The sequence below is a fragment of the Candidatus Gorgyraea atricola genome, assembly GCA_030765235.1.
In the GTDB taxonomy this organism is placed as follows: Bacteria; Omnitrophota; Gorgyraeia; order Gorgyraeales; family Gorgyraeaceae; genus Gorgyraea; species Gorgyraea atricola.
Genome location: JAVCCW010000029.1, coordinates 287,565 through 345,235 on the forward strand (window position 1 = coordinate 287,565; position 57,671 = coordinate 345,235).

A 57,671-nucleotide genomic window follows, 5' to 3' on the forward strand; every position below is an offset into this window, starting at 1 on the left:
CCTTTTTTAAGGGCTATTGCGGGGCGATTGCCTGAATCTCTCGGGCTTAAGGATTTCAGGACGAGGTTAAAAAGATTTTTATTAATGGCGTCAAAATCCTACCGTGAAAGGCATTATAACTGGGTCAGTATTTTTAGAGATAGCGAAAAAGAGGAGTTATTCAGCGGCGCGTTTAAGGATGAGATAAAAGACAGGGATAGTTTCGCGTATCTTGATGGCGCTTTTGATAGATGCAGGTCTAAGGATGTAGTGGATAAGGTCATGTCGGCTGATATAAGGACGAATCTCCTGGATGACCTGCTGGTAAAGATGGATATTGCCACTATGGCGAATTCATTGGAAGGACGTTCGCCTTTTTTGGATCACAGGATGATGGAATTTGCCGCTACCATCCCGAGCAGTATGAAAATAAAAGGTACGAGGCTTAAGTATATTCTGAAACAGGCACTTTCCGATGTATTACCTAAAGAGATACTTTCAAGAGGGAAGATGGGATTCGGAGTCCCGATAGACAGGTGGTTTCGTGATGAGCTTAAGGATTATTCTCATGAGATCTTGATGAGTAGCAAATGCATCAACAGGGGTTACTTTAAAAAGGAAGGCATAAAGGCTCTTCTGGATGGTCATTGCGAGGGCAGGGCTAATAATGGCGCCCGCATATGGAGCTTATTGAATCTGGAGCTCTGGCACAGGATGTTTGTGGATGGGGAGAGCATGTTATGAAGATAGTCAGGATAATCGCGAGGCTTAATGTTGGAGGACCTGCGAGGAATGCGGTGCTTTTGAGCGAGGGTTTGCGATGTGAGGGACAAGGGACCCCATACCAGTCGCTTCGCTCCGGTACGGGGCAGGCAAAAGACAAGGGACAAGGGGGTTATGAGACAATATTAGTCTGCGGAGAAGTCAGTAATAATGAGGGTGATATGACATACCTTGCAAGAGATAAAGGAGTTGTCCCTATTATAGTCAAGGAATTAGGAAGAGACCTCTCGATAATCAATGACTGGAAGGCATTTTGGAAGATATGTAAGATTATTCGCAAAGAGAAGCCTGATATCGTGCATACTCATACGGCAAAGGCGGGGGCATTAGGCAGGCTGGCAGGGATATTGTGCGGGTGTAGGCTGGTCCATACTTTTCATGGACATGTGTTTAGGGGGTATTTTGGCAGAGTAAAATCCTGGATGTTTTTGTGGGTGGAGAAAATCCTAGCATTATTTACGGATAAGATAATCACAGTGAGCGAGACATTAAAAAAAGAACTTGTTGTAGAATACAGAATTGCACCTGAAGGAAAAGTTCAGGTGGTAGAATTGGGATTTGATTTGGGGGAGCTTTTGAGTCTTCCTGTTAAAGAGGCCGGGGATATTGTGAAGATTGGGATAGTCGGGAGGTTGGTGCCGATAAAAAATCATAAGATGTTGTTTAGGGTAGCCAGCAGGGACAAGGGACAAGGGACAAGGGACAAGGTAAGGTTTATAGTGATTGGAGATGGAGGGCTGAGGAGTGATTTGGAAAATTATGTTAAAGAATTAGGGATAAAAGATATCGTAGAGTTTAAGGGATGGGTAAAAGATTTGAAGGAAATTTATGAAGATATGGATATCCTTGTATTGACTTCTCTTAATGAAGGGACGCCTGTGTCTATTATTGAGGCAATGGCTTCGGCAAGGCCTGTGGTGGCGACTGATGTAGGCGGGGTAAGGGATGTGGTGGAGGATGGAAAGAGCGGGTACTTGGTAAAGTCAGGAGATGAAAGAGATTTTTCGGAAAAATTAGCGGGATTAGTGAGCGACAGAGATAAGCGGCTGCGATTCGGAGAATATGGCAGGGAATCAGTCAGGGAAAGATTTTCAAAAGAGAGATTGATAAAAGATATATATAAGTTGTATAATAAAGCTTTGAGCAAAGGAGATAGTTTAAGATGAAGACATTGATTACAGGGGGCGCGGGGTTTATTGGATCTCATCTTGCGGATGAATTGATCAAGGCTGGCAACAGTGTTACCGCGCTTGATGACCTGTCTACCGGCAGGTTTGAGAATATTGCGCATCTGGATGGAAATAAGAATTTTCGTTTTGTCGAAGGCACGGTTTTAAACGAGTCGCTGGTGGATAAACTTGTTGAGAAATGTGATGCCGTATATCATCTGGCCGCGGCAGTAGGCGTGGATCTGATAGTAAAGAAGCCGCTTGAGTCCCTGGTTACAAATATAAAGGGAAGTGAAATAGTGCTGGAGATGGTGCATCGTTATCATAAAAAGGTACTTATTACCTCTACTTCAGAGATATACGGTAAGAATACGAATGGCCCTTTAAAGGAAGAGGACGACAGGATCCTGGGCTCGCCTTTAAAGGCGCGATGGGGATACTCTACTGCAAAGGCAGTGGATGAGATACTCGCTTATACATACTGGCGTCAGAAAAAGGTGCCCAGTGTAATAGTAAGGCTTTTTAATACAGTTGGGCCGAGACAGACAGGCGCTTATGGAATGGTGGTCCCTAGATTTGTAAATCAGTCGCTTAAAGGTAAAGACATAACCATTTATGGAGACGGGAAACAGTCGAGGTGTTTTTTACATGTAAAGGATGTAGTTGGAGCGCTTATAAAATTGATGACTAATAAAGACGCGGTAGGCAAGGTCTTTAATATAGGCAGTCAGGAAGAGATAAGCATAGAGAATCTTGCTAAAAAAGTAATAGAGATCACGAAGAGCAGATCAAAACTCGTCTATATCCCTTATGATAAGGCATATGAAGATGGATTTGAGGATATGCAGCGAAGGGTACCTGATACCACAAAGGTCAATAAGGCCATAGGATTTAAACCAACCATAGATCTCGAAGGGATTATAAAGAGTGTAGTGGATTATAGCATGACGCATCACGAGAAAGGCAAATGATACCACTAAAGACCTACCTTATACCATTTTTTACCTCTTTCGCGCTTTCCATACTTTTAACCCCTCTTGTAAGAAGAATCGCTTTAAACAGAGGCTATATCGCGAAACCTACAAAGGACAGGTGGCATAAGACAGAAACCGCGCTTTTTGGCGGCATAGCTATCTTTATTTCCTTTATTGTCCCCTACGTTATTTTTGTAAAACCTGATATTAATATTACGGGTATTATTCTTTGCGGGGCCATGATCTTTGCGCTAGGGCTTTTTGATGATATCAAACATATAAAGCCTCACACCAAGCTCATAGGTCAGATCATTATCGCGTCCCTGCTGGTAAGTTTTGGCGTGAACATAAAGGTCATCCCATACCAGATAATAAGTATGCCTCTTACAGTTCTGTGGATAGTAGCTATTGTAAATTCCTTTAATCTCCTTGATAATATGGACGGGCTTTCAGCTGGCATCGCGGCTATTGTTTCCAGCATCATATTCGTGTTCGCGCTTTTAAATGGGAGTCTTTTGCTGGCATTACCGGCATTAATACTCGCGGGTAGTCTACTCGGCTTTTTAAGATATAATTTTAACCCTGCTAAGATCTTTATGGGGGATTCCGGCAGTATGTTTATAGGTTTTATGCTGGCAGCTATAACGCTGCAGGGCAGCTGGAAAGAGTCCACGCATTTAGTGATGATACTTGTTATACCTGTCCTGGTCCTTGCTGTCCCGATCCTTGATACAGTGTTTGTGGCAATTGCAAGAAGCTTAAGTAAGCATAAAATATTTCAAGGAGGCAGGGATCATATATCGCACAGGATGGTGGTCCTGGGGCTCTCTGACAAGAAGACTGTGATCGCCTTATATTGCATAAGTATACTTTTTGGCGGCATAAGCGTTCTATCAATGTTTGTCAGTTCTATGGTGACGCTGATGCTTGTTCTGGTAGCGGCCATAACGCTTATATATTTTGCTACATTTCTAGGCAAGGTCAAGGTCTATACAGACCTCGAGCCAAAGGATTTTAAGAAAAAAAGCGGTAAGGTGATATTAGATGGCATGTTGATGCACAAGAGAAGGATGCTGGAGGTAGGGATCGACTTTATATTGATATGTGTCGCATATGTGTCAGCATATCTTTTAAGGTTCGAGGGTATATTGTCTTTGGAAAATCAGAGCCTTATTGTAAAGTCATTGCCTGTAGTGGTGATCATAAAATACGCGGTATTTTTTAAATTCGGACTTTATAGAGGTATCTGGAGATATGTAAGCGTGACAGATCTTATAGATATCTTCAAGGCTATTTTATTCGCGTCGGTTGCCGCGGCAATGGCTGTGCTTTTTGTATGGAGATTCCAGGGATTTTCAAGAGCAGTTTTTGTTATTGATTGGCTTTTACTTTTTGTCCTGATCTCAGGGACAAGGATCCTTGAGAGGATCTACAAGGAGATATTTGACCAGGCCAGTTTGAGCGGTAAGAATGTTTTGATCTATGGAGCAGGGGACGCGGGAGAGATCGTTTTAAGAGAGATAAAGAATAACAAGATCCTTGGATATAAACCAGTGGGATTTTTAGATGATGACGAGGAAAAGTTGGGCAGGCGCATACACGGTGTTTCTGTTTTAGGTTCAAGGAAAGATATGATGCAGATAACTAAACGCAAAGAGGTACATGAGATCATAGTAGCCATACCTGACCTTCCAAAGGATCTTTTCGAAGAAACAGTAGGTATTTGCAGGAGTTTGGATATAAACTGCAAGAAGATGCAAGACATCCTGCCGAAATAACATGAAAATCGGAATTGACATTCGCTCAACGCTTAAAAAGAAAACAGGCATAGGGAAATATACGCTTAATCTGATCAATGCCCTGGCAAGGGTGGATTCTGATAATAGTTATTATCTGTATAGCAGGAAAAAGATCCTGGATTTTAAGAGACGTTTGCCTAAATTGCCAGGCGCGAATTTTTCGCATTGCAGGGTGTTGCGGGATCTGGATGTGTTTCATACCTCATCTTATGATCTAGAAAAGCCCAAGAAGGCAAAATATATTGTTACAATTCATGACGTGATCATCAAGGCATATCCGCACGGGCACAGTGAACAGACAATAAAGGAAGTAGATGAGAAGCTCAAGAGGGTTTTGGGCGAGGCAGATGTGCTGGTAGCGGATTCGTATAATACTAAGGCGGATTTGGTGAAGTTTTATGGGGTTGGCGAGAAGAGAATAACTGTTATATATCCTGGGGTGAATGTTAGGGACCCCGTACCAGTCGCTTCGCTCCGGTACGGGGCAGGCAAGGGTAATGGGGAATACATACTTTTTGTGGGGACTCTGGAGCCTCGGAAGAATGTGGAAGGGGTTATTAAGGCATTTGATTGGCTGAAGAAAGAATATGGTATAAAGCATAAACTGTATATCGTAGGCATGAAGGGGTGGATGTTTGAGAATATCTTTAAGGTATACGAGGCCTCAGAGTTTAAGAATGACATAATATTTAAAGGTTATGTGGATGATGGGGAATTAGACAGGCTATATAGACAGGCAACCCTTTTTGTATACCCTTCATTCTATGAAGGGTTTGGCTTTCCAGTAATAGAGGCATTTAGTTATGGCCTGCCTGTTGTCACGTCCAGGACTTCTTCATGTGGTGAGATAGGTAAAGACAGCGCCTTACTCGTAGATCCTGCGAATTACAAGGATATTGGCGAGAGGATATTGAAGATCCTCAATAGCGAGGATCTTCAAAAAGAGCTGGCCAATAGAGGTATTGACAGGGCCAAAGAATTTTCATGGGATAGGACTGCGAAGGAATTTTTGAAATTGATTACCTCCACCTGTTCGACCTCGTAGGTTGGAATCTATATATTTTATTGACAACTAGTTATATTTTGATATAATAATTCATACAATTAAATATTGATCTTCGGGACGGGGTGAAATTCCCCACCGGCGGTGATAGTCCGCGAGCCCCTGTATAACGCAGGGTGAGCAGACTCGGTGAGATTCCGAGACCGATAGTTAAAGGCTAGATGGTAGAAGACAAGAACGCTATGTTACCCGAAGATCATCTTCGGGTTTTTTATTTAGTCCGCCTCAGGCGGACTAAATAACCCCGAGCTTGTCGAGGGGTTTACGGTAATAGAGGAGAGTCATGAGATTTAACGCCATTCAAGATGTGATCTCGGATTTTAAAAGAGGCAAGATGGTCATTGTCATAGATGACGAGGGCCGTGAGAACGAGGGTGATCTTGTTGTTGCTGCCAGGTTTGCTGACAAAGATGCCATAAACTTCATGATAAAGCATGGCAGGGGCTTGGTCTGTGTGCCTATGGAGGGCAAGCGCTTAGATGGATTAGGGCTGCATCCTATGTTCGAAGATAATCAGGATCCTTATAAGACTGCGTGGACTATTTCTATTGATGCGAAAAAGGGTGTTAAGACAGGCATATCTGCGCATGATCGATCAGTTACTGTAAAGGCGCTTATAAATCCAAGGACAAGACCCAGTGACCTTGTGCGGCCTGGCCACATATTTCCTCTTAGGGCAAAACAGGGCGGCATCTTGACGCGCGCAGGTCATACAGAGGCATGCGTTGACCTGGCGAGGCTTGCCGGACTTTATCCAGCCGGTGTCATATGCGAGATAATAAAGGAAGACGGTACTATGGCAAGGACGCCTGATCTCGTGAAGTTCTCAAAGAGATACGGATTAAAAATCTGCACGATCGCGGATCTGATAGAATTCAGGCGGCGCTCAGAGAAGCTTGTAAAACGTATTGTCTCAACCCAGATCCCAACAGAATTTGGAAAATTTAAATTGCATATGTACGAATCTGCCATAGATGGGTCTCATCATGTTGCGCTGGTGAAAGGCGACCTCAGTGTGAATGGCCCTGTATTCGTGCGTGTTCATTCAGAATGCCTTACAGGCGATATCTTTGGTTCAAAGAGATGTGATTGTGGCGAACAGTTAAGACAGGCAATGAAGATCATAGACCAAAAAGGCAGCGGCGTACTCCTTTATATGAGGCAGGAAGGCAGGGGCATAGGGCTTATGAACAAGATACGAGCATATGCCCTGCAGGATAAAGGCCTGGATACAGTTCAGGCCAACGAGGCGCTTGGTTTTAAGCCAGACCTGAGGGATTATGGCATAGGCGCGCAGATACTCGTGGATCTGGGCCTGAAAAAGATAAATCTCATGACCAATAATCCAAAAAAGATCGTAGGGCTTGAGGGATATGGACTTGAGGTTGTCAGGAGGGTTTCTCTTGAGATGGAGCCGACGCATTCGAACAGGCGATACTTAAGAACAAAAAAAGAAAAGTTAGGACATAGACTAACAAAATATAGTTAACCCCATTCCAAATTCTGAGTGATGCGCAATTTATTTTTTGGAACTACTTGCGTACAATTCTGATGGATTGTTTGATTATCTTTAAGAATTTGGAACGGGGTTCAACTCACGTGCTCATTGAAGGAGGTAGGGTATGGTAAAGACTATTAGTGCGCAATTGATTGCAAAAGGGAAGAAGTTTGGTATAATTGCTTCCAGATTCAATGATTTTATTACTAACCGACTTTTGGAAGGCTGCATGGATACTTTGTTGCGCCATGGCGTGAAAGATAGCGACGTGACAGTAGCATGGGTGCCCGGTTCATTTGAAATCCCTGTTTTAGCGCACCGTATGGCAAAATCTAAAAAGTATGACTCTGTAATATGTCTTGGTACGGTGATCAGGGGTTCTACCCCGCATTTTGATTATATCGCCAGTGAGGTTGCAAAGGGTGTTGCGCATGTCTCGTTTGCTACAGGTGTGCCCGCAATATTCGGCATAATCACCGCTGATTCTATCGAACAGGCGATAGAAAGGGCTGGCACAAAGGAAGGCAATAAGGGCCGCGACGCAGCTCTATCAGCAATAGAGATGGCGAACTTAGTGGATGAGGTCTAAAAATGAGAAAACGCACATTGGCGCGGGAATGCGCCCTGAAGATCTTATATAGGATCGAGATCTCCAAGGAATCCATGAGGGATAGCATGAAGGATTTCTGGTCCGTAGAAAAGACAGATAAGGAAGTGAAGGATTTTGCGAATTCCATCGTGGATGGCACATGCGAAAATCTTTCCGGTATAGATAAACTTATCTCTAAATATGCTGACAACTGGGACATAAAAAGAATAGCTGTCATAGACAAGAATGTCCTGCGTATGGGCATCTACGAGATGCTGCATAGAGAGGATATTCCTCCAAAGGTCTCCATAAACGAGGCAATAGAGCTTGCCAAAAGATATGGAGATGTTGATTCTGGAAAATTTGTGAATGGTATACTGGACAAGGTCAGGAAGACAGAATGCAAAAAGTAGCAGATCTACATATTCACACCAATCTGTCAGATGGCACGTTTTCGCCTGAGAAAATCGTGGAGTATTCAAAAGCAAAGGGCCTGGCAGCGATCGCCATAACAGACCATGACACCTGTAAAGGGATCGCGCCTGCTATCATGGTAGCCAAGGGCCTTGGTATAGAAGTCATCCCTGGTATAGAGTTGAGCGCAGAGATGGATGATCGGGACCTGCATATACTTGGTTATTTTATAGACTGGCAGAACCAGGAATTTTTGAAAAAATTGGAGCACATTGTCCATATCAGAAAAGAACGCGCAAAAGAAATATTAAAAAGGCTAAAAAGGGTCAATGTTGACCTGGATGAAGGAGAACTTTTTAAATTGGCTAGCTGTTGTTCTGTTGGGCGTTTGCATATAGCGCAGCTTTTGTTTAAAAAGGGTTATGTTTCATCTATATCTGGCGCGTTTAAAGAGTATATTGGAGATAGTAGCCCATGTTATGTTAAAAAATTTAAACTCTCGCCCAAAGAGGCAGTGGATATGATAAAGGGAGTGGGGGGAGTGGCTGTCTTGGCCCATCCAAAGACGATTAATACCAAAGATAGGCCTTTAGAAGATTTTGTTGCCTTACTTGTGAAAGATGGGATACAGGGCATAGAGGCATATCATTCTGACAATACACAAAAGGACGAAAAGAAATTTAATGATCTTGCTGAAAAATATAATTTAGTCATGACTGGCGGTTCAGACTGTCACGGCTTTGGCAAAAAACAGATCTTGATAGGCAAGGTAAAGATTCCGTATGAACTGGTTGAAAGACTTAAGGGCTTGAAATGATCAATAAACATGAATTTTTTATGAGAAAGACTCTGGAACTGGCTGGAGACGGCAGGGGCACTAGCAATCCTAATCCAATGGTGGGCGCAGTAGTGGTAAAGAATGGGAAAATCATATCCAGTGCCTATCACAAGAGACCTGGCAGCCTGCATGCAGAGGCCATTGCATTAAGAAAGGCAGGAAAAAGGGCAAAAGACGCCACGCTCTATGTAAATCTAGAACCATGTAGGCACATAGGACGCACCCCACCGTGCACGGACGCCATTATAAAGAACAAGATAAAAAAAGTATACTGTGCGATGAAAGATCCTAATCCTCTAAATAGCGGCCGCGGCATTGATATATTAAAAAAGAATAAGATCGATGTGTCCGTGGGGCTCTTGCGGGACGAGGCGCTAAAATTAAACGAGGTTTTTACAAAATATATTACGAAAAAGATGCCATTTGTGACTTTAAAGATGGCAGAGTCTCTGGATGGAAAGATCGCTACAAGAAGCAGGGATTCAAAGTGGATAACTTCTGATATTTCTAGAAATTATGGCCATAGATTGCGTAGCCAGGTCGATGCGATACTGGTAGGTGTAAATACTATTTTAAAAGATGATCCATTGCTTACCTCAAGGAGGGCTCGCTCTCCCATAAAGGTCGTGCTCGACCCAGATCTAAAGGTATCTGAACGCGCAAAGATCTTTTCAAGGAAATCACCAAGTCTTTCCATAGTCGTCATACTAAAAAGTTCTTTATCTAAAAGATCCTCCATAGAAAAGATCAGGAGATTGAATAAAAAAGGTGTCCTTGTACTGACCTACCCTGGAAAGAACAGGAAGATAGACCTAAAAGCGCTCTTAAAGGAACTTGCTGAACTTGAGATAGCTCATCTTTTGATCGAGGGTGGAGGCGAAACCTCCGCAGGATTTATAGAAAAAGGATTAGTGGATAGAGTTTTCTTTTTTATAGCGCCAAAGATAATCGGAGGAAAAGACGCCGTGACTTCAGTAGAAGGTTTAGGAGTTGATAGAGTTAAAAAGGCTATAAAGTTGAAAGATATTAAAATCGAAAATATCGGAGAAGATATTTTAATAAAAGGAGACATAAAAGCTGACAGCTTATAGCTGAAGGCTGATAGCTTATCATGTTTACAGGAATAATTGAAGAAATGGGCTCAGTTGCAGGAATAGCGAGAAATCGCCTTAGGATAAGAGGGGCACTTGTCTCATCTGATGCAAAGATAGGCGACAGCATAGCTATTAATGGTACGTGCCTCAGCGTTACAGATATAAAGGGCGAGGTGCTTAGTTTTGACGCAATACAAGAGACACTTAAAAGAACTACGCTTGGCCAGCTAAAGATCAATGACCCTGTAAATCTTGAAAGAAGCCTAAAAGCAGATTCGAGGATGGGCGGTCATTTTGTAACCGGCCATATAGATTACACTGCCAGGATAATTGATATACTAAAAGGTTCAGGTGGAACTGGTTTTAGAATCTCCCTCTCTGCTGAATTTTCAGGATTTGTAGTAGAAAAAGGCTCCATAGCCCTGGATGGGATCAGTCTTACAGTGGCTAATGTTACAAGGGAGACCTTCACAGTATACTTAATCCCCCACACCTTAAAAGTCACAACCTTTGGCAAAAAGAAAAAAGGTGATTTTCTTAACGTAGAAACAGACCTACTGGCAAAATATCTCGCCAAACAAACACAAAAACCCAGCCTAGAGAACGTTCTTAAAAAATACAACTATATAGGTTGAACCTTGATATTGGTTCTAGTATAATAAAACTAACGGAAGGGGTGTACCATGTTTATTGTTATAAATCTAGTATGGTTTTTTGTGATCGTTGCTTTGGTGTTGTTCTTGACGAGGAAACACAAGGATTCTTCTTCTAAGGAGAGTGATGAAAAGATCAATGCGCTTCGGACAGAATGGAGCAATACGCTTTCGAAGAATACAGACCTTATATTGAAACAGCTGAACAATATGAATAATTCCGTTGGTTCTCAGCTCAGTAGCACTTCAAAGGTCTTTGGAGAGGTCAGGCAGAGCCTGGGTTCTCTGGACCAGAGAGCGCAGCAGATCCATGAAGTGGGCAGGGATATATCGAGCCTGCAGGAGATCCTTAGGGCGCCGAAAATGAGAGGTGGCCTTGGGGAGTTATTTCTGGAAAATCTCCTGGGGCAGATAATGCCAAACAAGGATCTTTACACTTTGCAGTATTCGTTTAAGAGCGGCGAAAGAGTGGACGCGGTGATAAAGATCGGTAAGAAGCTGGTACCTGTGGATTCAAAGTTTCCCATGGAGAGCTTTACGCGTTTTATAAAGGCTGAGAATGATGAAGACAGGAAGCGGGCCAAGAAAGAATTTGTTAAAGCGATAAGAGAGCATATAAACTCTATCGCGAGTAAATACATCCTTCCGGATGAAGACACCTATGATTTCGCGCTTATGTATATACCTGCTGAAAATGTCTACTACGAGGCTATTATAAAGGATGAGGATTTCGGGGAACAGAAGTCAATATTTTCTCATGCCGTATCAAGAAAGGTCATACCTGTTTCACCGAACAGTTTCTACGCGTATCTGCAGGTTATTATCCTTGGCCTGAGAGGCTTGGGCATAGAAGAAAAGACACAGGAGGTCATAAAGAAGCTAATAACCCTAAAAGGCTCTCTTGAAAAATTCAAACTGGACTTCGACAAGATGGGCACGCACATAGAGAACATTAAATCCAGTTACGACAGGGCAGAAGACCGTCTTGATAAGTTCGATAATAAACTTTCAACCATAGATTCTCTGGATAGAAAGAAGATAGAAAAAAAGGGGTAAATAATAAGCATGCTCTTAGTGGCAAAGGGGCGTGCCCCGTTCCAAATTTCCTGATGTCATGACATCAGGAAATTTGGAACGGGGAGTAGCGCAGTTTGGCTAGCGCGCTGCGTTCGGGACGCAGAGGTCATGGGTTCAAGTCCCATCTCCCCGACCACCTGAGACATGTCTTATAAGCGTCTACATATTTTTTACTCTGGTCAAGTTCAAGGAGTTGGATTTAGGTACACTGCGCGCAGAGTTGCGTCTAATCTTGGACTGGTTGGCTGGGCAAGGAATTTAAGCGATGGCAAGGTGGAAGTCGTGTGCGAGGGGGAAGAAGGAAAAATTAAGAGATTTTTGGATGAGGTAACTACAGATTTTCATATAAAAGATACACAGATAAGCTGGCAGGAACCAACACAGGAATTTAATAGGTTTGAGATAAGATTTTGAGATGAAAAAAGATATAGAGCAAAAGATAAAAAAGCTGCGTCAGATCATTGATCATCATGATCGCAGGTATTATGTTGAGAATAAGCCTGAGGTCTCTGATCAGGAATATGATCGTCTGATGAAGGAGTTGGAGAAGCTCGAGAGAGCACACCCTGGATTAGTTACTCCAGATTCACCAACACAAAGGGTAAGCGGAGAGGTCTTAGCGGGTTTTGAGACAGTTTCGCACAGAGAGCCCATGCTTAGCATGGATAATACATATTCAGCAGATGAGATAAGAGAATTTGACAAACGTGTAAAAAAGAATCTGGAAGTGGATAAGCTGGATTATGTGGTTGAGCTAAAGATAGACGGGGTGAGCGTATCATTTCTCTATGAAAAAGGAAGATTTATCCAGGGCGCGACACGCGGAGATGGATTTAAAGGAGATAATGCTACTATAAACCTAAAGACAATAAGGAGTCTGCCGCTAAGTATAGCTGCTAAAAAGTCTCCGGATCTATTTGAGGCGCGCGGAGAAGTATATATGCCTCGCAAGTCATTCGATAAGATAAACAAGGAAAAAGAAAAGATAGGCGAAGACCTTTTTGCAAATCCACGCAATGCCGCAGCTGGTTCTTTAAAGCTCTTGGATAGTTCAATGGTAGCAAAAAGACATTTGAGCATGTGGATATATGGAGTTGGGTATGTAGAAGGTACAGGATTTAAGACACAGTCCGAGGCGCTTAGTTTTCTTAAAGATGCTGGATTTCGCATAAATCCTTACATTAAAAAATGCCATACCATCGAAGATGTTATCAGTTATTGCGACACATGGGAGAAGAAAAAGGATTCCCTGGGCTATGATATTGACGGCATGGTCATAAAAGTAGATTCGTTTTCATGTCAAAAAGCCCTGGGCCAGACTTCCAAAAGCCCGAGGTGGATGATTGCCTATAAATTTCCAGCTGAGAGGAAAGAGACAGTTTTAAAAGATATAGTTGTGCAGGTTGGCCGTACAGGTACGCTTACGCCAGTGGCTATGTTAAAGCCAGTTGAACTATCAGGTTCAACTGTCGCTCGCGCAACACTCCATAATCAGGATGAGATAATGCGTAAGGATGTACGCATAGGTGATCACGTGATCATAGAAAAGGCAGGCGAGATCATTCCGCAGGTAGTGGAAGCGCTTAAAAAGAAGCGGACAGGCAAGGAAAAGAAATTTTCAATGCCTTCGAGGTGTCCTGCGTGCAATTCTAAGGTAGAGAGTGTTGAGGGCGAAGTCGCGCTAAGGTGTGAAAATCTCAGCTGTCCTGCGCAGCTCAAAGAAAGAGTAAAGCATTTTGCATCAAGGCAGGCAATGGATATAGAGGGCATGGGCGAGGCAATTGTAAATCAGTTGGTAGATAAGGAATTAATAGAGGACTATGGTGATATCTATAGCTTAAAACTTGACAAAGTCACGGATCTTGAGAGAATGGCAGATAAGTCTGCGTCTAATTTAATAAGCGCAATTGAAAAGAGTAAAACAAATGAGTTAAATCGCCTTGTTTTTGGGCTGGGTATACGGCATGTTGGCGTAAGGGCAGCGTGGATACTTGCGTCCAGATTTAACTCGCTCGATAAAATAGCATCTTTGGAAACAGAAGAGCTCGAGGCCATAAATGAGATAGGGCCTGTGATGGCGAGGAGTATCTGTAGCTTTTTCAGGTCTAGAGAGAACAGGAAGGTGATAGAGAAACTGAAGAAGGCAGGCGTAAGTTTAGTGACAAGTGACCCCATACGAAAATCAAAGATTTCGTACGGGGCAGGCAAGGGACAAGGGACAAGGCTCCTGGAGGGTAAGACGTTTGTTATAACTGGGTCGCTGGAAAAATATAGCAGGCAGGAGATAGAGGAATTGATACTGAAGTTGGGTGGGAATGCGTCGTCGAGCGTGAGCAAGAAGACAGACTTTTTGGTTGCAGGCAAAGAAGCAGGGTCAAAGTTTGATAAGGCAAAGAAGCTGGGAGTTAAGATCATAAATGAAGAAGAGTTTAGGAAGCTAATATTTAAACTCTAAATCCTAAACTCTAAACACTAAACAAACTCAAAACACGAAACTCAAAACTCGCTGTTTTGGATTTGTTTAGAGTTTAGGGTTTAAAGAAAGGTTATTATGTACAAGGATAAATTTTTTATTTACATTTGTATAGCAGTTTTATGCATATCTCTTACAGGCTGTGCGGGTTTACAGAGGAAGTTTACTCGCAAGAAAAAGAAAGATGAAAAAGCAGGACCTGTTATAACCACCTATGACTATGCAAAGGATCTAAGGGTGGAAGAACTTTATAAGAAACGTTTTCTATTCTGGAGAACCTGGCAGGGAGAACTAATAGAAAGAATGGATGGCCTGTACAAGAAGCGCATCGAGTGTTATGATCAGGCGATCATGAATCTAAAAGAGATGCGGAAGTATCTTTCTGATCCCAAGGCAGAAGAACTCGCACCTTTTATAGAAAAGATAAGCTCCATTGACCCGAATATCAGGAAGAAGAAATTATCCAAGAGTGAACAATATAATATGACCCAGTTACTTGAGAACACAAAGCGCCAGATCGATAAACAGTTTAGTTATTCTAAGGTAAAAGACTTTTTAGAATTGAGAAAATAATGTACATAGAGACAATAGTTGTCGGCATGATGGAGGCGAATTGTTACATTGTAGGAGATGAGCCTACAAAAGAGGTCTTTATCATTGACCCAGGCGCGGATTATAAAAAGATAAAAAAGATCATAGATAGAGATAGCCTTAAGCCAAAGGCAGTTATTAACACGCACGGCCATGGCGACCACATAGGCGCTGACAGTGAATTTGGCTTACCTATATGGATACATCGATTAGATGCTGAGTTCCTGCAAGACCCTTCAAAGAATCTCTCAGGCATGCTTGGATTTTTACTCAAGACAAAAAAGGCAAAAAGGCTTTTAGAAGAAGGTGATGTCTTAAAAATAGGCAATGTAGAAATAGAGGTTCTTCACACCCCAGGCCACACACCAGGCTCTATCTGCCTTAAGGCTGACGGCGTAATCTTTACTGGTGACACACTTTTTCATGAAGGTGTAGGTAGAACTGATTTTGCGTATGGTTCGCAGGAAGATATAATCCTAGCTATAAAAGAAAAACTTTTTACATTAGACGATGGTTATATTGTTTATCCTGGTCATGGCCCTTCCTCTACCATAGGTCACGAGAAAACAAATAATCCTTTTGTTATTAACTTATGAATGAACTTATAGAAGAATTTCTGAGTTACCTTTCCGTAGAGCGCGGTTTAGCCAAAAATACATTATCTTCGTATAAGAGAGATCTTTTGCGATTTTTTGATTACCTGAAATCCCGGCGCGTGGCTTCTATAGAAAGGGTGTCTAGGCAGATGATAGGGTCTTTTATGCTTGCTGAAAAGGACAGGGGGCTTTCAGCGAATTCTGTGTCCAGGGAGCTTGCGTGCCTTAAGACGTTTTTTAAATTTCTTGTCAGGGAGCGCAAGATAAAAGACGATATTACGAGTGTCATAGAGTCGCCTAAGTTATGGAAAAGGCTTCCTGATACTATGGATCTGGACGAGGTAGAGAAACTCCTGAGAATGCCCAATGTAAGGGAGATAATGGGCGCAAGGGATAAGGCATCGCTAGAACTCATGTATGCGACAGGCATGCGTGTGTCAGAGCTTATAAATCTAAAGATGGATGACGTGAATATGAATCTTGGATTCGTAAAATGCTTTGGTAAAGGCGGAAAAGAAAGAATCATACCTTTTGGCAAAAAGGCAAAGGAAAGTATAGTTAGGTATTTAGACAAGGCAAGGCCGAGCTTTTTAAAGAAAAAGGTGTCGAATGCCTTGTTTTTGACGCGACTTGGCAAATCCATGTCCCGCCAGACATTCTGGAAGACTATAAAAAAGTATACAAGGGAGGCGCGGATCAAAAAAGTTATTACGCCGCATAGTCTCAGACATTCTTTTGCGACTCATATACTTGAGCGAGGAGCAGATTTAAGAATAGTGCAGGAACTTTTGGGTCACGCGGATATCTCTACGACGCAAATTTATACGCATGTAAGCAAGGATAGGCTTAAGTCTATCCACAAAAAATTCCACCCAAGGCCATAACAACCTAAAGTAGACAAAACAGTCACTGTCTGTTTTGTCTACTTTAGCGATGGGAGAGTACGGTGCAGGATATTCTAAGATCAATAAAGGCATATTTGCAGATGGAAAAGGAAGGCGGGGTAACAGAGTATCTTTTTTCATCTAAATCAAAGAAGCAAGGTTTGGAATCCTTAAAGCAAAAGACAATGCAGTGCCAGAAGTGCAGCCTGGCTAAGACAAGGCATAATGTCGTATTTGGTAGCGGCTCTACAAGCGCAAAGCTCATGTTTGTGGGCGAGGCGCCTGGATATGACGAGGATATGCAGGGCCAGCCTTTTATTGGCAAGGCCGGCATGCTCTTAACAAAGATAATAGAGGCAATGGGATTAAAGAGGCAAGATGTATATATCTGTAATATTTTAAAATGCCGCCCCGCTAATAATAGAAACCCCTTGCCAGAAGAGATCTCCGAGTGCATTGATTATCTCCATAAGCAGATAGGGAATATAAAGCCGAATGTCATCTGCGGACTTGGAAAATTTGCAAGCCAGACGCTCCTGAATACTGAAACCCAGATAAGTAAGTTAAGAGGAAATTGGCATGAGTTTAAAGGTATAAAATTTATGCCCACCTATCATCCCGCATATCTTTTACGTAACTCCAGCGAGAAGAAACTCGTATGGCAGGACATGAAAAAGATATTGAAAGAGCTATGAAATACGCAGACATAGTCGTGAACAGGCCTGTTGAAGGGCCTTTTTCTTATTTGATACCGGATAGTCTGAAAGATCAGGTGCGGATAGGAAGCTGTGTAGAGGTATCTTTTGGCCCCAGACACATAACAGGCTATGTAGTGGCGCTTTCTTCAAAGTGCGATATAAAGAATATCAAACCTATAGCCCGTGTTCTGGACAGGTCTCCTCTTATAGATGAAAACATGCTAAAACTCACGAAGTGGATCTCAGAGCATTATTATTCTTCGTGGGGAGAAGCGATCTCAGCAGCTGTGCCCAGTGTCTTGAAAAAAAGCCTTAAAGGCACAAGGCGCATGAAAAGTAAAGAGCTGAAAGAGGATGAAGTGGAGTACATAGATGGTTCAGGTACGCACCTTTCTCCAAATATAGAACAGAAACGCGCGCTTGATTCAATAAAACAGTGCGTGAACGATAAACTCCACAAGGTTTTTCTTCTGCATGGCGTAACTGGCAGCGGAAAAACAGAGGTGTACCTGCAATCTATTGCTTATGCTCTTGAATCGGGGCGTTCGAGCATTATGCTGGTTCCTGAGATCTCGTTGACGCCGCAGACTGTTGCGCGTTTCAGGGCCAGGTTTGGAGAAAAGATAGCGGTCCTTCACTCCAGACTCTTAGGTTCGCAGCGCGCAGGTGAATGGGAAAGAATAGCCTCTGGTAAGGCGCAGATCGTGGTTGGCGCCCGCTCAGCAATATTCGCGCCTCTAAAAAATCTTGGCCTGGTAGTCGTGGATGAAGAGCACGAGACGTCATATAAACAGATGGATGTGCCGAGATATAATGCAAGGGAGGCAGGCATAAAAAGGGCTAGTCTTTCAGACGCAGTTGTTATATTGGGAAGCGCGACACCTTCGCTGGAATCTTATTATGCGGCTAGAAAAGGTGATTATGAACTTATTGAATTATCTGAGAGAATAGACTCGAGGCTTTTACCTGAGGTAGATATCGTGGATATGCGTGATGAGATGACAAGGGTAAAAAGATTTCCTATTCTTTCTGAATTACTTAAGAGGTGGATACAAAAGGATCTTTCTGAAGGTAAGCAGATCATACTTTTTTTAAATAGGCGTGGCTTTTCGACATTTATAAGCTGCAGAAAATGCGGCCATGTGCTTACGTGTAAGAGATGCAATGTAAGCCTCACATATCATTTTCACAAGAAAAAACTCATATGTCATCACTGTAGCTACAAGATCGATCCGCCTGAGGTCTGTCCAGAGTGTAATTCATCTTATGTAAAATACTGGGGGCTGGGTACTGAAAAGGTCGAGAGCGAGATTCACAGGCTTTTCCCGAGTGCCAGGATCGCTCGCATGGATACTGACGCGACTCGCAAGCGTGGGACGCATGAGAAGGTATTGTCTAAATTTAAAGATCATAAAATAGATATTCTTGTGGGCACACAGATGATAGCAAAGGGTCTGGATTTTCCAAAGGTGACGCTCGTGGGTGTTGTCTCAGCTGATACTGCGTTGAATCTACCTGATTTTCGCTCAGGCGAGCGCACATTTAATCTGCTTACACAGGTCGCTGGCCGAGCAGGGAGAAGTGATCTGGGCGGCAGAGTGATCATACAGAGTTGTACACCAGCTCACTATGCGATTCAGGCAGCAAAGACTCACGATTACAGTACATTTTATGGCAAGGAGGTTTCTTTTCGCAAGGAATTAAATCTTCCTCCTTTTTGTCATATGGTTGCCCTGACATTCAAGGGACGTAAAGAGGAAAAGGTCATGAAGGTAGCTGAATCGTTAAGGGAGAAATTCGAGAAGAGCAATAAATCCAAGGCCATAGAGATTATTGGGCCAGCTCCAGCGCCTATCTCACGCGTAAAAAACATGTATCGCTGGAATCTATTCTTAAAATCAGACAAGGTAGAGGATGTTACAGCACTTTTAAAAAAGGTGATAGGCATCCGCAAAAGAGAAGGCGGAGTGCTGATAACAGTGGATGTGGAACCTTATTAGCTAAAAGCCGAGGCCCAGCCTCGGCAAAAAAGCCGAGGCTGGGCCTCGGCTTTTAGCTGCCAAACTCTCTTTGAATAGTGCCGAGGGCATCGAGATTTTTTAGGGATTTTAGGACTTCAGTATCCTGAGGATTTATTTTGAGGGCAGCTTCGTAGTTTGATTTTGCATTTTTGTAATCTTCTTTTTTTGAATATATCTCACCCAGTCTTTTCAATATGCTGATATCTTTTGCATTGATGGCCTTTGCCTCTTCGAGGTTCTGGAGGGCATTTGCAGTAAGATTATTTTTATAAAACACATCAGCTATCTTTTTTAAAGTCTCAGTATCATTTGGATTTGAGGCAATGATCTTCTCAAGCGCCTCAAGCGCCTCAGAGATCTTACTTTTTTTCAGCATGGCCTCACTAGACAAGAAGCCAATGAGCCTATTGATGGTAGTCACTGCGGTTGTGATAAATGATGGGGGTTTGTCTCCGAGCTTATTCTTTAGCGAGAGATGCAGATAGTGCCGTGCCTCTAAGTGATCGTACTTTGATAAGAGTATTTGAGAAAAGATCTCAATGGCGTATTCGTAATTCTTCTTCTCAAACGCCAAAGTTCCTTTATTATAGAATTCTTTCAGGTCATGTTGATTGATTCCGTCAGCCATATAGCACAAGTTTACAGGAAGCTTATATGATTGTCAAGATGCAATATATATGCTAAAATCAATAAACATGGCAAAGTTAGAGATTAAGGTATATCCAGATAAGGTATTGAGGAAAAAGGCAGCATCTGTCAGGAGAGTAGGCGATGCTGAGCGCAAGCTTAGCCGCGATATGATCGAGACAATGGGCGCTGCCAATGGTGTGGGCCTGGCTGCGCCACAAGTAGGCATAAGTAAGCGGATCATAGTTGTCTTAGATGTAGAAGGTAGCGGGCAGGCGCTGGTATTTATTAATCCCAAGATACTTAAGAAAAAAGGCAGGTCCCGTGTTTGCGAAGGATGCCTTAGCGTGCCTGATGTAACAAGTGATGTAGTGAGGCCAGAGTTTGTCACAGTAGAGGCACTGAATATAGATGGAGAGCAAATAAAGATGGAGGCCGGCGGCCTTCTTGCCAGGATCATACAGCACGAGATCGATCATCTGGACGGCATACTTTTTATAGATCGTATCGGGATTTTAAAGAGAAAGAAACTAATAAAGCAGCTTGGGTCAAAGGTGTGTATGGAACTATGAAGATCGTATTTTTCGGAAGTTCAGAATTTGCAGTGCCTGTTCTGGAGGGTTTGGATGTTGCGCTCGTAGTGACACAGCCTGATAGAAAAAAAGGCAGGTCGCAGAAGATTTCTTCTACAGCTGTAAAGATAAAGGCAGATGAGCTAAAGATCAAGACTTTTCAGTCAGAGGATGTAAATTCCAAAGAATCAATAGAGTATTTGAAGGGTCTTGGGGCGGATCTTTTTATAGTTGTGAGTTTCGGACAGATCTTGTCCAGGGAGTTACTGGACGTGCCCAAGCTCTACGCATTGAACGTGCATGCGTCACTCTTACCAAAGTATCGCGGCGCGGCGCCGATAAACTGGGCGATTGCCAATGCTGAGAAAGAGACAGGCATTACCATTATAAAGATGAATGAGAAGATGGATGAGGGTGATATTGTTTTAAAAGAGGCAGTTTCGATCAATAAAGATGAAGATGCCACTCAACTGTCAAAAAAACTTTCCAAAAAAGGCGCTGAGGTTTTATTAAAGTGTTTAGGGAGTTCTATTGATTTTGAAAAACAAGATAGCAGCAAAGCTACATACGCGCCTAAATTGAAAAAAGAAGATGGACTTATTGATTGGAACTGGAGCGCTGAAAAGATCTACAATAGGATCCGCGCATTTGTGCCATGGCCTGGATGCTTTACGCATTTAGATAAAAAGATATTAAAAATATACAAGGCTAGTGTACGATCCGAGTCCAGCGATAAGAAGCCAGGCACTATCTTAGAAATTACAAAGGAATACATATCAGTTGGCACTGGAAAAGGCATTCTCAATATAAAAGAACTGCAACTGGAGTCAAAACGCCGCATGAACGTAGAAGAATTTATCGCAGGCCACAAAGAATTGACTATTGGCGCTATTTTTTCATTGTGTAGATAACGTTTTATGTTATAATTAAACCTTAAATATGCCGGAATTACGCAAAGATCCTATAATTGGGCGATGGGTTATTATCTCTACTGAGAGGGCAAAGAGGCCTAGCGATTTTAAGGTGTCTCATACTGAGGTAGTAGAGGAGGCCTGTCCGTTTTGTAAAGGCCATGAGCATGATACGCTTCCAGAAGTTTTTGCAGTGAGAAAGAAGGGCTCGAAGCAAGATGGACCTGGATGGGATGTTCGCGTGGTGCCGAGCATATCTCAGAGACTTGATGTAAGCGGTAGCCTTGATAGGCGCGGCATAGGCATGTACGATGTAATGGACCCTGTAGGCGCGCACGAGGTAATAATAGAATCACCTGAGCATTTCACAGATATTCATGAATTGTCCAAAAAACAGATAGAGCTTGTAATACGCGCAAGCGCCAACCGCATCACAGAGCTTGGAAAGGACCAAAAGCTTAAATATTGTCTGCTTTTCAAGAATCATGGGCTAAGGGCAGGCGGATCCAGGACTACAAAGCACGTGCGTTCGCAGATCATTGCCACACCTGTTACACCAACAAGGGTAAAAGAAGAGCTCCGCGGCGCGCGATTTTATTATAAATTTAAAGATAGATGCATATTCTGTGACATTATAAGACAGGAGCTGGAGAGCGGCGAAAGGGTTGTAATGGATACAAAGACTATGCTGGTCATAGCGCCCTTTGCCTCAAGATTTCCTTTTGAGATGTGGCTATTGCCGAAAAAACACTCTTCAGATTTTGTAAATATAAGTAAAGACGAAGTCAGAGACCTTGCTGATGTATTTAAGACAGTATTTGCCAAGCTTTCCAAGGCCTTAAACGACCCGCCGTATAATTATATGCTGCATACGGCACCCTTTAGGCATACTAAAAGGCTTGGCTATTGGCATACAATAAAAGACGATTATCACTGGCACATAGAAGTTACTCCAAGGATAACACAGGTTGCTGGCTTTGAATGGGGGTCTGGATTTTATATCAATTCTACTCCGCCAGAAGACGCAGCGAAATATTTACGGGAAACAAAAATTTAAATGAGTCAGTTAAGACGCGACCCGATAACAGGAAGATGGATTATTGTCAATATCTCTGAGCCTAAGAAGCCAGAAGAGTTTGACCTTAAGCCGCAGATAAAAAAAGGCGGGACCTGTCCTTTTTGCACAGGCAATGAAGCCATGACCCCGCCTGAAATCCATGCTGTAAGAAAACCCAGGACAAAACCTGATACACCTGGCTGGTCTGTGAGAACAGTGCCGAATAAATTTCCTGCCCTGGATACAAAAGGCAGTGTTGAAAATCGCGGCATAGGCATATATGATCTCTCAAGCGGCGTTGGCGCCCACGAGGTGATCATAGAAAACCCCGACCACAATAAAGATCTGGCTGATCTTACGCAAAAAGAGATACAGAATGTTATACTTGAATATCGCTCGCGCTCGCTTGAGCTGGAAAAAGACGAGAGATTCAGGTACATATTGATATTTAAAAATCACGGCTCATCAGCAGGCGCGTCCCTGGAGCATTCGCATACCCAGATCGTGGCGCTCCCGATCATTCCAAAAAGGGTCAAGGAAGAATTAAAAGGCGCGTCCACTTATTTTGGTTACAGAGAAAGGTGCGTTTTCTGCGACATGGTCGCTCAGGAGCTCCAGGATGAGCTAAGGGTCATATCTGAGAATAAACATTTCGTGGCGTTCTGCCCGTTTGTGCCGCGTTTTGCGTTCGAGACATGGATATTGCCGAAAAAGCATGATCAGAATTTTACATCAATAGATAATACTATGGCTGGCGCAATGGCAAGTATTTTAAAGGACACACTTATGAGATTAAAAAAGGTCTTGAAAGACCCAGCCTATAATTTTATAATACACACTGCTCCGATCAGGGATGGCATCAATGAGGAGTTTCACTGGCATCTAGAGATAATGCCAAAACTAACAAGCGTTGCTGGTTTTGAATGGGGATCAGGTTTTTACATAAATCCGACGTCGCCAGAACTCGCAGCAAAACACTTAAGGGAGGCTTAACATGGCAGTAAAGGTTGGTATTAACGGTTTCGGCCGGATAGGTAGGAATGTCTTTCGTGCCGCAGTTGAAAACAGAAACATTGATTTTGTAGCAATAAATGATCTTCCTATTCCAATAACATCACTCGCGCATCTTTTGAAGTATGATTCCATCATGGGAGAGCTGAAGGTGACTGTGGAAGCAAGGGGCGATATGCTCGTTGTGAATGGCAAGGAGATCAAGATCCTTAATCACAAGGATCCAGCAGAGATCCCGTGGAAGGCATTGGGTGTGCAGGTAGTAATCGAGGCAACAGGCGTATTCAAGGACAAGGAAAAGGTAATGAAGCATATCCAGGCAGGCGCTAAAAAGGTCATCATCACTGCGCCGGCAAAGAATGAAGACATCACGATCGTGCTGGGCGTCAATGAAAACATGTACGATGCCGCAAAGCATCATGTGATCTCAAATGCATCGTGCACGACGAATTGTCTCGCGCCTGTAGCAAAGGTCCTCATAGAGAATTTTGGTTTTAAAAGAGGACTCATGACTACGATACACTCTTATACTAATGACCAGAAGGTACTTGACCTGCCGCATAAAGACATAAGAAGATCGCGCGCAGCAGCGCTTTCAATGATCCCGACTACTACTGGCGCGGCAAAGGCAGTGGGGCTGGTTTTACCTGAGCTAAAAGGTAAGCTGGATGGTCTTGCCATAAGGGTACCTACGCCAAACGTTTCTTTGGTGGACCTTGTTTGCGAGGTAGAAAAGGACGCGTCCAAGGAAGAGATTAACAGGGTACTTAAGGAAGCAGCTGAAGGAAAACTTAGCAGGGTTTTGGAATATTGTGACAAGCCGCTCGTAAGCAAAGATTTCAATGGCAATCCAAAATCTTCCATAGTCGACGCAGCGCTTACCATTGTAATCGACAAGCGACTAGTAAAGGTCCTGAGCTGGTATGACAATGAATGGGGCTATTCCTCAAGAGTAGTCGACCTTATCGAGTTCATCGCTAATAAGGGATTGTAGTAAATGTTTGTTGTGAGTTGTGAGGGTTGGTTGTGTGTTGTGTGTCGGGTTGTGGGGATGGGTAGTGAGTTCTAACCCCACCCACATAACTCATAACTCGACTCACAACCCACAACTCACCCCAACCCTCACAACATTAATATCATGAATATCCTTTTCGTATCATCAGAAGTATTTCCATTTGCAAAAACAGGAGGGCTTGCCGATGTAGCGGCAGCCCTCCCTGTTGCGCTTTTCAAAAAAGGCCACACCTGCAGCATCATACTCCCGTTTTATAAATGCGTAAAAGAAAGTGGATTTACGCCCGAGCTTTTTAAAAAAGAAAAAGGGTTTGAGCTTTATTTCTTGAATCACGAGGGCGTTAACGTATATTTTATAAAAAAGGACGAGTATTTTGACAGGGATCAGTTATACGGCACGCCGCAGGGCGATTATCCTGACAATGCGCTGCGCTTTGGATTTTTTGCAAAGTCTGTTATTGCGTCCATTCCTCATATTGGAAAAATCGATATACTTCATTGCAATGACTGGCAATCAGCGCTTATCCCGCTTTACATCAGGCTCTTTCACAAAGAGCTCATCGTAAAAATCCTTTTTACAATACACAATATGGCTTATCAGGGCCTTTTTAATCGAGAAGTCATGCGGGTCTTAGGCCTTCCTAAGAATTTATTCACGATGAATAGGCTGGAGTTCTGGGGCAGGCTTAATTTTATGAAGGCAGGCATTATATATTCTGATGTTCTTAGCACAGTGAGTAAAGGTTATAGCCGTGAGATCCTGACTCAGGAATTTGGATGTGGCCTGGACGGGCTTTTGCAGACGAGGAAAAAAGACCTTTACGGTATAGTAAATGGTGCAGATTATTCCATATGGAATCCAGAGACAGATGATCTTATTATTAAAAAATATAGTAAGGATGATTTAAGTGGCAAAGTAGAATGCAAAAAAGATCTCTTAAAGCAATTTGACATAGAGTATAGCGCTGAGAGACCTGTTATTGGAATGATTACGCGTCTTGCTGAGCAAAAGGGCATTGATTTAGTGGCAGACAGCATGGAGGAGATGCTGAATCTAGGTGTAGATTTTGTGCTCCTGGGATTTGGTGACCAGAAATACAATAATATCTTTAAGGATCTTGCAAAACGCTACAAGGGCCGCGTTGGCGCAAAAATAGATTTTGACAATGCTCTCGCGCACAAAATAGAAGCAGGAAGCGACATGTTCCTCATGCCATCGAGATACGAGCCCTGCGGCCTGAACCAACTCTACAGCATGAAATACGCCACAGTCCCAGTTGTCCGAGCAGTCGGTGGCCTGGACGACACTGTAGAAAACTTTAACCCTGCCACAAAAAAAGGCAACGGCTTCAAATTCAAACACGCCACCAAGGATGCGGTGTTATCCGCCATCAAAAAAGCCACATCCCTATACAAAGACAAACCCTCATGGAGCGCTTTACTCCAAAACTCTCTCTCCTGCGACTTCTCCTGGTCCTCATCCGCTGAGAAGTATGAAGAGCTATACGCTAAACTCTTAAACTCAAAATAACCCTTGACTATGATAGTATCATATGATACTATATATAGTATGAGACCGGTATTTGAAGTTACTTTAAAGATCCTTAACCTATGCACGCGTATTACCCGTCTTTTAGGGCAATATGAGGGTCTAAAGCAGCCAAGGCCACAACCCATTCTTCGTAGGCACAGCCGTATTAAAAGCATCCAATCTTCTTTAGCCATCGAAGGCAATAGCCTTACAGAAGACCAGATCACAGACCTTTTAAATAATAAAAGGGTTATCGGGCCTGCAAAAGATATCCTTGAGGCAAAAAATGCCATTAAGGCTTATGATGTATTGCGAAGCTATCGTATCTATAACATCAAGTCTTTTCTATCCGCGCATAAAACCATGACGCGTGGTTTAGTAAAAGATGCAGGAGAGTTAAGAAACAGTAATGTCGGTATATTCAAGGGTGAAAAAGTAGCGCATGTTGCTCCTAAGTTTCAGCTTGTGCCTAAGCTCATGGATGAACTTTTTCAATTTCTAAAAGAAGAATCCGATATTCACCCTTTAGTAAAGTCCAGTGTCTTTCATTATGAGATTGAGTTTATCCATCCATTTACTGATGGCAATGGACGCATGGGCCGGCTATGGCAATCAGCTATTCTTTTAGACTATCATCCTATGTTCGAATATATCCCTATTGAGTCAATAATCAAGAAGAAGCAGAAAGGGTATTATCAAGTTTTATCAGAAGCTGATAAGACGGGCACTTGTACCAAGTTTATCGAGTTTATACTAGCGGCCATTCACCAGTCAGCCAAGGAATTTTTTGCAGAACTTAGGCCCGAGGCAGAGACCATAGAGACGAGAATTGCTTTAGCCAAAAGCCATTTTCATAAACGTCGTTTCTCAAGAAAAGAGTACCTGATTTTCCATAAGAATATTTCAACAGCTACAGCCAGTCGCGACCTCTTATTCGGAGTCAAACATAAAATCCTTAAAAAATCAGGAAAAAGAGCCCTGACCCGCTATAAATTTTGAGGTTCATTTCTCGACACATTTGTCCATCTATGTTATAATAAACCATCATGAATAAAGTTTATTTTGCTTTAGGTCTGCATTTTCACCAGCCTGTTGGGAATTTTAGTGAGATCTTGGAGCGGGCGTATGAGAAGTGTTATAAGCCATTTCTGGAGGTCTATTCTAAGTATCCTAATATAAAGATGTCCCTGCATCTCTCTGGTAATCTCCTGGATTATTTTGAGAAAGCGCATCCTGAGTTTTTGGATAAGGTCAAAGCTCTTATTGATCGCGGTCAGGTGGAGATCATGGGAGGAGGATATTACGAGCCTATACTACAGGCAATACCGCAGAAGGATAGGGTTGGCCAGATAGAGATGCTTTCAAGGTATTTTGAGAATAGATTTGGAAAAAGGCCAACTGGCTTGTGGGTGCCGGAAAGGGTATGGTCTCCTGAGATAATACCAGATCTAGCTAAGTGCAACATGAAGTATGCTGTTTTAGATGACGCGCATCTAATAAAAGCAGGCGTTAGCGAGGATGATTTATACGGGTATTTCATGACTCAGGACAAGGATACAAAGATCGCTATATTTCCTTCAGACAAGGCTCTTCGTTACATAATACCTTTCAGGCCGCCCCGCGATACAATAGATTACTTCAGGGACATTGCAAGGAAAAAGACTGCACCGCTATTCATCTATGGGGATGATGCTGAGAAATTCGGGGAATGGCCTTATACGCATGACTGGGTGTATAAAAAAGGCTGGCTGGATAGTTTTTTTAAAAGCCTTACCAGGAATCAACAGTGGATAGAGACGATCAGGTTTTCTGATTACTTGTCGCTATTCCAGCCCCTAAAAGAGCTCCATGTCCCAGAGGCATCTTATGAGGAGATGATGGAGTGGGCAAATGGATCGTGGATGAATTATTTAGAGCGCTATCCTGAGTCAAATCAGATGCACAAGCGAATGACGCTTATAAGCGAGAGGGTCACAGGCCTGGTTAATAGCCCGCACTTTGAAGCTAACAGGAATAAGGTTATAGAGGCGAGAAGGGAATTATATAAAGGCCAGACTAATTGCCCGTACTGGCACGGTGTATTTGGTGGGATCTACATGCATCATTTAAGGGGCGCAGTGTACGAGCATCTTATAAATGCGGACAGGATCTGCGACGAAGTAGAGGAAACATATCAAAATGGCTCTGTCAATACAAGGGATATTGATTTTTACAATGATGGCAATAGCACTGTGATCTGCGAGAACAAGGATTTTTTTCTATGCATAGATCCTGCGAGCGGAGGCGTTATAAGGGAACTGGACTATAAGCCAAGGTCAGTTAATTTTGTAAATACGCTTGCAAGACGTAAAGAATCTTATCATACGAAGATTTTGGAAAGGATCAATAATAAGGTCACTGAGCCGCTCGCGATCCAAGAGGCTATTAAGAAGGTGGATCCCAGGATCAAGAAGGGGATTTTTTATGATAAGTTCAAGAGGGCGTGCCTGGTGGATCATTTTATAGATAAGGATCTGGAGAAGAATGATTTTGCGGATTGTAATTATGCTGATGATGGAGATTTTGCAGAGGGCCGCTATAATGTTGCGGAAGAAGAAGGCAGAGTTCTTTTGTCGCGCACAGGAAAACTCGGAGATAAATCAATAGAGGTTATGAAGGCGGTTTCTCTTTCGTCTGCTAAAGAAGTGGGGATTGTTTACACTTTGAAGAATAAGAGTAGCTCTAGAATCAATACATGTTTTGGCACAGAGCTAAACATAGCTATGCCCGGCGGCGAGACTGATAAGTTCGTAAGATCCGGCAATGCGTTTTCTGTAAAGGATGCGCAAGGCGCGCTGGAGCTTGATTTTATATTTTCCAAAAAGCCAGACAAGTTCTGGCACTTTCCAGTCCACACAGTCTCCCAATCAGAACGCGCGTACAGCCTGAGCTACCAGTCCCTGTGCATTTTCCCGATCTGGAACATAAAACTAGGCGCAGGAGAAGAATTCGAATTTTCCATAAGACTGATCGTGGTATGATTAGCTAAAGTAGACAAAACAGACAATGACTGTTTTGTCTACTTTTCAGTTGCATCCCACACATATTTATGCTATAAATAATAGCTTATTAAGGGTGGAGGAGTTTGTCCATGAATAAGAAGACTATAAAGGATATTGAGATTAAGGGTAAGCGGGTTTTGATGCGGGTGGATTTTAATGTGCCGTTGGATAAGGATTTGAGGATATCTGACGATACTCGTATACGCGCAGCGCTGCCTACTATAAAATATGCTGTGGAGCAGGGCGCAAAGGTGGTTTTGATGAGCCATCTTGGTCGGCCTAAGGGGCAGGTAGTTGATTCTATGAGACTGACACCTATTGCTGAGCGGCTTTCTGAGCTTTTAGGTAAGCCTGTTAAGAAACTGGATGAGTGTGTTGGCGCTGATGTAAAAAAGGTTGTATCTGGCATGAAGGTCGGAGATGTGGTTTTGCTTGAGAATCTCAGGTTTCATGCTGAGGAGACAAAGAATAATCCTGATTTTGCAAAGAAACTTGCTGCGCTGGGCGATGTTTATGTAAATGACGCGTTTGGTACTGCTCATCGGGCTCATGCTTCTACAGAAGGCGTTACAAAATTTATAAAGATCTCTGCTGCAGGATTTTTACTTGGCAAGGAGATTGAGTATTTTGATAAAGCCCTTTCTGATCCGCCAAAGCCATTTGTGGCAATACTGGGCGGCGCAAAGGTATCAGATAAGATCATGGTGATCGAGAATCTTTTGGAAAAGGTGCATGCGATTCTTATTGGTGGCGGCATGGCCTATACATTTATTAAGGCAGAGGGTAAAGAGATAGGAAATTCCAAGCTAGAGGCAGATAAGATAGATGTTGCAAAGTCACTGATAGAAAAGGCAAAGGCAAAGGGTGTAAAGATATTATTGCCTGTGGATCATTTGATCGCTGACAAGATCGATGCATATAGTAACACCAAGGTCGTAGATGAGACCATACCAGTTAACTGGATGGGTGTTGATATCGGACCCAAGACAGTGGATGAATTTAAGAAAGAATTGCGCAATGCCAAGATGATCATATGGAACGGGCCTTTAGGAATATTTGAAATATCGAAATTCGCAAGAGGCACAGAGGATGTGGCAAGATTTGTTGCAGGACTTGATAAGGCAATCACGATCATAGGCGGAGGCGACACAGCAAGCGCAATATCAAAGTTTGGATTAGAGAATGCAATGACGCACATCTCCACAGGAGGCGGAGCGTCATTAGAATACATGGAAGGCAAGGTGCTGCCAGGTATCGCAGCACTCAACGACAAATAGGAGATATAGATGAGACGACCGATTATTGCTGGAAACTGGAAGATGAATAAGACTGTACAAGAGGCCATGGATGTGGCTGTAGGGTTAAAGAGAAAATTCTATACTTTTTCAGAGGCAGATGTTGTGATATGTCCTCCATTTACAGCGCTCAGTAAAATACATGATGAGATAATAGACTCGAGCATAATGCTGGGGGCGCAGGATATGTATTGGGAGGCAGAGGGTGCTTTTACAGGAGAGATCTCGCCCAATATGCTAAGGGATGCTGGATGCAGATATGTGATCATAGGCCATTCTGAGAGAAGGCATATATTTGGAGAGACAGATGAAGATGTAAATAAAAAGCTCAAGATCGTGCTAAAACATGGCATGGTTCCTATAATGTGTGTTGGCGAAAAGCTTGAGGAACGGGACAATGGCATGACATTTGAAGTATTGGAAAAGCAGCTATCAAGGGGCTTAAAGGATTTTCAGAAGGATGAGGTAATGCGTATTGTCATAGCTTATGAGCCAGTGTGGGCAATTGGCACAGGAAGGACTGCCACGCCGCAGCAGGCGCAGGAGGCGCATAAGTTTATCCGGGATTTTATAGAGCGCACTTATACTAAAGAGGCAGCTGTGAAAGTCAGGATACAGTATGGTGGAAGCGTAAAACCTGATAACATTTCAAATCTTATGTCGCAGGAAGATGTAGATGGCGCGCTGGTGGGCGGCGCAAGCCTTGATGTAAATTCATTCACGGAAATAGTTAAAAACGCTGTTTTATAAGGAGGCAAAATGTACGGAGTGATCATTACTATACATGTAATCGCGAGTATCTTTTTGATACTGGTAATACTCTTGCAGGCGGGAAGAGGCGGAGGTCTGGCTGATTCATTCGGTGGTTCGCAGATGCAGAGCATGTTTGGCACAAAGAGCGCAAATGTACTTTCAAAGCTTACTGCTATATGCGCAGTCGCATTTATAGTAACGTGTCTGACTCTTGCGATTATTTCGAGCCGCAGGTCTAAATCTGTCGTAGATAAGGTTAATATACCTGCGCCTGTGTCAGTACCCCAGCAAACAACAACAGTTGATGTTAGTGTTGCAGAGCCAGAAGCAGAGGCAACTACTATAACTCCAGACCAGACGCAAGAGGAAGCTGAATAAGGTCTAATTTAATTATGCATGAGGACATGCTTAAAATTATAAGGGCCGTCTTTAAAAAGGCGGCCCTTTTGTTTTTATTGTTAGGTCTTTTAGGATTCAGGCCTGATTATGGGGATGCGATCGTGGCTGGCTCCATTGGCGAGCCGCGCACACTCATTCCTATATTAGCGTCTGATTCTGCGTCAGGCGCGATCTGTGGACTTGTATTCAATGGCCTTGTGAAATACGATAAGGATCTGAATTTAGTCGGAGACCTGGCTGAGACATGGGATGTCTCAGAAGACGGGCTTGAGATCACATTTTATTTAAGAAAAGGTGTAAGGTGGCACGACGGCGCGCCTTTTACAGCAAGGGATGTGGAATTTACTTATAAAAGCCTGATCGATCCGAATGTAAGGACAGCGTATAGCGGTGATTTTCAGATGGTTGAGAAATTCGATGTCTTGGATGACTATAGATTAAAGGTCACGTATAAAGAGCCGTTCTCGCCAGGCCTTTCGAGCTGGGGCATGAATATTATGCCGCGACATTTGCTTGAGAAAGAGGATCTAAATAAAACAGAATTTTCAAGATCGCCCATTGGCACAGGGCGATATAAATTTAGTCTCTGGAAAACAGGAGAGAGACTTGAGCTCGTCTCGAATCATGATTATTTTGAAGGGCGGCCGCATATTGATAGATATATTTACAGGATCATACCTGACCAGGCAACCATGTTTCTGGAGCTGCGCTCAGAGGGCGTAGATTATATTGGGCTTACGCCTTTACAATTCAGCCGCCAGACACAGACAAAATTTTTCAAAGAAGATTTTCAAAAGTTTCGCTTTCCGAGTTTTGGTTATACATATCTGGGATACAGTTTAAAGGATCCGAGGTTTCAGGATCTAAAGGTCAGGCAGGCAATAAATTATGCAATAGATAAGGAAGAGATTATTCGCGGCGTACTTCTGGGTCTTGGTAGGGTTGCAACAGGACCTTTTTTGCCAGAGTCATGGGCATACAATAAGGATGTTAAGGCCATAGGTTATAATCCTGATAAGGCGAGGCTGCTTTTGAAGGAAGCTGGGTGGCAGGATAGAGATGGTGACGGGATTTTAGAAAAAGATGGCGGGAAATTTTCATTTACTGTTGTTACAAATCAGGGAAATGAGCAGCGCAGGATGACAGCTGAGATTATTCAGCGCAGGCTCAAAGAAGTAGGCATTGAGCTTAAGATAAAGATAATCGAATGGAGTTCTTTTGTGAGTGAATTTATTGACAAGCGCAGGTTTGAAGCTGTGCTTTTAGGCTGGGGCCTTGGCCAGGACCCTGATATGTATGATATCTGGCATTCGTCAAAGACAAAAGAGGGCGAATTTAATTTTGTTGGGTATGGAAATAAAGAGGTGGATGGGTTGCTTTTAGAAGGCCGCCGCACTTTTGATCAAAACGAACGCGCAAGGATCTATCACAGGATCCATGAGATCCTTTACGAGGAGCAGCCGTATCTATTTTTATACGTTCCAGACAGTCTGCCTATTATTCATGGCAGGTTTAAAGGCATTGAGGTCGGCGCAGCAGGCATTGGCCATAATTTCATAGAGTGGTACGTGTCGAAAAGCGAACAGAAATACATAAGATAGCGCGTTAAAAGCCGAGGTCCAGCCTCGGCAGGATATGATTAAATATATTTTTCGTAGAATAATAGGGCTAATTCCACTTCTCCTGGGTATAACCATAATTACCTTTGCAGTGATACATCTTGCGCCAGGTAAGCCCACTGACATGGAGACGCAATTTAATCCAAAGGTCTCGCTCGAGGCCAGGCAGAGGATGATGACTTTGTATGGGCTGGATAAGCCTATTCATGTGCAGTATACAGATTGGCTCAAAAGGCTTTTGCGATTTGATTTCGGTGTTTCTTTTGTTGATTCAAGGCCAGTCATTAAAAAGATAGGTGAGCGCATACCAGTTACGCTTGGCATAAATCTTGCATCAATGATCTTGATCTTATTGATCGCTATTCCTATAGGCGTGAGCTCTGCAGTAAAAGAGAAAAGTTTCTATGATAGATCAATGACAGTGTTCGTGTTCATTGGTTTTGCCATACCTACTTTCTGGCTGAGCTTGATGCTTATGGATCTTGTAGGTGTGCGGTGGGGGCTTTTGCCTGTCTCAGGCATAAAGTCGTTGGAGTTCGATAAGTTTAATTTTGTTGAGAAGGTGATTGATATTGCGCGGCATTTAATCCTGCCTGTTATTGTTTCAGCATTCGGAGGCCTTGCTGGGATCTCACGATATATGCGCAGTAACATGGTGCATGTCTTGAAACAGGATTATATCAGGACTGCAAGGGCAAAGGGTCTGAAGGAAAAAGATGTGATTTATAAGCACGCTCTAAAGAATGCGCTTTTGCCAGTCGTGACTATTTTAGGATTATCAGTGCCAGGCCTTATAGGCGGCAGTGTTATATTTGAATCGATTTTCAGCATCCCTGGTATGGGCAGACTTTTTTACGAATCAGTAATGGCTCGGGATTATCCTGTGATTATGGGAGTCTTAGTGATTGGCGCAGCACTGACCTTATTAGGAAATCTCCTGGCAGATGTCTCTTACGCAGCAGTTGATCCAAGGATAAAGTATGAATAAATTAATGATTTTTGGAATCGTAATTGTGGCCTTTTTTGCAATAATAGCAATCCTTGCGCCATTTATTGCACCTTATGATCCTGGCAAGATTGATATTGAAAATATTCTTATAGGGCCGTCAAAGGCGCATCTTTTTGGTACTGATAGTCTGGGCAGGGATTTATTTAGCCGCATGGTTTATGGCACGCGCATATCTTTATTGGTCGGCCTGATAGCAGTGGGTATTTCTGCGCTTATTGGAATTTTACTGGGGTCAATCGCAGGCTATTACGGCAGGTGGGTGGATCTCTTGATCATGAGATTTGTAGATATCATGCTTTGTTTCCCAACATTTTTTCTAATATTAGCTGTGATCGCGCTTTTAGAGCCAAGTATAGTGAACATTATGCTTATAATCGGCATTACGAGCTGGATGGGTGTTGCGCGACTCATCAGGGCAGAGATATTGAGTTTAAAGGAAAGGGATTTTATATACGCTGAGAGGGCGATCGGCGCAAGTGACTTCAGGATCATCGTAAAGCACCTGATCCCCAATGCCATGGCGCCTGTACTCGTGAGCATCACCCTTGGCATCGCAGCTGCGATTTTAGTGGAGTCGAGTCTGAGCTTCCTGGGCATAGGCGTGCAGCCACCCACGCCAAGCTGGGGCAACATCTTGAGTGAGGGCAAATCCGTAATGGGCGCAGCCTGGTGGATGATGCTATTCCCAGGCCTGGCGATTTTCATAACAGTGTTAGGCTATAACCTTCTCGGCGAAGGCCTTCGCGAGAAACTTTTAAAGACTTAAGTTGACAGTTTAGCCAGGCTCCTCCTCTGTAGGCCAGGTTTAAACCTGGCCTACAGAGGAGGAGTAAAGTTGAGGAAAAATAGGCATGTTTTTACGGATAGAGGGTTTGAGGGTTGAATATAGTGGGGTAGAGGTTGTGCGAGGACTTGACTTGGATATCCCGAAGGGGGAGTGCGTGGGTCTTGTGGGCGAGTCAGGGTGCGGCAAGACTACTGTTGGACTTGCTATAACTCGGCTGATACCTATTCAGAAAGGCAGGATCTTATTGGAAGACAGAGATGTCATGACTCTAAATCCTGAGGAATTGAGAAAGATCAGAGGCAAGAAGATCTCATATGTATTTCAGGATCCGTTTAGTTCACTCAATCCTGTTTTTACTGTTTATGATCAATTAAAGGAATGCCTGTCTGATGCAGGAAGGATTCCCGAGATTTTAGAAAGTGTCGGACTTGGTAAAATAATCGGCAAAAAGATCTATCCTCATGAACTCTCAGGCGGCATGCAGCAGCGTGTAATGATAGCCATGGCCATTGCGTCAAAGCCGGACCTACTCATCCTGGATGAACCTACAACAGCCCTGGATGTAACTATCCAAAATCAGATACTAGATCTTATAATGGGGCTGAAGAAAAGGATGGGACTTTCTATTTTATTTATTTCGCATGATTTAAAGACAGTCTTCAGGCTTGCTGATAGAGTAGCTGTAATGTATGCAGGTAGAGTTGCGGAACAAGGGCCGAGGGATAAAATAGTTTCATCGCCCAGTCACCCATATACAATGGGTTTAATAGATTCGATCCCGTCTCTTGAGCACAGAAAGAAGAAATTTAATGTGATCGAGGGTAGGACACCTTTATTTTCTGATTTACCACAGGGGTGCAAGTTTTATCCTCGGTGTAAATTTAAAGTAGACAAGTGCGCAAGAGAAGAGCCGCAGCTGGAAAGTATTTCTGAGCAGCATTTCTCGCGCTGTATCAGATCAAAGGAGCTTTTACTGGATGGAGCTAATAAAGGTAAGTAATCTAAAAAAAGTCTTTCCAAAACACAAGGTCGCTGCTGTTGATGGCGTGGATTTTTCTGTGTTTAAAGGTGAGATACTGGGCTTGGTGGGTGAGTCAGGTTGTGGCAAGAGCACACTCGGCCGGTCGATCCTGCGGCTTACAGATGCACAGGAAGGAAGAGTTCTCTATGAAAATGAGGACTTATTAAAGGTATCTAAGTCGCAAATGAGAGGGATGCGAAAGAATCTGCAGATGATATTCCAGGATCCATACACGTCTTTAGATCCACGCATGAGGACAGGAGAGACTCTGGAAGAGGTTCTTATGATTCACGAGAATTTTTCCAGAAAAAAGAGAAAGGCTCGTGTGATAGAGATTTTGGAAATGGTAGGACTTGGCGAAACCTATCTAAAGCGCCTCCCGTCTGAACTTTCTGGCGGAGAGCGCCAGAGGGTCGGCATTGGTAGGGCCCTGGCAACTGACCCTGAGTTCATCATATGCGATGAACCTGTGTCGAGCCTTGATATCTCTATCCAGGCGCAAATCTTGAATCTTTTAATGGATCTTCAAAAGACAAAAAATCTTACATATCTATTTATAAGTCACGATTTAGGAGTAATAGCGTCTATCTGTGACAGGGTTATGGTGATGCAATCAGGAAGATTTGTGGAAACAGGTCTATGCGAGGAGATTTTTAGGGATCCAAAGCACGAATATACCAAGAAATTATTGCATTCTAGTAGTTTGCATTTTGAATAGATTTGTTATATAATATTGCTTCTATAATAGGAGGTTGATTTGGAAAAGGTTCTTACATTTATAATGGCTGGTGGAAAAGGCGAGAGGCTTTCTCCTCTTACAGAAGAGAGGACCAAGCCAGCAGTGCCTTTCGGAGGGGTATATAGGATCATAGATTTTACGCTTTCTAACTGCGTAAACTCTGGATTGCGTAGGATCCATGTGCTTACACAATACAAGTCCTATTCGCTTACAAGACATATCTCTGGAGGATGGAATGTCTTGAATGGCGAGCTGGGAGAATATATAGATATCATACCTGCTCAGCAGCGCCTTGATGAGAGCTGGTATCAGGGTACAGCTGATTCTCTTTACCAAAACATCTATGCCATCGAGGATGAGAAGCCGGATCGCGTTTTAATACTCGCTGGAGACCATGTCTATAAGATGGATTATAAAGACATGCTGGATTTTCATGCGGCCAAAGGCGCGGATGTTACTTTGGGTGTTGTGCAGGTGCCTGCTGAGACGGCGGCCAAGCTTGGTGTGTGCGAGATCAATAGCGAATCGAGGCTGGTAAAATTGACAGAAAAACCCGGCCCTGAGGCAGCTAAATTTAAGGGTTCAAAGGATCTATTTGTGTCAATGGGCATATATGTCTTTAACAGGCTGGTCCTGGAGAATGTTTTATGCGAGGACGCAAAGAATAAAAAATCCTCGCATGATTTTGCCAAAGACATTATACCTATTATGCTCAAGAAATATAAGATCTACACTTATAATTTCGCGCATAAAGAAGAAAATGAACCAAAATACTGGCGCGATGTCGGAGACATAGATGCATATTACGAGGCCAATATGGAGCTCGTGAAGATCCTGCCGCGTTTTAATCTTTATGACAAGGATTGGCCGTTCAGGACTTACCAGAAACAGTTCGGCCCGTCCAAAACTGTGTTTGCGCAAGGTAATGAAAAAAGGATAGGCATGGCATTGAATTCACTAGTCTGCAATGGTTGCGTAATAAGCGGCGGTAAGGTCAATTCGAGTATTCTTTCACCTAATGTCAGGATAAACAGTTTTTCAGAAGTGGTGGATTCTATTCTTATGGAAGGTGTGGAGATAGGTAGGCATGCTAAAGTCAAGCGGACGATCATTGATAAATATGTTAAGATCCCGCAGAAGATGGAAATAGGTTTTGACCTGGAAAAAGATAAGAAGAGATTTACTGTTACGGATTCAGGCATAGTCGTCATACCAAAAGGTACGGTATTGTGAGATGATAAGAAAAGCTGTCATAAATGACGTAAAAGAGATACAGGAGCTTATAAACTTCTACGCAAAAAAGGACAAGATGCTCCCGCGTTCTGTAAATGAGCTCTATGAGAATCTCAGGGATTTTTTTGTATACGAGAAGAATGGAAAGGTCGCAGGCTGCGTGGCGCTTCATATCAGCTGGGAAGACCTTGCTGAAATAAAATCCCTTGCTGTAGTAGAGTCAAAGCAGAAACAGAAAATAGGCACAGCCCTGGTTGATGCGGGCCTTGAAGATGCTAAAAAATTAAAGGTAAAGCGCGTATTCGCACTTACGTATGTACCTAAATTTTTTGAGAAACTTGGGTTTAAGAAGGTAGAGCATTCAGAATTGCCACATAAGATCTGGTCAGAGTGCATCAGGTGCGTGAAATTTCCAGATTGCGAAGAGACGGCGTTGGTAAAAGATATTTAAAGGCAAAGGCCTTTGCGACAAATATGTAGGTCACACAATAGCAGCTTATAGCAGCTGTAGGGCACACTTCAGTGTGCCAAAGATATTTAAAATTTCATATTATGTCATATACAATTACTGAAAAAATATTACTGAAGCATACTGACAAGAAATCTATCGTGCCTGGGGATTTTATCTACGCAGAGATTGATATGGCGCTTGGGAATGATATTACCGCGCCTATTGCCATAAAGGAATTCGAGTCTGCCGGAGCCAGGAAAGTTTTTAACAGAAAAAAGATCGCGCTTGTACCTGATCACTTTACGCCTGCCAAGGATAAGAAGAGCGCGGACCAGGCAAAGATCCTTAAGGAATTTGCCAGAAAGCATAATATAGAGAACTATTTTGAAATAGGCCGCATGGGTGTGGAGCACGTGCTTTTGCCAGAGCAGGGACTTGTCGGGCCGGGCCAACTCATTATAGGTGCTGATTCTCATACCTGTACGTATGGAGCACTTGGCGCATTCTCAACAGGTGTTGGCTCTACGGATCTTGCAGCAGGTTTCATAACAGGACGCGTATGGTTAAAGGTGCCTGAGAGCATGAAATTTATTTATTATGGCAAGCCTGGAAAATGGACAGGCGGCAAGGATTTTATTTTACACACTATTGGAGATATTGGCGTAGATGGCGCATTGTACAGGGCCATGGAATTTACAGGCGAGGCCATACGAAGGCTACCAATGGATGATAGATTTGCGATGTGTAACATGGCGATCGAGGCTGGTGGGAAGTCTGGGATTATTGAGGCGGATGATGCGACTATTAAATATTGCCTAGCGTCAGGGACAAGGGACCCCATACGAAAATCAAAGATTTCGTACGGGGCAGGCATGGGACAAGGGACAAGGAGTGATAAAGACGCCAGGTATTGTGAGACGCGGGAATATGATGTTAGTAAGATCGAGCCGCAGGTTTCTGCGCCGCATTTGCCTAGCAATGCCGGGGCTGTGAGCAAGTTTAAGAAAATAAATATAGATCAGTCAGTGATCGGCTCATGCACAAATGGCAGGATAAGTGATCTGAGGATAGCTGCAAAGATCTTGAAAGGCAAAAAGGTTGATTCAGGAGTCAGGCTGATAATCATACCGGCTACACAAAAGATATATGTACAGGCAATGGAAGAAGGCCTTGCAGATATCTTTATTGATTCAGGCGGTGTTTTTTCAACGCCCAGCTGTGGGCCATGTCTTGGCGGACACTTGGGTATTTTAGCAAAAGGCGAACGCGCAATCGCCACCACGAACAGAAACTTCCGCGGCAGAATGGGGCATCCTGAGAGCGAAGTCTATCTCTCGAACCCAGCTGTAGCTGCGGCCAGCGCAATAAAAGGAAGGATAGCTCATCCTGATGAAATTTAAAGGTAAGGTCTGGAAATTCGACAACGATGTAAATACAGATGAGATCATACCCGCTCGTTTTCTCAACACGCAGGACCCTAAAGAGCTTGGAGAACATTGTATGGAAGACATTGATGCGGGTTTTTCCAAAAAGGTCTCTAAGGGCGATATAATCGTAGCAGGCAAAAACTTTGGTTGTGGTTCTTCAAGAGAGCACGCGCAGATCTCTATAAAAGGCGCAGGCGTATCATGTGTGATAGCAGAGAGTTTTGCCAGGATCTTTTACAGAAACGCGATCAATGTGGGACTTCCGATAATTGAAATAAAAGATACAGCAGATATAAAAGAAGGAGACTACCTGGAGGTAGACTTAGATAAAGGCACAGTTTTAAATCTAACAGAAGACAAGCAATATGAAACTCAACCGCTTTCCGGATTTATACAGGAAATAATTTCATCAGGCGGGCTTCTAAAATGGATCCGCCTTCGCCAAGGCTTCGGCGGACAGGTAAAAAGGAGGGGTTCCAAGTGCATAAAATAGCAGTTCTCCCAGGAGATGGAACAGGGCCAGAGGTTATCAGAGAAGGATTAAAGGTTTTGAAGGCAGTAGCTGAGAAAACAGGTTTTAAATACGAGACCGTAGAATATGATCTGGGCGGAGACAGGTACTTAAAGACCAAAGAGCTCGTGCCTGATTCTGTTTTAAAGGAGCTTTCTAAGGTAGACGGCATATATCTCGGCGCAATAGGCCATCCTGGGGTAAAGCCAGGTATCCTGGAACAGGGAATTCTTTTAAAACTCAGGTTTCATTTTGACCAATATATAAACTTAAGGCCAGTAAAACTCTATCCAGGTGTGTGGACGCCTGTGAAAGACAAAGGCCCTGAGGATATAGACTTTGTAGTGGTAAGAGAAAATACAGAAGGGCTATATAAGGGGCTCGGCGAATTCAAGAATAAAGGCACAAAGGATGAAGTCGCGCTCCAGATATCTCATAATACAAGAAAAGGTGTTGAGCGCTGTCTCAGATTTGCGTTTGAATATGCGAAAAAGAGAAATAAGAGGAAGCAGCTTACACTTTGCGGTAAGACAAATGTTTTAACATATGCATGGGATCTGTGGCAGAGGACGTTTGATGACGTAGCAAAGGAATATAAGGATGTAAAGACAGACTATACGCATGTAGACGCAACATGCATGTGGATGATAAAAAACCCCGAGTGGTTTGATGTTATTGTGACAGATAATATGTTCGGCGACATTATTACTGACTTGGGCGCAATGATCCAGGGCGGCATGGGTATTGCTGCAGGTGGGAATATAAATCCGGAGGGCATCTCCATGTTCGAACCAATAGGCGGCTCAGCGCCAAAATACACTGGCAAGAACGTGATCAATCCGCTCGCAGCTATCTGCGCAGGTGGCATGATGCTCGAGTATCTGGGCGAAGAAAAAGCAGCAGCCATGATCGAGAAATCAGTAATGAAAGTAACAGGAGAAAAGCTAAAAAGCCTTTCAGCGGGAAAGATGGGATACTCGACTAGCGAAGTAGGCGACCTAGTCGTTCAAAACCTATAGAGGTAATTATGTCTAAAAAATATAATGTTGCAATAGTCGGAGCTACTGGGGTAGTGGGTAGCGAGTTTATAAAGGTATTGGAAGAGAGACGGTTTCCTGTTAAGGAGATTCGTTTGCTGGCATCTGGCCGCTCAAAAGGCAAGATGCTAAAGTTTTATGGAAAGGATTATGAGGTACAGGAGCTTACCAGGGATTCCTTTAAAGGCATTGAGGTCGCACTGTTTTCAGCAGGAGGAGGCATAAGTAAGGAATTTGCGCCTATTGCTGCAAAAGCAGGAGCGATTGTAGTAGATAATTCCAGTGCATGGAGAATGGATCCGGAGGTGCCACTAGTAGTTCCTGAGGTAAATCCTGGCGCAATAAAGAGACACAAGGGTATTATTGCAAATCCAAATTGCTCGACTATACAGATGGTAGTTGTCTTAAAGCCGATTCACGACGCTGCAAAGATAAAACGCGTAGTTGTATCCAGCTACCAGTCTGTATCTGGATGGGGCAAAGAGGCGGTAGATCAGCTTGATGCGGAGATAGAATCATACGTTAGCAACAAGCAACAAGCAACAAGCAACAGGGGGAGTAAAATAAAGCGAGTGTTGCCGGCGCAGATCGCGTTTAATGTGATTCCGCATATAGATGTATTCTTGCCAAATAGATACACCAAAGAAGAGATGAAGATGGTAAATGAGACTCAGAAGATCATGGAAGATACCAGCATCAAAGTCACTGCGACCTGCGTACGAGTGCCAGTAGTGATCTCACATGCAGAGGCAGTCAATGTTGAGACTGAGAAAAAATTAAGCGCGGACGAGGCTACCGAGATCCTGAAAAAGGCACCTGGCGTTGAGGTAATAGACGATATATCAAAAGAAAAATACCCCCTTCCTATAGATGCCGCAGGAAAAGATCCAAGTTATGTTGGCAGGATTCGCGAAGATGAATCCATAAAGAACGGTCTTAATCTCTGGATTGTCAGCGACAATCTGCGCAAGGGCGCAGCGCTAAACGCAGTCCAAATCGCCGAGCTCTTGATAGCTTGAGAAAAAGCCGAGGCTGGACCTCGGCTTTTTTGATAATCTAATGGTACGCAATATCCGACTCATAATCGAATACGACGGCACAAGGTTTTGTGGCTGGCAGGCGCAGCGCAAGCGCAAGAGAAAGACAGTGCAGGAAGAGATCGAAAAGGCAGGGAAAAGACTTTTCGGAAAAAAGATTAGTTTAATAGGCTCTGGACGTACAGATTCTGGCGTGCATGCACAAGCCCAGATAGCAAATTTCAGGATAGATTCAAACCTACCTCTGCGTAATATCAAAAAAGGTCTAAATAGCCATCTCCCTAAAGACATCGCGATCCTTTTAGCTGAAGAAGTAAAGCCAAATTTCCACGCTAGGTTCAATGCAAAAGAAAAACTTTACAAATATACAATCATAAATAGAAAAGTCCGCTCGCCTTTATTGAATAGACATGCAGCATTAGTTTTTTATAATCTGGATCTAAAAGCAATGCGAAAGGGCGCTGGCTATTTAATCGGCAAGAAAAACTTTAAATCATTCCAGACATCTGACAAAAAAGAAAAAGATCCTGTAAGAAAAATTACAAGACTCAGCATCACAGGCAAGCTGCCTTTAATAGAGATATATATCCAGGCAAACGGGTTTCTCTATAATATGGTCCGTAATATTGTGGGCACATTGATAGATGTGGGTAGAGGCAGGACAAAACCAGAGGCAGTTAAGGAGATTTTGAAAAAGCGGCATCGCGTATCAGCTGGCCAAACTGCCCCTGCAAAGGGGCTGTGTTTAGTTGAGGTGTTTTACTAAAGCCCCTTACCCAACCCTCTCCTCTGTAGGCCGGGTTTAAACCCGGCCTACAGAGGTGGTGTAGGGAGAGGGAGAAAGGGTGAGGAGAGTATATGACATGGGCTACAAAGTCGCTTTAGAAAAATCATGGGAAGTGCTTCAGGAATCTGGGAAGAAAAGTGTAAGATTCCTAAACGACGAGTACGAAGTGGACTTTTCTAAAAAATCAGTCCTTTCATTGTCCTCTCATGTTGAGGCAAAGGAATATTATAAGATTTTAATCCTTCATTACCTTGCAAATGAACACAAGGTTTCAAATATTGAGAATGATAAGTGGATTTCTTTCAAAGAATTAGAAGGCGGCAAGGAGTATTTTTCAGCATTTCGTAACAGGGCGATAGAACCTATCCTGAGAAAATATGGAGATAGTTCTAAAGATGTATCTATCCAGATTTTTCCTAAGATAAATGTCCAGGTTAAGGTCTGGGCAAAGGACGAGGAGTTTGACGCAGATTGTAATATGCTATTTAACGAGAGCATTAAAGAGATCCTTCCAACAGAAGACGTAGCTGTTCTTGGCGGTATAGTAGCTTCGCAAATATGATGAAAAACATTATCTATATAATAATCGCTGTAGTCTTTATATTTGGATATATACGCTATTTTGAATATAAGTCGCTTTATTTTCCAATGAAGGAGATAGAGATCACGCCAAGCGCTGTGGGGCTTAGCTATGAGGATGTGTATTTCCAGGCTGAGGATGGTGTTAAGATTAATGCATGGTTTATACCAGCAAAGGATTCGAGGTTTACTCTGCTATTTTCGCATGGCAATGGCGGCAATATAAGCCACAGGGTAGAGAAGATTTTATTTTTAAATGGGTTGGGCCTGGATGTCTTTATCTTTGACTATCGTGGATATGGGAAAAGTTCTGGCAGGCCATCTGAAAAGGGATTTTATAAGGATATGGATGCAGCGTATGATTGTCTGGTGACTAAGAGAAAAATTTCACCGGAACGTATCATACCTTATGGTGAGTCTTTAGGCGGCCCAGTAGCGCTTGAACTTGCTCGAAAGAAAGAGGTAAGGGCCGTGATTACAGAATCCACGTTTAGCTCTACTATGGATATGGCAAAGGCGCTTTATCCAATATTCCCAAGTTTTCTCATGGCAGAAAGATTCGATTCGCTAGCTAAGATCAAAGACGTAAAAGTACCCAAACTCATTATCCACAGCAAAAACGACGACATCGTACCATTTAGCCTCTCTCTAAAACTCTTTAACTCCGCCCCAGACCCCAAAACCCACCTAATCCTAATAGGCAGCCATAACAGCGCTTACGTGGATTCAAAAGACGTATACCTATCAGGAATTAGTGAATTTTTGAGAGGCTTATGAAAACCAAAGTTTACTACGAGGTGGATCCGCATAATAGGCTTGTTATTAAGAGCCCGTCGAAGAAGTCTAATGTAAAGAAGTTTCGCAGGGTTGTTGAAGGCCGGTTTAGGGCAGATGGGAAAAATCGGCTGTATTACGAGGTTTTTAAATCTTCCAAGAGTGACACTCCTCAAAAGATAAAATTTTCTGGCAAATATTCTCTGGATAAAAAGCATAATCTTATTTATACGTTAGATAAGTGGAGTAATCAGTGTGAGGGCAATCGACTTAGGTTAAAGACGAAACTTCTGGATGCTGGAAAGAATGAGATCATGTTTTTAGTTCAGTCTCGAGATCCTTCTAAGGGTAAGAGGCGTATTTATACAATGAAGCTGCATGGCAAATGGCAGGCAGATAAGAATAATAGGCTTTGTTTTGGGATAGAAAAGACCAGGAATAAATTAACCTTATCAAATGCATGGCAGATAAACAAGAACAATGAGATAGTCTATAAATATGGCAGACAGCCAGAGGCTATTGTGTTAAAAGGTAAATGGCAGATAAGGAAAAAACATAGATTGGGATATGTCTTGGAGAAAAGACTCGATTCTGGATTTAACTTCAGGACATCGCTTGGCCAGATAGTGCCAAAGAAAAAAAAGACATACCTAAAGTTCGATGTTATTATAGATATAACAAAGAGGAAGAGGATAAAAAGAAAAATTACTTTTTGCGGTACGTGCAAGCTTACTAAAGATGGAAGGATTTTATTAGAAATGTCTCCTGGTAAAGAAAAGAAACTTAGCCTGAAATTAACAAAGCGCATGGCCTATATTGAGTCTTTTATTAAAGGCAGGGAAAGATATTTAGGCGGAGGTATTGCTTTTAGATGGTAGAGTATAGTTTAATCAAAAATTTTGATAACTCAGTAGAGCAGTTTAAGGATAAGGTTGCTATTTTATCTGGTTCAACGTCACTGACTTATGCAGAGCTTGGCGAGAAGATAAAAAATACCGCATGTTACATATCTTCATTAGGCATTGAAAAAGGTGACAGGGTTGCGATCATTCTTGATAATGGGCCAGAGTTTGCGAGCGTATTTTTTGCATTGGCTTATATAGGCGCGGTCGCGGTTCCTCTTGATCCAAGGATGACAGAGAAGGATGTAGCAAACATCATGTCTGACTCTGGCGCAAAGATCCTTCTTACAATTGATAAAATAAAAGAACTAGACCCACCGCAAGTTTTTGAGAAAGCCATAGTAGAACCAGACGACCTTATAGTGCTGCTTTACACCTCTGGCACCACAGACCTTCCAAAAGGTGTAATGCTCACGCATAAGAATCTGTGCTCGAATTTTAATTCTTTGAGGAAGATGAAGATCTTTACGCCAAAGGATACGATATTATCAATTCTCCCGCTTTACCATTCCTATTCACTCATGACTACGCTTATCGCGCCTCTTTTTTCAGGTTCAAAGATCGTGTATGTCTCTAGTGACTGGCCAGAGAAATTAGCTGACTATATAAAGGAAGCTGGAACAACCGTATTTATAGGTGTACCGCAGATTTATCACATGATGCATTCGCGCATGATTAAAAAGCTTAGCAGTATAGAAGGCCTTAAGGGGCTATTTGTAAAATCAGTAATAGCTCTTGGCCTTACAAAGGTACTTTTGCCCAAGGTCAAAAACGCCTTTGGAAAAAGGCTTCGCTTTTTTATAAGCGGCGGCGCAAAGCTGGATGCTACAGTGGCAAGGGATTTTTTCAAGCTTGGCTTTAAGATATTGGAAGGCTATGGCCTGACTGAAACTTCTCCTGTTGCAAGTATAAATCCAGTGAAAAGGCCAAAGATAGGGTCGATTGGCACGCCTGTTCCTGATGTAAGGATGAGGATCTTGAATCCAGATTCCAGCGGCGTAGGCGAGATCGTGATCCAGGGCCCAAATGTCATGAAAGGCTACTATAAGAATGAGGAAAAGACAAAAGAGGTGCTTAAGAATAACTGGTTTTATTCAGGCGACCTGGGATACAAGAATAGAGATGGATATTTTTATATTACAGGCAGGTCTAAAGAGGTGATAGTACTTAGCTCAGGCAAGAATATCTATCCTGAGGAGATTGAAAAGCATTATTCGAATACGTCCTACATAAAAGAAATGTGTGTTATAGGCGTATTAAAGGGAAAAGGCAATAGTAAGCTTGAATATCTGCATGCGATTGTTGTACCAGACCTTGAGTTTTTTAAAGAGCGCGGCGAAATGAATGTGAATCAAGTGTTAAAGGCCACATTTGATAATCTCTCTAAAGACATACCTGGCTATAGGCATATCATGGGATTTACTGTGACAAAAGAGGCTCTGTCGCGTACTGTGCTGGGCAAGCTCAAGCGATATGAGATCGAGAAAAAATTCCTTCCTGTTATTTTAGAAGAGACAGAGGAAGAAAAAGCTGTGAGTCCAGAAGATCAGGCTTTGCTTCAATCTGATACAGCGAAAAGGCTAATAGCGTGCATAAAGGATGCGCTTGAGATAAAAGGGGATGCGCATCTTAATGACAGTATTGAGCTTGATCTGGGAGTGGATTCACTTACCAGGGTAGAGCTTGTTCTGGCTGTTGAGAAGTGTTTTAACATAGAGATATCGGATGAGATGATCGCGGCGGGGATATTTACGGTTAAGGATATTCTTACGAAAGTTGAAGAACTCTTGGCAAGTGACAAGCGACAAGTGACAAGCGACAAGGGCGTGGAAAGAGCTATTCACTGGGCTGGGATTTTGAAGCAGGAATTGGCAAAGGATTTTCAGGACAAGATATCGTTGGAGTTGAGCTGGATAGATTATGTGTTTACTTTTATAATTAAAGGGTGCGTTGGTTTATTTTTCAGGATTTTTTATAGGCTCAAGGTAGAAGGCGCGGAAAAGATACCTAAGAAAGGGCCTTATGTTTTATGTGTGAATCATACTAGTTTCCTGGACGGGTTTATTGTACTATCTGGTGTGCCGCTTAGGACAGAACTTGAGTTATTCTTTATTGGATTCAGGAGATATTTTATAGTGCCTATCATAAGGAATCTTGTAAGGCGCTCAAGGATCATTCCTGTAGATGCCACGCAGATCATAGAGGCAATGCAAGGCTCTGCGTATATCCTGAAGCACAATAAGGCCCTCTGTATATTCCCTGAGGGAGAGCGTTCTATTGACGGCGAGGTAAAGGAATTCAAGAAAGGTATTGGCATAATTGCAAAAGAACTAAATGCGCCACTTGTACCGGTTTATATCAATGGCGCTTTCAAAGCCTGGCCCAGGACACAGAAATTTCCAAAACTACACCCTATTAGCATAAAATTTGGCAGTCCTGTTGCACCTGATGTGTTAGCCAAGAAAGGCGACGCAAAAGACGAACACGAAGCAATTGCTGCAGGTATAAGAGGAGAGGTAATTAACCTTGGGTAACTTCGTAAGTTGTCCATTTGGACAACTTACGAAGTTACCCAAGGTAGAACAGGGGGATTGTATGAGCAAAGTAACAGTTAAAAAGCCCACCAAGGAAGAGCTGCAGAAGTTAGGCGTGGACAAATGGCCTACATGGACGAGTGAGGTAAAGAAATTTGACTGGGAATATAGCGACAACGAGACATTTTATGTGCACGAAGGCAAGGTAAAGGTAATCATAACTGACGGCCAGGAAGTCGAATTCGGCAAAGGCGACCTCGTAACATTCCCCAAAGGCGTAAAATGCACATGGGACGTAAAAGAATCTATCCGTAAGGTCTATAATTTCGGATAAGTTAACCCCATTCCAAATTCTGAGTGACGCGTAATTTATTTTTTGGAACTACTTGCGTGCAATTCTTAAAGATTATTTGATGATCTTTAAGAATTTGGAACGGGGTTCAATTCGTACAGTGAGTTACGAAAATCAGAGATTTCCGTAACTCAGGTGCTCATTGAAATGCACCTGGGATGTAAAGCAACCCATCCGCAAAGTCTATAACTTTGGATAACTTTACATTTTAGGTCTTGCTTTAAATGTAAAGTTATGTTATAATCTTTTTGAGTGCAAGGAGATATGGCCATGGAAGCATGGTCATATTGTGTCTGGGTTATGATGGGAATTAGAAAAGTTTATTATATAGCAGTAATATTGATGCTAATACTAATGTTAACATCAGGTGATGCGGTCTGTCTAGGCTCCCTCAGGCCATACATGCAGCTTGAAAAAGGTAAGAACAAAGAAATTAATCTAGATAAAGTTTCTTTGAGCGAGACAGAAGAGGTCGTTGAGGAATTTGACAATTTAGTTAGACTTAATATGAACTTTGAACCGGATAATGAAAAGCAGGATTATGGCAGCAAACCTCGATCAATGTTAATTCAACTTGTCAATGATTGGAGGAATTGGGAGTCAAATGAGAGACGTATTTTGGATTTATCATGTCATTTGTTGGGGATAGAAAATATTTTAGAATTCAAAACTATCAGACCCATTAAACCCATTATCCTTGCCGGTGGAAGAGGGTCAAGAGCAAATAATAAAGCCAAAGTTTTAGAGAGAGTCGACGGAAAGTCGACCATAATGCATATTTTAAATAATATTTTAATCCTAAAAAAGAGCAACCTGGGATTTCAGATCGAAATAGAGAAACCTCTAATTGTGGTTAACTATGAAAATGCAGAGTTAATAGCAAATGCTTTAAAGGGTTATGAAGTTGAATATTTTATAGAAGAGAAGCCACTTGGCACAGGTAAAGGCGTATTAGAGACAGAAGAGCTTACGAGAGATTTTAAAGGCGATGTCTTAGTTTATTTAGGTGCCAGACCATGTGTATATACACCTAGTATTTTAAAGAGCATTCTTATACATCAGGCTATAGAATTTTCTTCCATGACGCTTATCACAACTGTAGTAAAAAAACCTTATGCACCGCTTGTAAGGGATCCAGAAAATAGTTTTGTGATTGATAGTGTAGAGACACACTTGGAAAAAGCGAAAGCACCTCCTATAGGCGAGAGCAATATAGGTGTTTATCTTGTAAGGAAGCAGGATCTATATTGGCCGTTACATGAAGCACATAATGAATTATATAATGCTGCTGATAATACTTACAAGTGGCCGGGAGAGCTAGGATTTGTCAATCAGATGGTACGCAGGTTAGCTGCAGAAGATAGACTAGTAATCAGTTTACCCTTGGCTAATACTGAAGAGGGGTCCGGTATTAGATTCGCAGGTGATAGTCATGCAATGCACATATCAAGAGAACATTTATTAACATCCATTAAAAGCATTGCTCCGCGGTATGGATTATAGAAAAACCTGGGAGCCATTTTATGATAACTATTAGAAAAGTTTATTATATAGGACTAATATTTACGCTAATAGCAATGTTAGCGGCAGGTGATGTGGTCTGCGCCCAAGACCTGCTCAGGCCGTATATGCAGCTTGAAGCAAAAACAAAGAAGCCCAACAGGCGGCAGAGGATTTTGGGGGAGAATGAGAAAGAGGTTGAGTATTTAGGGAAGATAGCAACTGCAGCTAGTAGGGGTGAAAATGCGCTGGAGGGAAAAGCAAGGATGTTGTTTGAGAGATTGACTGAAGATCCTGAGTCTGATTTGCTGGATACAGTAGAATTCGATAAAAGATTTATTACTTGGTTTTATGCTGTATTTAATCCTTATGAGCCAACAAAAGTGGCAAAGGAATATTTAGAAAAATATCCCGGCATATTTAATCAGAGTTACGATAATGATGTCGCCAAGATAAAAAGTTTATTTAAAAGAATATTTCATGCTGCAGCATTAAAGGAATTAGACTTGTCAAAGAAAAATATCAAAGAATTAGAGCAATATATGATTCTACATAGTGATTCTCTGTCAATGAGAGGTGAAAAAATAGAGAAAATGTCCAAGTTGCTTAAAACAGGCAAGCCTAAATCCCATAAAGAGATTTTTTATAAATATTGTAGTATCATTTATCGTTTTTATGAAGAGACCTGTACATGGAATAAGGAGATTTCAGGGCCAGCTGATTTTGATCGATATGGTGATGAATATGGATTAAATGGAGGATTGCCGTACCTTGCTTTTATGGAAAGATATAGAAAAGAGCATAATTTAATGGAGATTCATCGCTGGCTAGAAATTGGCAAAGCAAGATATTGTATACTTAATAATAATATTCCCATGGTAATTGAAATATTTGAAAGACTATCTGAGGCTTGTGAGTACGATGTCAATTCCCCTATCCGCCAGACGCTTTTGTGGACGTATAAAAACGGCCTGCCTGGCCTTGGCCAGATAGTGGAAGAGCTGGGTATGGATGGGATTTGTGTTGAGGAAATAGGTATGCTTATGGAGCAGCTTTCGGATTTTTTAGATAATAAGGAAGAACTGGTTGATATGCCAGAACCCATATATGATGTATTAATAAAGGGACACTTAGGCAGACTAATAGAAGTAGAGAGTTTGAATGTCGTAGGTATTACAGCATTAAAGCAGACAAAAAATCACCTTAAAAGTGTTATTATGGATGAATACTTGACTGAAAAGGAAAAGCTTTCTATTATTAATGACTGGATTTCTGGCCTAAAGATAGCTTTTAGAGACTATAGAAATATAGTAAAAGTATTTTTAAACACGAATGTGCTTTTAAAATGGGCAAAGTTATTGGCAGAAAGCAAAAACGAAGATAAAAATAAAACCGCTCAAATGCTTAAAGATGAAGATTTCAGGAATAGGTTTATGCGGATTATGAGTGAATATCTACAACTGGTTAATCACGTACAGCAAAGTTTTAATGAAATCATCCCCTATTTCCAAATGCGCTTGGAGATGGAGCAAGGGGTGGGGGAGGTTTTGGAGTCTAATGGGGCTGTGGAGGTGGCGATTTAAGATAGGTCCCCGCTTTCGCGGGGATGACAACTGGTTAACTTTACACTTTTGTGACACACAGAAAAGTGTCAAGTTAAGTCGAATATTTCGCTTGACAGAGGTGGGTTTTATGGTATAATTCAAGTTTCTAAATAAAGGTGGATTATGGATACGGTTATGTTAAATAAGAAGGATGTTGTGAGAAAGTGGTATGTTATCGACGCTAATGGTAAGATTCTGGGTAGATTAGCTGTTGAGATAGCGCTTATTTTGAGCGGCAAGCGCAAGAATAACTATACACCGCATGTGGATAATGGTGACTTTGTGGTTGTGCTGAACGCGGGCAAGGTAGCTGTTACAGGCGCTAAGCTTGAGAACAAGACATATAAGCGTTACTCAGGATATCCGAGCGGTCTAAAGATAAAGAACTTAGAGACAGTTTTAAGGACAAAGCCTACTGAGGCATTGCATCATGCAGTAAAGGGTATGTTACCTAAGAATAAGCTGGGCTCAAGGATGATCACAAGGCTCAAGCTTTACGCAGGTTCAGAGCACGAACATCAGGCTCAGAATCCTGAGAAGTTAGAGATAAAAGGATAAATCATGGTAGAGCAGAACATAATCTGGGCAACTGGGAGGCGGAAGTCATCTGTGGCTCGCGTGCGGCTTATGCCGGGAAATGGCGAGGTACAGGTCAATAAAAAGCCTCTCGATAAATATTTTGAAAGACCTACATCTATACTGGTTGTAATGCAGCCGCTAAAGTCCACTAACCTGTTTGATAAGTTCAATGTGATCGCAAGTGTTAAGGGTGGTGGAAAGTCAGGTCAGGCAGGAGCTTTAAGGCATGGCATAGCAAGGGCCTTGGCTAAAACAGGTGATGATACAAAGGTCTTATTAAGGAGAAAGGGTTATTTGACCAGGGATCCTCGGGCAAAGGAACGCAAGAAGTACGGACAAAAAGGCGCCCGAAAGAGATTCCAGTGGACAAAGCGATAAAGATATAAAACTATAATTTTCCATAAAAGCCTATCTTGCTTTTTCCGACGAGGAAATCAATTGACAAGATAGGCTTTTTTATTTTATAATCGTCTATAACACAGACGGAGGACAATATGTTAAAAATAGGAATAATGGGAGCGAGCGGTTATGCTGGTGAAGAACTTTTAAGGATTTTATTAAATCATCCTGAAGCCCGGATCACAGCAGTTGCTGCTAAGATAGATACTGTACCAATATATAAGCTATATCCATGGCTAAAGGGTGTGCTTGACCTGGAGTGCGGAGACATGAGCGCAGACGAAGTCGCTAAGAAATGCGATGTAGTTTTCTTAGCGCTTCCGCACAAGGTCTCTATGCAGTTCGCGCCGATATTTTTGAAAAAAGGCAAGAAGGTCATAGACCTGAGCGCTGATTTTAGGTTAAGGGATGTAGGCGTATACGAGAAGTGGTATGTTAAGCACGAATGCCCTGACTATGTTAAGAAGGCAGTTTATGGGCTTTGCGAATTTTATAGAGATGAGATCAAGAAGGCAGAGCTGATCGCAAATCCAGGGTGCTATCCAACGAGCATTATCTTTGGCTGCGCTCCACTTTTAAAGAAAAAAATAGTGGATATAGATTCCATTGTATGCAATTCAGTTTCAGGTGTGAGTGGCGCAGGCAGGGTCCCAAGTCAGGCGCTTATGTTTACAGAGCTACAAAATAGTTTTAGGGCATATAAGCCAAATAGCCACAGACACATGCCTGAGATAGATCAGGAGCTGAGCGAGATCAGTGGCGCTAAGATAGCAGTGAATTTTGTGCCGCATCTTGTGCCAATGGAAAGAGGCATACTCTCTACGATCTACCTGAGGCTAAAAAAGAACATAACTACAAAAGAGACTGTGAAGCTGTATAAGGATTTCTATAAAGGTGAGTATTTTATAAGGGTTATGGACGAGGGAGTATTGCCTGATACAAAGAATGTAGCGAGATTAAATTTCTGCGACATAGGTGTGCAGGCGTTTCCTGAGAAAAAGACAATAGTAGTTACAACTGCTATTGACAATCTTGTAAAGGGCGCAAGCGGCCAGGCAGTACAGAACATGAATATCATGTATGGGTTCGAGGAGAAGATGGGATTATGAAATCTATAACAGCACCGCAAGGATTTTTGGCAAGCGCAATAAGCTGCGGGATAAAGAGAAGCAAGAGAGATGATCTGGCTTTGCTTTATTCTGAAGTGCCATGTCTATGCGCAGGCACTTTTACTACCAATAAGATGAAGTCTGGCTCTGTTATCCTTGCCGAAGACAGGGTAAAAAATGGCATTGCACAGGCAGTTATAGTAAATAGCGGCAATGCAAACTGCTGTGTTGGAAAAAAAGAATTAATGGATGCTAAAGACATGACTGGTGTGGCTGCAAAAAGTCTGGACTTAGACCCAGAGCATGTTTTAATCGCGTCAACTGGTATTATAGGCAGACCTTTGCCTATAAAAAAGATCAAGCCCAAGATAGGCGCTTTAGTAAAAGGGCTAAAGAGTTCAGGCGGTTCAAAGTTTGCTAAGGCGATCATGACTACAGATACTGTGCCAAAAGAGATCGTAACCCAGATAAAGATAGGCCCAGTAAAAGTAAGAATAGCTGGCGCGGCAAAAGGCGCTGGCATGATCTGTCCTAACATGGCAACCATGCTCGCGTTTTTTACTACAGACGCGGCAATTGAGAAGAGCGCGTTGAATCTGGCATTTAAGGAAGCTGTTGCTGATTCATTTAATAGGATCACTATTGATGGCGATATGTCTACGAATGACAGTGCTATAATATTTGCAAATGGGCTTGCAGGAAATAAGACTATAAAGAAAGGCAGCGCCAGCTACTCTAAATTCCTTAATGCGTTAAAGAATGTCGCAACAGAACTTGCGAGAAAGATGATCCTTGATGGCGAGGGCGCTACGAAATTTGTAGAAATAATCATTAAAGGCGCGAAGACACAGAAAGACGCGGATACTATCGCAAGGCATGTCGCTGATTCGAGCCTCATAAAGACAATGATCGCAGGCGGTGATCCAAATTGGGGAAGAATAGCCGCGAGCGCAGGCTCGGCAGGCATAAAGCTTAATAAAGATAGAGTTGATATATATATTGGAAAAAAATTAGCAATGAAAAATGGCGCAGCTACGAATGCATCGTTAAGCGCGCTTAAAGGCAAAGAGGTAAAGATAGTAATCGATCTAAAGTCTGGAAGGGCGTTTAGCAAGATCTGGACGTGTGACCTGACAGAGGAATACGTGAGGATCAACGCGGAGTATGAGACATGATGGAAGAAGCGATTAGAAAATCAGCAGTTTTAATAGAGGCGTTACCTTATATGAAGGCGTACGCTAGTAAGATATTTGTTATAAAGTACGGCGGCAGTGCGCTCATAGATCCTGAGATAAAAAGGCGCGTGCTTCAGGATATTGTGTTTATGAGCTATGTTGGGATCAGGCCTATTCTTGTACATGGCGGCGGACCTTTTATAAATGAGGAACTAAAAAAAACAGGAGGGAAGATAGAATTTAAAGACGGCCTCAGGGTCACGTCAAAAGAGACCATGGAAGTGGTCGATAGAGTCTTAACCGGGGTCAATCAAAGTATCGCGGACGATATTAAAAAGATAGGCGGCAGGGCTGTGAGTTTAAATAAAGTTGTAAGGGCCAAGCCGCATAAAGAGGCTAAGAAATTAGGTTTCGCGGGAGAGGTTGACACTATAAAATCTGACGTGATCAGAAAAGCAGTAAGGCCAAGATCAGTGCCTATAATATCGTCAGTGGGTTTTGGCGCAGATAATAAATCGTATAATATAAATGCGGATGATGTGAGCTCAGAGGTAGCTGTTGCTGTTAAGGCAGTGAAGCTGGTATTATTGACAGATGTCAAAGGTATTATGAAGAAAAAGGAAGACGAGAAGACACTGATCTCTGCTCTGACTATGGAAGAGACAGAAAGGCTCATAGATGAAAATGTTATCCAGGGCGGCATGATACCAAAGGTCAAGGCATGTACAAACGCTCTGGCAGGAGGCGTGTCAAAGACTCACATAATCGATGGCAGGCTCCCGCACAGTTTGCTGCTGGAGATTTTTACAGACAAAGGAATCGGAACGGAGATAGTAAGATGAATACACACGAGCTGATCGCGCAGTACGAGAAGTATGTAATGAAGACTTATACGAGGATCCCCTCTGTTATAGTTAAAGGTAAGGGGCTGAAGGTGTGGGATCTGGATGGTAATGAGTATCTGGATTTTTTTCCTGGCTGGGCTGTGAGCGGGTTAGGCCACTGTCATCCAGAGGTCGTGAATGCTATAAGGAATTATGTAAAAAAGATCATACATGTATCCAATAATTATTACAACATGCTCCAGGGAAAGCTGGCGCAGGAGATAATCGAGAATTCCTTTAAAGGTAAAGTATTTTTCTGCAATAGCGGCGCAGAGGCAAATGAGGGCGCGATAAAGCTGGTCAGGGCCTATGGTGTAGCAAATGGAAAATACGAGATCATCACGATGCAGAATTCTTTTCATGGGAGGACACTCGCGACCATAACAGCTACTGGACAGCCAAAATACAGCAAGGATTTCGTGCCATTACCAGTTGGTTTTAAGTCAGTGCCTTTTAATGATATAAAAGCGCTGGAGGCTGGCATAACAGATAAGACTATAGCTATAATGTTAGAGCCAATACAGGGTGAGGGCGGAATAAATGTTGCGCATGATGACTATATAAAGGAAGTAAGAGAACTTTGCGATAAAAAAGGTTTGATCCTGATATTTGATGAAGTGCAGACAGGCATGGGTAGGACCGGTAAGATGTTTTGTTTTCAACATTATGGTGTAGAGCCTGATGTTATGACACTTGCCAAGTCTTTGGCTGGCGGGATCCCGATAGGCGCGCTTGTCGCGTCGAAAAAATACGCGGATGTTTTAAAGCCTGGCATGCACGCGTCTACTTTTGGAGGAAGCCCTATTGCATGCAGCGCAGCGCTGGGTGTATTCGAGGCTATAAAAAGAGAAAAGCTTCTTAAGAATACACAGGAGATGGGAAAATATCTGGTTGAAAAATTGAATGAGCTCAAAAAGAAAAAATCTATTATAAAGGAGATCAGAGGTAAAGGCCTTATGATAGGCATGGAGCTTAAGATTGAAGGCGCGGCTATAGTGGAGGCGTGTTTTAAAGAGAAGCTGTTGATCAATTGCGCGCATGGCAATGTATTAAGACTTATGCCTGGTATAATAGTAACCAAAAAGCAAATAGACAAGGCGATTGAAATTTTGGATAAGGTGATGATTTGAATAAAAAATGGAGTTATTTATGAAAAAGGATCTTATAACAATTAAAGATTTATCAGCGCAGGAGATAGGCGAGCTCTTTGAACTCGCAGCTAAGTTCAAGGCCAAGAGAAAGACGCATGAGACGCCGCTAAAGAATAAAACTCTGGGTCTAGTTTTTGAAAAGCCGTCGAATAGGACAAGGGTGTCTTTTGAGGTCGGCATGTTTGAGCTGGGCGGGAATGCTATTTACTTAGGGGAGAGCGAGGTCAAGCTAGGCAAGAGGGAGTCTGCGAAGGACGCGGCAATGGTGCTCTCAAGATACCTTGACGCAATGGTCATAAGGACGTTTTCTCATGATAGATTGCTTGAGATGGCAAAGAATTCTACGATACCTGTAATAAATGGACTGACAGACCTGCTTCACCCATGTCAGGCATTGAGTGATCTGTTTACAATAAAGGAAAAAAAGGGACTAAAGAATATTACTGTAGCTTTTGTTGGGGATGGCAACAATGTAGTGAATTCGCTCTTGAATGGGTGTGATAAGCTGGGTATTAAGATAAAAGTCGCGTGTCCAAAAGGCTATGAGCCAAAGGTCGATGCAGGCCAGCTTTTTAATTCGCCTCAAGAAGCAGTTAAGGATGCGGACATTATTTATACGGACGTGTGGACGAGCATGGGTAAGGAAAAAGAGCAAAAAGAAAGAGCAGAGATATTTAAGAAGTTTCAGATCAATTCTAAGCTGATGAAATCAGCAAAGAAAGACGCAATGGTAATGCATTGCCTGCCAGCGCACAGGGGCGAAGAGATCACAGACGAGGTAATAGACAGCCCACAATCTATTGTAATTGACCAGGCAGAGAATAGGCTCCACGTGCAGAAGGCAATACTTGTGAAATTATTAGGAGATAAATCATGAAGAATAAAAAGGTGGTTTTAGCGTATTCAGGCGGGTTAGATACTTCGGTGGCTGTGAGATGGCTTACAGATAAGGGCTATGATGTTGTTGCCTACATGGCTGATGTGGGCCAGGGCGGGAATTTTCAGAAGCTCAAGAAAAGGGCCTTGTCTACAGGTGCCTCAAAGGTCGTGATCGAGGATCTCAAAGA

58 protein-coding genes, 1 tRNA gene and 1 riboswitch (2 of these 60 cut by a window edge) are annotated in these 57,671 nt (G+C 42.6%); of the genes, 58 read left to right on the plus strand and 1 reads right to left on the minus strand.

Annotation, left to right across the window (positions count from 1 at the left end):
• From asnB to priA, 20 genes are all read left to right on the plus strand, one after another.
• On the plus strand, window positions 1-723 hold the 3' end of the coding sequence (gene asnB, locus P9L93_06960) for an asparagine synthase (glutamine-hydrolyzing) (GenBank protein MDP8230823.1). 1,203 nt of this gene lie to the left of the window's left edge; 723 of the gene's 1,926 nt are visible here — the last part of the coding sequence; its start codon lies beyond the left edge, outside the window; the stop codon is at window positions 721-723.
• The gene (locus tag P9L93_06965) at window positions 720-1,928 is read left to right on the plus strand and encodes a glycosyltransferase family 4 protein (GenBank protein ID MDP8230824.1); all 1,209 of its coding nucleotides are present in this window, start codon (window positions 720-722) and stop codon (window positions 1,926-1,928) included. The genes asnB and P9L93_06965 overlap by 4 nt, the downstream gene beginning before the upstream one ends.
• Window positions 1,925-2,902, plus strand: coding sequence for a GDP-mannose 4,6-dehydratase (locus tag P9L93_06970; GenBank protein ID MDP8230825.1), 978 nt, complete (start codon window positions 1,925-1,927; stop codon window positions 2,900-2,902). Before P9L93_06965 ends, P9L93_06970 begins: the two co-directional genes overlap by 4 nt.
• A complete protein-coding gene (locus P9L93_06975) occupies window positions 2,899-4,683 on the plus strand; it encodes a glycosyl transferase (protein ID MDP8230826.1) in 1,785 nt (594 codons plus the stop codon). The genes P9L93_06970 and P9L93_06975 overlap by 4 nt, the downstream gene beginning before the upstream one ends.
• Window position 4,684: 1 nt before the next feature.
• A complete protein-coding gene (locus P9L93_06980; protein ID MDP8230827.1) occupies window positions 4,685-5,749 on the plus strand; it encodes a glycosyltransferase family 1 protein in 1,065 nt (354 codons plus the stop codon).
• A 65-nt stretch (window positions 5,750-5,814) separates the two neighbouring features.
• Window positions 5,815-5,944, plus strand: a riboswitch (FMN riboswitch).
• Window positions 5,945-6,050: 106 nt separating this feature from the next.
• Window positions 6,051-7,256 carry a bifunctional 3,4-dihydroxy-2-butanone-4-phosphate synthase/GTP cyclohydrolase II gene (locus tag P9L93_06985; GenBank protein MDP8230828.1) on the plus strand — a complete coding sequence of 402 codons (1,206 nt, stop codon included), beginning with the start codon at window positions 6,051-6,053 and terminating at the stop codon, window positions 7,254-7,256.
• A gap of 133 nt (window positions 7,257-7,389) precedes the next feature.
• Window positions 7,390-7,854: a 6,7-dimethyl-8-ribityllumazine synthase gene (gene ribE / locus P9L93_06990; protein ID MDP8230829.1), complete on the plus strand. Its 465-nt coding sequence runs from the start codon at window positions 7,390-7,392 to the stop codon at window positions 7,852-7,854.
• A 2-nt stretch (window positions 7,855-7,856) separates the two neighbouring features.
• Window positions 7,857-8,267, plus strand: coding sequence for a transcription antitermination factor NusB (gene nusB, locus P9L93_06995; protein MDP8230830.1), 411 nt, complete (start codon window positions 7,857-7,859; stop codon window positions 8,265-8,267).
• Complete coding sequence (locus tag P9L93_07000) at window positions 8,255-9,085, plus strand: PHP domain-containing protein (protein ID MDP8230831.1); 831 nt, start codon at window positions 8,255-8,257, stop codon at window positions 9,083-9,085. Before nusB ends, P9L93_07000 begins: the two co-directional genes overlap by 13 nt.
• On the plus strand, window positions 9,082-10,197 hold the full coding sequence (ribD, locus tag P9L93_07005; GenBank protein MDP8230832.1) for a bifunctional diaminohydroxyphosphoribosylaminopyrimidine deaminase/5-amino-6-(5-phosphoribosylamino)uracil reductase RibD: 1,116 nt from the start codon (window positions 9,082-9,084) through the stop codon (window positions 10,195-10,197). The genes P9L93_07000 and ribD overlap by 4 nt, the downstream gene beginning before the upstream one ends.
• A gap of 20 nt (window positions 10,198-10,217) precedes the next feature.
• Window positions 10,218-10,835 (plus strand): riboflavin synthase, encoded by a 618-nt coding sequence (locus P9L93_07010; protein MDP8230833.1) that lies wholly within the window; start codon window positions 10,218-10,220, stop codon window positions 10,833-10,835.
• A gap of 48 nt (window positions 10,836-10,883) precedes the next feature.
• The gene (locus tag P9L93_07015; GenBank protein MDP8230834.1) at window positions 10,884-11,909 is read left to right on the plus strand and encodes a DNA recombination protein RmuC; all 1,026 of its coding nucleotides are present in this window, start codon (window positions 10,884-10,886) and stop codon (window positions 11,907-11,909) included.
• 79 nt (window positions 11,910-11,988) lie between these two features.
• Window positions 11,989-12,066, plus strand: a tRNA-Pro gene (locus tag P9L93_07020).
• 8 nt (window positions 12,067-12,074) lie between these two features.
• Window positions 12,075-12,344, plus strand: coding sequence for an acylphosphatase (locus P9L93_07025; protein MDP8230835.1), 270 nt, complete (start codon window positions 12,075-12,077; stop codon window positions 12,342-12,344).
• 1 nt (window position 12,345) lies between these two features.
• Entirely contained in the window at window positions 12,346-14,385 is a 2,040-nt protein-coding gene (gene ligA / locus P9L93_07030) for an NAD-dependent DNA ligase LigA (protein MDP8230836.1), read from the plus strand.
• A gap of 96 nt (window positions 14,386-14,481) precedes the next feature.
• On the plus strand, window positions 14,482-14,976 hold the full coding sequence (locus tag P9L93_07035; GenBank protein MDP8230837.1) for a hypothetical protein: 495 nt from the start codon (window positions 14,482-14,484) through the stop codon (window positions 14,974-14,976).
• The gene (locus tag P9L93_07040; protein MDP8230838.1) at window positions 14,976-15,590 is read left to right on the plus strand and encodes an MBL fold metallo-hydrolase; all 615 of its coding nucleotides are present in this window, start codon (window positions 14,976-14,978) and stop codon (window positions 15,588-15,590) included. Before P9L93_07035 ends, P9L93_07040 begins: the two co-directional genes overlap by 1 nt.
• On the plus strand, window positions 15,587-16,474 hold the full coding sequence (gene xerD / locus P9L93_07045; GenBank protein ID MDP8230839.1) for a site-specific tyrosine recombinase XerD: 888 nt from the start codon (window positions 15,587-15,589) through the stop codon (window positions 16,472-16,474). Before P9L93_07040 ends, xerD begins: the two co-directional genes overlap by 4 nt.
• Before the next feature lie 62 nt (window positions 16,475-16,536).
• Window positions 16,537-17,169, plus strand: coding sequence for a uracil-DNA glycosylase (locus P9L93_07050; protein MDP8230840.1), 633 nt, complete (start codon window positions 16,537-16,539; stop codon window positions 17,167-17,169).
• On the plus strand, window positions 17,133-19,172 hold the full coding sequence (gene priA / locus P9L93_07055; protein MDP8230841.1) for a primosomal protein N': 2,040 nt from the start codon (window positions 17,133-17,135) through the stop codon (window positions 19,170-19,172). Before P9L93_07050 ends, priA begins: the two co-directional genes overlap by 37 nt.
• A gap of 52 nt (window positions 19,173-19,224) precedes the next feature.
• Here the strand turns inward: priA and P9L93_07060 are convergent, their stop codons facing one another.
• A complete protein-coding gene (locus P9L93_07060) occupies window positions 19,225-19,821 on the minus strand; it encodes a tetratricopeptide repeat protein (protein ID MDP8230842.1) in 597 nt (198 codons plus the stop codon).
• 67 nt (window positions 19,822-19,888) lie between these two features.
• Here P9L93_07060 and def point away from each other — a divergent pair, with 67 nt between their 5' ends.
• The 38 genes from def to P9L93_07250 form a co-directional block, all read left to right on the plus strand.
• Window positions 19,889-20,392 carry a peptide deformylase gene (gene def / locus P9L93_07065; GenBank protein MDP8230843.1) on the plus strand — a complete coding sequence of 168 codons (504 nt, stop codon included), beginning with the start codon at window positions 19,889-19,891 and terminating at the stop codon, window positions 20,390-20,392.
• Entirely contained in the window at window positions 20,389-21,303 is a 915-nt protein-coding gene (gene fmt, locus P9L93_07070) for a methionyl-tRNA formyltransferase (GenBank protein MDP8230844.1), read from the plus strand. Before def ends, fmt begins: the two co-directional genes overlap by 4 nt.
• Before the next feature lie 28 nt (window positions 21,304-21,331).
• The gene (locus tag P9L93_07075) at window positions 21,332-22,360 is read left to right on the plus strand and encodes a galactose-1-phosphate uridylyltransferase (protein MDP8230845.1); all 1,029 of its coding nucleotides are present in this window, start codon (window positions 21,332-21,334) and stop codon (window positions 22,358-22,360) included.
• Complete coding sequence (gene galT, locus P9L93_07080; GenBank protein MDP8230846.1) at window positions 22,361-23,353, plus strand: galactose-1-phosphate uridylyltransferase; 993 nt, start codon at window positions 22,361-22,363, stop codon at window positions 23,351-23,353.
• Between the two features lies 1 nt (window position 23,354).
• On the plus strand, window positions 23,355-24,365 hold the full coding sequence (gap, locus tag P9L93_07085; GenBank protein MDP8230847.1) for a type I glyceraldehyde-3-phosphate dehydrogenase: 1,011 nt from the start codon (window positions 23,355-23,357) through the stop codon (window positions 24,363-24,365).
• Window positions 24,366-24,509: 144 nt separating this feature from the next.
• Window positions 24,510-25,916 carry a glycogen synthase GlgA gene (gene glgA, locus P9L93_07090; GenBank protein ID MDP8230848.1) on the plus strand — a complete coding sequence of 469 codons (1,407 nt, stop codon included), beginning with the start codon at window positions 24,510-24,512 and terminating at the stop codon, window positions 25,914-25,916.
• Window positions 25,917-25,925: 9 nt separating this feature from the next.
• Window positions 25,926-26,915 carry a Fic family protein gene (locus P9L93_07095; protein MDP8230849.1) on the plus strand — a complete coding sequence of 330 codons (990 nt, stop codon included), beginning with the start codon at window positions 25,926-25,928 and terminating at the stop codon, window positions 26,913-26,915.
• A 47-nt stretch (window positions 26,916-26,962) separates the two neighbouring features.
• Entirely contained in the window at window positions 26,963-28,936 is a 1,974-nt protein-coding gene (locus P9L93_07100) for a DUF1926 domain-containing protein (GenBank protein MDP8230850.1), read from the plus strand.
• A 110-nt stretch (window positions 28,937-29,046) separates the two neighbouring features.
• Window positions 29,047-30,234 carry a phosphoglycerate kinase gene (locus P9L93_07105; GenBank protein MDP8230851.1) on the plus strand — a complete coding sequence of 396 codons (1,188 nt, stop codon included), beginning with the start codon at window positions 29,047-29,049 and terminating at the stop codon, window positions 30,232-30,234.
• Between the two features lie 9 nt (window positions 30,235-30,243).
• Window positions 30,244-31,002, plus strand: coding sequence for a triose-phosphate isomerase (gene tpiA, locus P9L93_07110; protein MDP8230852.1), 759 nt, complete (start codon window positions 30,244-30,246; stop codon window positions 31,000-31,002).
• A 9-nt stretch (window positions 31,003-31,011) separates the two neighbouring features.
• Window positions 31,012-31,383, plus strand: coding sequence for a preprotein translocase subunit SecG (gene secG / locus P9L93_07115; GenBank protein ID MDP8230853.1), 372 nt, complete (start codon window positions 31,012-31,014; stop codon window positions 31,381-31,383).
• A gap of 26 nt (window positions 31,384-31,409) precedes the next feature.
• Window positions 31,410-33,005, plus strand: coding sequence for a peptide-binding protein (locus tag P9L93_07120; GenBank protein MDP8230854.1), 1,596 nt, complete (start codon window positions 31,410-31,412; stop codon window positions 33,003-33,005).
• A 34-nt stretch (window positions 33,006-33,039) separates the two neighbouring features.
• Window positions 33,040-34,011, plus strand: a complete 972-nt coding sequence (locus P9L93_07125) for an ABC transporter permease (protein MDP8230855.1) — start codon at window positions 33,040-33,042, stop codon at window positions 34,009-34,011.
• A complete protein-coding gene (locus P9L93_07130) occupies window positions 34,004-34,798 on the plus strand; it encodes an ABC transporter permease (protein MDP8230856.1) in 795 nt (264 codons plus the stop codon). The genes P9L93_07125 and P9L93_07130 overlap by 8 nt, the downstream gene beginning before the upstream one ends.
• 85 nt (window positions 34,799-34,883) lie before the next feature.
• Window positions 34,884-35,819, plus strand: coding sequence for an ABC transporter ATP-binding protein (locus P9L93_07135; protein MDP8230857.1), 936 nt, complete (start codon window positions 34,884-34,886; stop codon window positions 35,817-35,819).
• Window positions 35,797-36,558, plus strand: a complete 762-nt coding sequence (locus tag P9L93_07140) for an ATP-binding cassette domain-containing protein (protein ID MDP8230858.1) — start codon at window positions 35,797-35,799, stop codon at window positions 36,556-36,558. The genes P9L93_07135 and P9L93_07140 overlap by 23 nt, the downstream gene beginning before the upstream one ends.
• A 39-nt stretch (window positions 36,559-36,597) precedes the next feature.
• A complete protein-coding gene (glgC, locus tag P9L93_07145; GenBank protein MDP8230859.1) occupies window positions 36,598-37,812 on the plus strand; it encodes a glucose-1-phosphate adenylyltransferase in 1,215 nt (404 codons plus the stop codon).
• A gap of 1 nt (window position 37,813) precedes the next feature.
• Entirely contained in the window at window positions 37,814-38,263 is a 450-nt protein-coding gene (locus tag P9L93_07150; GenBank protein ID MDP8230860.1) for an N-acetyltransferase, read from the plus strand.
• A 101-nt stretch (window positions 38,264-38,364) separates the two neighbouring features.
• The gene (gene leuC, locus P9L93_07155; GenBank protein ID MDP8230861.1) at window positions 38,365-39,663 is read left to right on the plus strand and encodes a 3-isopropylmalate dehydratase large subunit; all 1,299 of its coding nucleotides are present in this window, start codon (window positions 38,365-38,367) and stop codon (window positions 39,661-39,663) included.
• A complete protein-coding gene (locus P9L93_07160; protein ID MDP8230862.1) occupies window positions 39,653-40,183 on the plus strand; it encodes a 3-isopropylmalate dehydratase small subunit in 531 nt (176 codons plus the stop codon). Before leuC ends, P9L93_07160 begins: the two co-directional genes overlap by 11 nt.
• The gene (locus P9L93_07165) at window positions 40,117-41,220 is read left to right on the plus strand and encodes a 3-isopropylmalate dehydrogenase (GenBank protein MDP8230863.1); all 1,104 of its coding nucleotides are present in this window, start codon (window positions 40,117-40,119) and stop codon (window positions 41,218-41,220) included. The genes P9L93_07160 and P9L93_07165 overlap by 67 nt, the downstream gene beginning before the upstream one ends.
• Window positions 41,221-41,228: 8 nt before the next feature.
• Window positions 41,229-42,257, plus strand: a complete 1,029-nt coding sequence (locus tag P9L93_07170) for an aspartate-semialdehyde dehydrogenase (protein ID MDP8230864.1) — start codon at window positions 41,229-41,231, stop codon at window positions 42,255-42,257.
• A gap of 40 nt (window positions 42,258-42,297) precedes the next feature.
• Window positions 42,298-43,041 carry a tRNA pseudouridine(38-40) synthase TruA gene (gene truA / locus P9L93_07175; GenBank protein MDP8230865.1) on the plus strand — a complete coding sequence of 248 codons (744 nt, stop codon included), beginning with the start codon at window positions 42,298-42,300 and terminating at the stop codon, window positions 43,039-43,041.
• Window positions 43,042-43,138: 97 nt separating this feature from the next.
• Entirely contained in the window at window positions 43,139-43,624 is a 486-nt protein-coding gene (locus P9L93_07180; GenBank protein MDP8230866.1) for a DUF3786 domain-containing protein, read from the plus strand.
• The gene (locus P9L93_07185; protein MDP8230867.1) at window positions 43,621-44,418 is read left to right on the plus strand and encodes an alpha/beta hydrolase; all 798 of its coding nucleotides are present in this window, start codon (window positions 43,621-43,623) and stop codon (window positions 44,416-44,418) included. The genes P9L93_07180 and P9L93_07185 overlap by 4 nt, the downstream gene beginning before the upstream one ends.
• Window positions 44,415-45,293 carry a hypothetical protein gene (locus tag P9L93_07190; GenBank protein ID MDP8230868.1) on the plus strand — a complete coding sequence of 293 codons (879 nt, stop codon included), beginning with the start codon at window positions 44,415-44,417 and terminating at the stop codon, window positions 45,291-45,293. Before P9L93_07185 ends, P9L93_07190 begins: the two co-directional genes overlap by 4 nt.
• A complete protein-coding gene (locus P9L93_07195) occupies window positions 45,287-47,851 on the plus strand; it encodes an AMP-binding protein (protein MDP8230869.1) in 2,565 nt (854 codons plus the stop codon). Before P9L93_07190 ends, P9L93_07195 begins: the two co-directional genes overlap by 7 nt.
• Window positions 47,844-48,185, plus strand: a complete 342-nt coding sequence (locus P9L93_07200; GenBank protein MDP8230870.1) for a cupin domain-containing protein — start codon at window positions 47,844-47,846, stop codon at window positions 48,183-48,185. The genes P9L93_07195 and P9L93_07200 overlap by 8 nt, the downstream gene beginning before the upstream one ends.
• 282 nt (window positions 48,186-48,467) lie before the next feature.
• A complete protein-coding gene (locus tag P9L93_07205) occupies window positions 48,468-49,706 on the plus strand; it encodes a sugar phosphate nucleotidyltransferase (protein ID MDP8230871.1) in 1,239 nt (412 codons plus the stop codon).
• A gap of 20 nt (window positions 49,707-49,726) precedes the next feature.
• The gene (locus tag P9L93_07210) at window positions 49,727-51,286 is read left to right on the plus strand and encodes a hypothetical protein (GenBank protein MDP8230872.1); all 1,560 of its coding nucleotides are present in this window, start codon (window positions 49,727-49,729) and stop codon (window positions 51,284-51,286) included.
• Between the two features lie 144 nt (window positions 51,287-51,430).
• The gene (gene rplM / locus P9L93_07215; protein ID MDP8230873.1) at window positions 51,431-51,865 is read left to right on the plus strand and encodes a 50S ribosomal protein L13; all 435 of its coding nucleotides are present in this window, start codon (window positions 51,431-51,433) and stop codon (window positions 51,863-51,865) included.
• A 3-nt stretch (window positions 51,866-51,868) separates the two neighbouring features.
• A complete protein-coding gene (rpsI, locus tag P9L93_07220) occupies window positions 51,869-52,264 on the plus strand; it encodes a 30S ribosomal protein S9 (protein MDP8230874.1) in 396 nt (131 codons plus the stop codon).
• Window positions 52,265-52,380: 116 nt separating this feature from the next.
• Window positions 52,381-53,394, plus strand: coding sequence for an N-acetyl-gamma-glutamyl-phosphate reductase (argC, locus tag P9L93_07225; GenBank protein MDP8230875.1), 1,014 nt, complete (start codon window positions 52,381-52,383; stop codon window positions 53,392-53,394).
• Window positions 53,391-54,569, plus strand: a complete 1,179-nt coding sequence (gene argJ / locus P9L93_07230) for a bifunctional glutamate N-acetyltransferase/amino-acid acetyltransferase ArgJ (GenBank protein MDP8230876.1) — start codon at window positions 53,391-53,393, stop codon at window positions 54,567-54,569. The genes argC and argJ overlap by 4 nt, the downstream gene beginning before the upstream one ends.
• Entirely contained in the window at window positions 54,566-55,411 is an 846-nt protein-coding gene (gene argB / locus P9L93_07235; GenBank protein MDP8230877.1) for an acetylglutamate kinase, read from the plus strand. The genes argJ and argB overlap by 4 nt, the downstream gene beginning before the upstream one ends.
• A complete protein-coding gene (locus P9L93_07240) occupies window positions 55,408-56,583 on the plus strand; it encodes an aspartate aminotransferase family protein (protein ID MDP8230878.1) in 1,176 nt (391 codons plus the stop codon). Before argB ends, P9L93_07240 begins: the two co-directional genes overlap by 4 nt.
• Window positions 56,584-56,602: 19 nt before the next feature.
• Window positions 56,603-57,481, plus strand: a complete 879-nt coding sequence (argF, locus tag P9L93_07245; GenBank protein MDP8230879.1) for an ornithine carbamoyltransferase — start codon at window positions 56,603-56,605, stop codon at window positions 57,479-57,481.
• Window positions 57,478-57,671, plus strand: the 5' portion of a protein-coding gene (locus P9L93_07250) for an argininosuccinate synthase (protein MDP8230880.1). Its footprint extends 985 nt past the window's final position; 194 of the gene's 1,179 nt are visible here — the first part of the coding sequence; the start codon lies at window positions 57,478-57,480; its stop codon lies off the right edge, out of view. Before argF ends, P9L93_07250 begins: the two co-directional genes overlap by 4 nt.

Coding starts and splice junctions, on each gene's coding strand:
- P9L93_07180 (MDP8230866.1), top strand. CDS start 43,139: ATGGGCTACAAAGTCGCTTTAGAAAAATCATGGGAAGTGCTTCAGGAA.
- argJ (MDP8230876.1), top strand. CDS start 53,391: ATGAAATCTATAACAGCACCGCAAGGATTTTTGGCAAGCGCAATAAGC.
- P9L93_07060 (MDP8230842.1), bottom strand. CDS start 19,821: ATGGCTGACGGAATCAATCAACATGACCTGAAAGAATTCTATAATAAA.
- P9L93_07170 (MDP8230864.1), top strand. CDS start 41,229: ATGTCTAAAAAATATAATGTTGCAATAGTCGGAGCTACTGGGGTAGTG.
- xerD (MDP8230839.1), top strand. CDS start 15,587: ATGAATGAACTTATAGAAGAATTTCTGAGTTACCTTTCCGTAGAGCGC.
- ribE (MDP8230829.1), top strand. CDS start 7,390: ATGGTAAAGACTATTAGTGCGCAATTGATTGCAAAAGGGAAGAAGTTT.
- P9L93_07135 (MDP8230857.1), top strand. CDS start 34,884: ATGTTTTTACGGATAGAGGGTTTGAGGGTTGAATATAGTGGGGTAGAG.
- P9L93_07125 (MDP8230855.1), top strand. CDS start 33,040: ATGATTAAATATATTTTTCGTAGAATAATAGGGCTAATTCCACTTCTC.
- nusB (MDP8230830.1), top strand. CDS start 7,857: ATGAGAAAACGCACATTGGCGCGGGAATGCGCCCTGAAGATCTTATAT.
- leuC (MDP8230861.1), top strand. CDS start 38,365: ATGTCATATACAATTACTGAAAAAATATTACTGAAGCATACTGACAAG.
- P9L93_07035 (MDP8230837.1), top strand. CDS start 14,482: ATGTACAAGGATAAATTTTTTATTTACATTTGTATAGCAGTTTTATGC.
- P9L93_07190 (MDP8230868.1), top strand. CDS start 44,415: ATGAAAACCAAAGTTTACTACGAGGTGGATCCGCATAATAGGCTTGTT.
- tpiA (MDP8230852.1), top strand. CDS start 30,244: ATGAGACGACCGATTATTGCTGGAAACTGGAAGATGAATAAGACTGTA.
- P9L93_06965 (MDP8230824.1), top strand. CDS start 720: ATGAAGATAGTCAGGATAATCGCGAGGCTTAATGTTGGAGGACCTGCG.
- P9L93_07140 (MDP8230858.1), top strand. CDS start 35,797: ATGGAGCTAATAAAGGTAAGTAATCTAAAAAAAGTCTTTCCAAAACAC.
- P9L93_07010 (MDP8230833.1), top strand. CDS start 10,218: ATGTTTACAGGAATAATTGAAGAAATGGGCTCAGTTGCAGGAATAGCG.
- P9L93_06970 (MDP8230825.1), top strand. CDS start 1,925: ATGAAGACATTGATTACAGGGGGCGCGGGGTTTATTGGATCTCATCTT.
- priA (MDP8230841.1), top strand. CDS start 17,133: ATGGCAGGACATGAAAAAGATATTGAAAGAGCTATGAAATACGCAGAC.
- P9L93_07130 (MDP8230856.1), top strand. CDS start 34,004: ATGAATAAATTAATGATTTTTGGAATCGTAATTGTGGCCTTTTTTGCA.
- argC (MDP8230875.1), top strand. CDS start 52,381: ATGTTAAAAATAGGAATAATGGGAGCGAGCGGTTATGCTGGTGAAGAA.
- P9L93_07095 (MDP8230849.1), top strand. CDS start 25,926: ATGATAGTATCATATGATACTATATATAGTATGAGACCGGTATTTGAA.
- P9L93_07015 (MDP8230834.1), top strand. CDS start 10,884: ATGTTTATTGTTATAAATCTAGTATGGTTTTTTGTGATCGTTGCTTTG.
- gap (MDP8230847.1), top strand. CDS start 23,355: ATGGCAGTAAAGGTTGGTATTAACGGTTTCGGCCGGATAGGTAGGAAT.
- P9L93_07150 (MDP8230860.1), top strand. CDS start 37,814: ATGATAAGAAAAGCTGTCATAAATGACGTAAAAGAGATACAGGAGCTT.
- def (MDP8230843.1), top strand. CDS start 19,889: ATGGCAAAGTTAGAGATTAAGGTATATCCAGATAAGGTATTGAGGAAA.
- P9L93_07160 (MDP8230862.1), top strand. CDS start 39,653: ATGAAATTTAAAGGTAAGGTCTGGAAATTCGACAACGATGTAAATACA.
- P9L93_07240 (MDP8230878.1), top strand. CDS start 55,408: ATGAATACACACGAGCTGATCGCGCAGTACGAGAAGTATGTAATGAAG.
- ribD (MDP8230832.1), top strand. CDS start 9,082: ATGATCAATAAACATGAATTTTTTATGAGAAAGACTCTGGAACTGGCT.
- P9L93_06975 (MDP8230826.1), top strand. CDS start 2,899: ATGATACCACTAAAGACCTACCTTATACCATTTTTTACCTCTTTCGCG.
- truA (MDP8230865.1), top strand. CDS start 42,298: ATGGTACGCAATATCCGACTCATAATCGAATACGACGGCACAAGGTTT.
- argF (MDP8230879.1), top strand. CDS start 56,603: ATGAAAAAGGATCTTATAACAATTAAAGATTTATCAGCGCAGGAGATA.
- P9L93_07210 (MDP8230872.1), top strand. CDS start 49,727: ATGATAACTATTAGAAAAGTTTATTATATAGGACTAATATTTACGCTA.
- P9L93_07105 (MDP8230851.1), top strand. CDS start 29,047: ATGAATAAGAAGACTATAAAGGATATTGAGATTAAGGGTAAGCGGGTT.
- glgA (MDP8230848.1), top strand. CDS start 24,510: ATGAATATCCTTTTCGTATCATCAGAAGTATTTCCATTTGCAAAAACA.
- rpsI (MDP8230874.1), top strand. CDS start 51,869: ATGGTAGAGCAGAACATAATCTGGGCAACTGGGAGGCGGAAGTCATCT.
- P9L93_07165 (MDP8230863.1), top strand. CDS start 40,117: ATGGATCCGCCTTCGCCAAGGCTTCGGCGGACAGGTAAAAAGGAGGGG.
- P9L93_07195 (MDP8230869.1), top strand. CDS start 45,287: ATGGTAGAGTATAGTTTAATCAAAAATTTTGATAACTCAGTAGAGCAG.
- fmt (MDP8230844.1), top strand. CDS start 20,389: ATGAAGATCGTATTTTTCGGAAGTTCAGAATTTGCAGTGCCTGTTCTG.
- P9L93_07025 (MDP8230835.1), top strand. CDS start 12,075: ATGTCTTATAAGCGTCTACATATTTTTTACTCTGGTCAAGTTCAAGGA.
- argB (MDP8230877.1), top strand. CDS start 54,566: ATGATGGAAGAAGCGATTAGAAAATCAGCAGTTTTAATAGAGGCGTTA.
- P9L93_06980 (MDP8230827.1), top strand. CDS start 4,685: ATGAAAATCGGAATTGACATTCGCTCAACGCTTAAAAAGAAAACAGGC.
- P9L93_07000 (MDP8230831.1), top strand. CDS start 8,255: ATGCAAAAAGTAGCAGATCTACATATTCACACCAATCTGTCAGATGGC.
- P9L93_07040 (MDP8230838.1), top strand. CDS start 14,976: ATGTACATAGAGACAATAGTTGTCGGCATGATGGAGGCGAATTGTTAC.
- ligA (MDP8230836.1), top strand. CDS start 12,346: ATGAAAAAAGATATAGAGCAAAAGATAAAAAAGCTGCGTCAGATCATT.
- galT (MDP8230846.1), top strand. CDS start 22,361: ATGAGTCAGTTAAGACGCGACCCGATAACAGGAAGATGGATTATTGTC.
- secG (MDP8230853.1), top strand. CDS start 31,012: ATGTACGGAGTGATCATTACTATACATGTAATCGCGAGTATCTTTTTG.
- P9L93_07120 (MDP8230854.1), top strand. CDS start 31,410: ATGCTTAAAATTATAAGGGCCGTCTTTAAAAAGGCGGCCCTTTTGTTT.
- P9L93_07205 (MDP8230871.1), top strand. CDS start 48,468: ATGGCCATGGAAGCATGGTCATATTGTGTCTGGGTTATGATGGGAATT.
- P9L93_07075 (MDP8230845.1), top strand. CDS start 21,332: ATGCCGGAATTACGCAAAGATCCTATAATTGGGCGATGGGTTATTATC.
- P9L93_07185 (MDP8230867.1), top strand. CDS start 43,621: ATGATGAAAAACATTATCTATATAATAATCGCTGTAGTCTTTATATTT.
- rplM (MDP8230873.1), top strand. CDS start 51,431: ATGGATACGGTTATGTTAAATAAGAAGGATGTTGTGAGAAAGTGGTAT.
- P9L93_06985 (MDP8230828.1), top strand. CDS start 6,051: ATGAGATTTAACGCCATTCAAGATGTGATCTCGGATTTTAAAAGAGGC.
- P9L93_07100 (MDP8230850.1), top strand. CDS start 26,963: ATGAATAAAGTTTATTTTGCTTTAGGTCTGCATTTTCACCAGCCTGTT.